Origin of the sequence: Halorubrum sp. SP9, assembly GCF_005435015.1 — an archaeon.
GTDB classification, from domain to species: domain Archaea; phylum Halobacteriota; class Halobacteria; order Halobacteriales; family Haloferacaceae; genus Halorubrum; species Halorubrum sodomense.
In genome coordinates this window covers 1-57,671 of record NZ_SGXU01000015.1, presented here as the reverse complement: position 1 = coordinate 57,671, position 57,671 = coordinate 1, and the positions used below count along the sequence as shown (strand labels likewise).

Here is a 57,671-nt window from a genome sequence, read left to right as displayed (position 1 = left end):
GACTCCTACAGCATGTTCGGTGAAGCACGGCAGGCACGGCTGGCGGCGAACCTCAAACGTTCTACTGGACAGTATAACTCGATGGAACTCGTTCGGATGCTCACCATCGAGGGCGCACGTACGCTCGGTATCGGCGACGAAATCGGGAGTCTTGAACCCGAGAAGCGAGCTGACGTCATTCTACTGAACGTGGAGAAACCGAAATTCACGCCGCTCACGAACATCCCCGCACACATCGTGAACAACGCGGCACCTGCTGACGTAGAGGCGGTTATCGTGGACGGTGAGATCGTAATGCAGGACAACGTCGTCAAAACGATGGATGCTGACGGTGTACGTGAGGCCGTTGAAACTGCGGTTGAACGTTTCGACGCAGAGACAGACTGGGACCTCGGACTCGGCGGAAGCACTCCGCCAAGCGAACTGGAGATCACTCGTGACCTCCCGAAGCGAGGTCCAGCACAACTACTCGGCCGCCTTGCGTTTCAATCCGTCAAAGACCAGTTCCCGTTCTCAATCTAACCACCGTACTGAGGACATCATAGAACGGTTGGTGTACCTGTATTGCCCCGCCGCGGCAATCGCTCAACACAGACTCTGTACTGACCACTGTCCGCGGAACGGCACCGCCACTGTTTTCAGACGCCCGTTGGACACTCGACCGATGCCCTCCAACAAAGCGACAGCCGCGGCCCCGATAGCAACTGGCGTCCTTCTCGCCGGGACGGCTACACGAGGAGTCGCACAGCACGGACTGGAACTCTGGACGACGCTGGCGCTCGCCGGTGGCCTCTCCGCGGTTGCTGTCGGCCTCGGTGTTCTGACCGGTCGTGGGTTCGACTCCGACGACCGCGACGGACACCACGACCGGACGACAGTCGCGCTCGTCGGCCTCGCACTGACGAGTCTCGCCGTCGGGGCGGGGATTGCGCTGGCGTAGGCGACGCCAACCGACCCGCGTTACGTCCGATACGCGCTCACCGTCTACATTCAGCACGCCTCCAAGAGCATATCACGAGTTGAGAATTCCAACGGAGCCGACAGTCTCCCCTTCTCCCACCGAGTTATCGTCCTCCCGACTTACTCCTCGAACCCCTCCTCCCACCGGAACGTCCCGTTCCGCTGGACGACCTCGCCGTCGACCTCCATCCGGGAACGCTCGCTCACGTCGGAGATCATGTCGACGTGGACCGCGCTGTCGTTGCCGGACTCCCCGTCGGGCAGGCAGGCGTCGTAGGCGCGGCCGACCGCGAGGTGGACGGTGTCGCCCATTTTCTCGTCGAAGAGTATCGAGTCGGTGAACCGGTCGATACCGCGGTTCATCCCGATCCCCAGCTCCCCCAGCCGCCGGGCGCCCTCGTCGGTGTCGAGGATCTCCGCGAGCGCGTCCTCGCCGGCCTCCGCCGAGAAGTCGACGACCTCGCCGCCCTCGAAGACGAGGTGGACGTTCCGAACGCGGGTCGCGTCGATGGTCATCGGCACGTCGAAGAACGCCTCGCCCTCGGTGTCGTACGGCGCGGTGAACACCTCGCCCGAGGGGAGGTTGTGGGAGTCGTACGCGACGGAGGCCGCGGAGTTCACCGCGGTGCGGTCCGCGATCGACATCGCCACGTCGGTGTCGGGCGCGCCGTCGCGCTCGGTGACGATCCGGACCTCCTCGCCCGCGTCGAGGATCTCCTTCATCTGCGCCATCTCCTCCGCGAGCGACTCCCAGTCGCGGAGGACCGCGTCGTAGACGAACTCCTGATACTCCTCGTAGGCCATCCCCGCCTGCTGGGCGAGGGAGCGGGTCGGGTGGACCGTCGACACCCAGTCGGTGTCCATCCGCGCCTCGCGGACGCCCTTGCGGGCCTTCGCGTACGCCTGCCGCGTGGGGCGGTCGACGTCCGCGGTCGCGGTGGTGTTGCGCCCGCCCCCGATCCGGAGGTAGGCGTCGGCCGCCTCGAACAGCGCGCGCTCGACCGCGGGGTCCGCGTCGAAGTCGTCGGCCTCGACGTCGCCCTCCGTTCCGGCCTCGACGCCCTTCAGGTAGGCGCGGGAGACCTCGCTCGACCCGTACAGGGTCGTGACGTTCGCCCCGCGCTCGCCGAGCGCCTCGGCGACCGCGACGCCCAACTCGTGGGCGTCCTCCGCGACGCTGACGACCACGTCGTCGCCGGCCTCGACCCGCGCGCTCCAGTCGACGAGCACTTCGGCGTGCTCGCGTACGCGTTCGTCCATTATCCGGTGTGTGGCGGGGGAGCGGTAAATCGGTGCCGGGACGGTCGAACCGGTCACCCCCGGCCGGTCAGATCAACACCTCGGCGTCGGTGAGGAGGGTTCGTTTCGCTCGTTTCGCCTCCGACCCCTCCGAGACGATGCTTGGCGTCGTGGCCGGCTCGTCGAATCGGTCCGGGTCCGGAGTGCGGGAGTCGAGTAGCTCCGCGAACGTCGGTCCCTGTCGTCCGGTGAGATGGATGAACCCGCCGTAACGCCGCCGCTCGATCGGCGTCGTGTCCGGGTCCGGGAACGCCTCGCGAATACAGCCGACCCTCTCGCGGAGATACTCCGCGGCCTCATGCTGGGAGTACTGGCTGTCCGCGTAGTACTGTTCCCGACCGCGATCCGTGAGGTCCGCGTCCGCGAGCGCGGCGGACTCGTACCGAACCGCGTCCGCGCCGATCTCACCGCTGAGGAAACTGAGGTTCACCGTGAAACTGTTGGGGTACCGCAGGATCAACAGAAAGAAGATCTGGTCGTCGACGGTGTAGCGCTCCTGTAAGCGGTAGTAACACTCCAGGTAGTACGCCGCGAGCGCCCCGATCCAGTCGTCGCGTTCCCCGTCGAGGTAGGCGGTCGCGACGTCGTAGTACTCCTCGCCGGCGACCTGCTGGAGGCGGTGCTCGAAGCTCCGTCGCATCTCCTTTAGCTCGTCCTCGTACACCTCCGTCAGCGGGACGTCCGGATCGTCGAGCAGCCGGCTCTTTCGCTCGCCGGCGTCCGCGCTCCGGCTCATATTCTCGTGGAGGTCCCGCTCCGCCTCCGCATCGGGGAGGGGAATTCGGACCGCCTGTCGGCGCAGCATGTCCGCTCCGTCGTCCACCCGGTCGTGCCACTCCATGCCGTCGCCATCGGGACAGGGAGGTATTAAAATCGGCCGGTGGCCGGCGTCGCGTCCCGGTCGAGCGGGCGATCGCACCTTCCCACCGCGGTCGTCACCCGGTGTCTCGGTGGACGGCCGCGAAGAGCCCGATCGCGAGCAGCGCGACGCCGACGAGCCCGCTGCCGAGCCTCGCCAGCCCGGCCGCCGGGGTCCGGTCCAGCCGGTCGCGCGAGTAGCTTCCGAGGACCCTGTACGACTCCCCGTCGACGCGCAGGTCGTCGAGGCCGGCGAGCCGGTCCGCACAGTTCGCGTCGCCGAGGGCCCACTCTCCGGAGGTCGAGGCGCGTTCGAACAGGAGGTCGATCGATCCGGGCGCGACCCGATACCCGCGGATCGAGACGGTGCGGCCGTCCGCGAGCGCGACCGCGGCGTCGGCGCACCGCGCGGGGAGGTCGCTGGCGTTCACGGCCGAGTGCTGGTCGAGCCCCGCGCCCGCCCGAAACGTCGCCTCCCAGCCGACGACGCTCACGTCCGCGATCAGGACGAGCAGGAGGAGGGCGCCCGGGACGGCGAGGAGCCTGCGGTCCATCGCGCCGGGCGGATAGCCCCGAGCGAACTATATGCTTTGTGTGGGCCGGGGGCCGTCACTCCAGGTCGAGCAGCGCCGCGATCTCGTCGAGGTAGTCGTCGTAGATCCCGACGGCGGACTCGATCGGGTCGGGCGAGGCCATGTCGATGCCGGCGAGTTCGACCACGTCGAGCGGGTATTCCGAGCCGCCCGCCTTCAGCATCTCGCGGTAGTCGGCGGCGGCGTCTTCCCCCTCGTCGAGGATCCGCTCGACGATGGCGGCCGCGGCGGAGATGCCGGTCGCGTACTGGTAGACGTAGAAGTCATAATAGAAATGAGGAATACGCTGCCACTCGCGCTCGATGCCGCCCGTCAGCTCGACGGGCGCGTAGTAGTCGCCCTTCAGGTCGCCGTACATCTCGTCGAACGCGTCGGGGGTGAGCGCGTCACCCGCCTCCACGCGCTCGTGGATCTCCTGTTCGAACGTCGCGAACATCGTCTGGCGGAAGAGGGTGGAGCGGAAGCGTTCGAGGTACTCGTCGAGCACGTGGGTGCGGAGCTCGTCGTCCTCGACGGTGTCGAGCAGGTGGTGGGTGAGCAGCGTCTCGTTGACGGTGGAGGCGATCTCCGCGACGAAGATCTCGTAGCTGGCGTCGTGCCACGGCTGCGCGTCGCCGGCCAGCTCCGAGTGCATCGAGTGGCCGAGCTCGTGGGCCAGCGTGTACATCGAGGCGATGTCGTCCTGGTAGTTCATCATGATGTACGGCTGGGTGTCGTACGTGCCGGAGGAGAACGCGCCCGAGCGCTTCCCGCGGTTCTCGTACACGTCGACCCACCGCGAGTCGAGCCCCTCGGCCAGCCGCTCCTGGTAGGCGTCGCCCAGCGGCGCGACCGCCTCGATCACCCACTCGCGGGCCTGCTCGTACTCCACGTCGGGCCCCTGGTCGCCCGTCAGCGACATGTAGAGGTCGTGGCTCCGGAGCTGGTCGACGCCGAGCGCCGCCTCCTTCAGCTCGGCGTGCCGGTGGAGCACGTCGAGGTTGTCGTCGACCGACTCGACGAGCGTGTCGTACACCTCGACGGGGACGTTCGAGTCGTCGAGGGCGGCGGCGCGCGCGGAGTCGTAGTCGCGGATCTCGGCGCTCGTGACGTGCTCGCGGACGGCCTTCTCCAGCGACGTGCCGACCGTGTTGCGCACGTCCGCCCACTCGTCGTAGAACGTCTCGTGGACGCGCTCGCGGAACTCGCGGTCCGGGTTCGTCTGGAGCTTCGTGAAGTTCGCCTGCGTGATCTCCACGTCCTCGCCGTCGGGGTCCTCGACGACGCCGTAGGTCATGTCGGCGTTCGTCAGCATCGAGTAGATCTCGCTCGGCGCGTCGGTGACCTCCGAGAGGTCCGCCAGCACCTCCTCGACCTCGCTCGACCGCGTGTGCGGCTTCTTCCGGAGGACGTCGTCGAGATAGTGCTCGTACTCGGCGAGGGCCGGCTCGTCGTCGACGAGGGCCGCGACGTCGGACTCCGTGAGCGACTGGATCTCCGGTTCGAGGTAGGATATCGCGCTCGACGCCTCGGAGCCCAGCGACGACGCCTTCGCGGACATCGCCTGGTACTCCTGGTTTCGCGTGTCCTCCGCGCTGCGCAGGCGAGCGTAGGTCATCACCTGCCGGAGCTCGCGGAAGATCTCCTCGCGCAGTTCGAGCAGTTCGAGGAGCGTGGCGGCGCCCTCGACCGCGCGCCCCTCGTAGGCGGCCAGCTCGTCGATCCGGTCGGATACCTCCTCGTAGGCCGACTCCCACGCCTCGTCGTCGGCGTAGATGCCGTCGAGGTCCCACTTGTACTCGGCGTCGATCTCGGACCGCTCGGGAACCGAACTCATACCCTTCGGGTCGGCCTCCCCCACACTAAGCCTTGGCAAACCCCGCGCGGCGGGCCGATATGCGTGAGAACGGGCGCCACTCGCGGCGTGTCAACGTGGCTCATCGCTTCCGTGGCCGCCCCCGTCCTCCCCCTCGGCCCAGGCCGCGAGGTCGACGACGAGCACGAGCGCGTCCTCGCCGTCGCGGTAGTAGCCGCCCACCCGCCGGATCGGCTCGAACCCCTCGTCGGCGTACAGCGACCGGGCGGGGTCGTTCCCCTCGCGCACTTCCAGCCGAGCGACCGCCACGCCGGTCGCACGGAGCCGGACCAGCGCCGACCGGAGGAGGGTCCGACCGATCCCCTCGCCGCGGGCGTCGGGGTGGACGGCCAGGTCCTTGATATGGCCGATGTCGTGCCCGTGGTTCGGCGTCCGGTCGCCGATCACGAACCCCACGACTGCTCCCGCCCGCTCCGCCACGAGGAACGCCGGCTCGTCCAGCAGCCGCTCGAAGGCGTCGCGCGGCCACGGGTCCGAGAAGCAGGCCCGCTCGATCCGGACCACCGCGAGGAGATCGGCGGGGTCGGCCCCTCGGACCGTCACGTCGGCGGCGCTCACGGGTCGGCTTGCGGCCCGCGGGGAATAAACGCGCCGGGTCGACGGGGGTGACAGCGGCGACGGGAGCCGCAGCGGCGACGCGCCGCCCCCCCTCACGCGTCGATCCAGGGCTCCTCCGGGTCGGCGTCCGCCGGATCGGGGGCGCACACCTCGAAACACGCGCCGTCCGGGAGTCGGAGCCGCCGTCCGTCGGGGAGATTCACGGGGCTGTCCGCGGGCGCTCGAAGTTCGACGGTCCACCCGTGCGACTCGACGACCTCGCGGACGATGTCGAGGCCGTATCCCGTCCCGTCGGCTCGGGTGGTAAAGCCGGAGTCGAACACCGACTCCCGGTCGTCGGGGTCGATCCCGATCCCGTCGTCGGCGACGAGGAACCCCCTCTCGGTCGCCGTCACGAGGACGGTGAGCGCGTCGTCTGCCCCGTCGCTCTCGTCGCCGTTGCGGGTTTCGCCGCCGCCGACTCCCTCGTCCGTCGACGCGCCCGGCTTCGCGTGTTCGGTCGCGTTACGGAACAGGTTCTCGAGGGCTTGTCGCGTTCGGCCACGGTCCCCGTACATCCGCGCGTCCCGAGCCACGACCAACTGCGCGTCCCCGTCGTCCCCGGCGGCGGTCTCCCAGGCGTCTCGGGCGACGCTCGCGAGCGCGAACTCCGCGGGCTCGTCCATCCCGGTCCCCTGTCGCGCGAGGGTGAGCAGCTCCGAGACGAGCCGGTCGATCCGGTCGACGGCGCGCTCGCCGCGTTCGAGGGGACCCGTCTCGCCGCGCAGCCGCGCCATCTCCATCGAGCCGCGGATCACGGACAGCGGGTTCCGCAGGTCGTGTGAGACGATGCTCGCGAAGCGATCGAGCCGCTCGTTGCGGTCGGTGAGCCGCCGCTCGCGCGCCTTCCGCGCGCTGACGTCCCGGGAGTTGACCAGCAGCTCGCCGACGGGGCTGTCGGCCGGCAGCGAGCGGGTCCGCGACTCCAGCCAGACCCAGCCGCCGTCGGCGGTGCGGTAGCGGTACTCCAGCGTCGGCGCCGCGTCGGGCTCGTTGAGCGCTCGGTAGAACCGCTCGGTCACGCGCTCCCGGTCGTCCGGGTGGACGTAGCCGAGCGGTGAGCGCCCGACCGTCGACCCCTGCTCGTAGCCGAGCACCTCCGCGACGGAGGGGCTCTCGTAGACGACCACGCCGTCGCCGTCGACGACGGTGACGAGATCGCTACCGTACTCCAGGAAGGCGCGGTAGCGCTCCGGGAAGGTGCGGTCGACGTCGACGCGCCGGACCGTGACGATCCGCCCGCCGAACTCCGGGGCGAGCTCCTCGTCGACGACCGACTCGACCCACGCGTACCCCCCGCTCGCGCGACGGATCCGGTGGGTGACCGTTCGGCTCGTGGCGACCGCCGACAGCGCGTCGGCCACCGGCTCTCGGTCGCTCGGATGGACGCGGTCGAGGAGGTCGCTCCCGACGAGCGCGTCGCGCTCGACGCCGACGACGTCCGGGGCGGACGGCCCGGCGAACAGCACCTCGCCGTCCACGGCGACGGCGAGGAGGAAGCGGTCGGCCTCGGGAGGACGCGGCTCGCCCTTCGCGGGCGTCGCGTCGAGGGGTCCCGACGCCGGCTCGGTTTCGGCCGAGGAACCCGGGGATCGACCGAGGTCGGCGCGATGCTCCGAACGGACCGATCGGTCCCCGGTATCGACGGGCGCGTCGACCGCGGCTCGATCGTCGGCTTCGGGGGCACCGGTATCGGCGGCGCCGCCCTCGTCGGCGCCGCGGACCGGCGTCGACGTGTCGGATGGACGGAGGGTCACGGTCGGCTCTGTCGACCGTACGGACGCCAGGAGATAAAACCGTCCCCGGACGGAATCAACAGCGATAATTCGCGGTCAAGCGATCGCCGTATCCGGGGTCGGGCGCGGCTGTCACGTTCTCTCGGCTTCTCACATCTCGTGAGACCGTCCCCTCGTGAGACACTCCCCTCGTGAGACACTCCCCTCGTGAGACACTCCCCTCGCGGGAGATCACTCCGAGACGAACGCCTGCCGGATCACCGCCGCCAGCACGCGTGCGAAGCCGGTCCCCTCGCTCCAGAACGCCGACTCGTCGGCGACGGTCGGCATCTCCTCGGTCGGCTGTACGCTCAACAGCACCGTGTCGCCGTCGACCAGCAGCACGCGTCCGACGCTGAGCTCCGGCGCCGCGTCCTCCACGTCGACGGCCGAGAGCCCGGCCTCGACGGCGGCCTCGCGCACGGCCGCGTCGGCGCTGGCGACGGTCACGCCGACGCCATCGTTCGCGGCCTCGACGAGCGCGTCGGCCACGTCGCCGTTCAAAAGCGCCGGGACGCTGGTCGCGAACAGCACCTGCCGCTCGGCGTCCGCGACCAGCGAGGTGATCCGGGCGGCCACGTTCTCTCGGCCCTCCGTGGTCCAGATTGCCTCGCGGTCGTCGGAGGGGGCGTGTTGTCCTCGGACGGTCTCGAGGTGATCGAAGGCCTCGTCGGTGGTCGACCGCAGCCGGTCGTACAGCAGGTCGCGGGCCTCGTCGACCGGGACCGCGCGGTAGCGCGTGGGCGATCCGTCCTGTACGTCGATCAGCCCCAGCTCCTCCAGTTCGTCGGTCGCGCCGTACACCTGCGATCGCGGCACCTCCGTCACCTGTGCGACCTCGCCCGCGCTGGCGACGCCGATCTTCTGGAGGCCGACGAACGTCCGGGCCGCGTACGCCGACAGCCCGAGTTCCGTCAACGCGTCCGCCGCGTCGGCGTCGTTCATCACTCTCTCCCGCGGGTCCAGGCCTGGTTGATCCGGCTGAGTTGCGCCTCGGTGAGCTCCCCGCGCTCGAAGCCGTCGTAGGCGTCCGCGAGGTCCGCCGCCGACACCGAGCCCGAAGCGGTGACGCGCTCGAACACGTCGGAGACGACCGCCACCTCGTACTCGCCGTCGGTCTTGGAGGGCTCGCCGTCGACGGAGACCGCACCGTCGAACGCGATCGTCTCGCCGTCCGTGACGTTTCCGGGCACCGTCGTCGTGTACCGGAGCGTCGGGTTCTCCCCCTCGAGCGCGACCGAGAGCACGCCGTCGGCCTCGACGTGTCGAACCGGTTCCGGGGTCGCGGACTCGACGGTGGGGGTCCCGTCCACGCGCTCGTACACGACCGCACGGCCGTCGACGCCCTCGGTCTCGATAGTCACCGTGACCGTACCGTCCGGGCCGACGACCGAGCGATCGAAGCGGCGTTCGGCGCGGGGGCCGACAACCGCGCCCTCTGGCGCACTGCGTGGCGCGCCGTCGACCGTACCGCCGGGCGCGCTGTCGGATGCGCCAGCCGGACCCTCGTCGCCGCCGTCCTCACCGTCGGTCGGCTCGGGGAACACGCCGTCCGGACCGACGAACCGCGTCCAGACCGCGAGCAGCGACGGCAACACCAACACGCTCGCGAGGAACGCGTAGACGATCGTCAGCCCCGTGATCTGGCCGAACTGCTGGAGCGGCGGCAGGATCGCGAACACCAGCACGCCGAAGCCGCCGACCGTCGTGGCGGCCGACCCCAGCAGCGCGCCGCCGGTGCCGGTGACCGCTCGCTCCATCGCGGTCCATATCTCGCCGGTGCGCTCCAGCTCCTGGTTGTACCGCTCGGAGAGGTGGATGCTGTAGGCCACCCCCAGCCCGACGGTGAGGCTGGTGATCATCCCCGTGATCACGTTGAACGGGATGTCGAGCAGATACATCGTCCCGAGGATCCACGTCACGCTGAACCCGACCGGGAGCAGCGTCACCGCACCCAGACTCGCGCTCCCCTCGGTGATCCGGTAGGCGATCATCAGGAAGACGAACGTCGCGACGAGCGTGATGACCAGGCTCTCGACGACGGTCTCGAGCAGCTGGTCTTGGACGATCGTGTTCAGGACCGCACCGCCGGTCGCGGTGGCCCGCAGCCCTTCGCCGTCGACCTCGTCGGCCACGTCGCGCATCGCCTCGGTCACCGCGTCGCCGCTCGCCCCGCCCTGTACGGAGATGGTGATCTGCGCCGCGGTGTACTCGCCGTCGTCGCGGTCGATGACCTCCGAGGCGCCGTCGGGCGCCACCTCGAACAGCTCGTCGTACAGCGCCTCGAGGTTACGGTCGGGGACGCCGTCGTCGTTCGCGTCCGCGGCGGCGAACCGCTCGGCGAAGGCGTCGTTCCGCTCGGCGACCGACTCCATCACCGATAGCGGGCTCCGAATCCGCGGTTCCCCGTTCGAGAGCGTCTGTGTCACGTTCTCCTTATCGACGGCGGTCGCCTCGGCGGCGGCGATCCGCCGGAGCACGTCGTCGTCTGTGAGATCACCCCCGTCGGGGCGTATCAGGATCTGCGCCTGCGAGTCCTGTCGCAGGAAGTTGTCGTTGACGTACTCGAGGTTGGCCTTCGCGGTGTAGTCCCCGGGCGCGAACGGCTCGGGGAGTTCCTTCATCCAGTCGGCGGGGTCCTCCGCGATGAAGTCCGACTGCTCGAAGGAGGTGTCGACCTGCGTCGCGCCGTAGCCACCGGCCACGCTGAGCACCAGCGCGAACACGATCACGAGGTAGGGACCCTTCCGTGCGGCGATCGCGCCGACGGAGAGCACCGACGAGAACGCGCCGCCGCCGGTGCCGAACGCTCGCTTTCGCCGATCGATCCCGCGGGATTCGAGCAGGTCGTCGACTTCGACCTTCATCGCCGGGATCAGCAGGCCGAACACCAGCAGCGCCGCGGTGATCCCCGCGGAGCTGACGATCCCGAACTCCCTGATCGGCGGCACGGGGCTGGTGAGGTTCGAGAGGAATCCGATCACGGTGGTCGCCGTGACGTAGAGCAGCGCGATCCCGACGCCGACGAGTGCGGTCCGCATCGAGCCACGCGGCCCGTCCCCGCCGCCGTTGGCGCGCTCCTCGCGGTGGCGCATGAAGATGTGTATCGCGTAGTCGATGCTCAGCCCGATCAACAGCACCGGGACGGCGATGAAGATCTGGTTGAACGCGATGTCCGTCCAGCCCATGAAGCCGAACGTCCACGCGAGTACGGCACCGATGCCGAACAGCCCCAGCAGGATGTCGAGCACGTCGCGGTAGGCGACCGCGAGCGCGATCAGCACGAACAGGACCGCCAGCGGCCCGACGATCAGCAGGCTGTCCGTCATCGAACTGGTGATCTCGTGGCTGATGACCCCCGCGCCGAACACGAGGTACTCGCCGCCGCCGGCCCGTTCTCCCAGCGTCTGCATCGCCAGCTGGGCGTCGATCACGTCCTCGCCGGCGGCGCCGGTGGCCGCGGCGCCCTCGCCCTCCATCGTCACGATCAGCATCGTCGCGTTGGCCTCGGTCGTGCCGGGGTCGTAGCTGGTCGGCATCAGGGCGAACGGTCCGAGTCCGTCGCCGCCGTTCCCGCCGGCGTCCTCGCCCAGCACGGTTCGTACGGTGTCGTGGATAGCCGACTCGTTCATCGAGCGGAGCTGCTCCCGTTGCTCCTCGATGGTCGCGTTCGAGGCGTTCTCGTACTGCCGGCGTTCGGTCGCGAGTTCGTCGTCGAGCTCCCGGAGGCGGTCCACGTCCTCTCGAAGCGCCGCCGAACGGTCCCGCAAGGCGGCGTACTGATCCTCGAGCACGCCTCGCGTGCCGAGCCGGTAAGCCTCCCGCGTCTCGGCCTCGGTGGACGCGTTCCGGAGCCGCTCGGCGGCGCGCTCGAACGTCGCGGCGTCCTCCTCGTCGAGTTCGACGCTCGTGTTCGCACGCACGCCGGCGAATTCGGCCCCGACGCTCGCGTCGGGGTTCCCTCGGAGCGTCGTCAGCGCGTCACGGAGCAGCCCCGCGGTCCGGCTCAGCGTCTCGTTGCGTTCCCGGATCGCCGCCCGCTCCTCGCTGACGCTCTCGTTGAGCGCCCGCAGTTCGGCGGCGGTCCGCTGGACGTCTTCGCCCTCCTCGGCTGTGATCGCCGCGGTCGCGACGACGTTCGCGATGCTCGTGGTGGACCCGTTTCCGGACAGCGTCGCGTTGACGGTCTCGTTTTCCCGGAGCGTCTGCTGGTACTCCAGCATCCCCACGAGCGACGCCTCGTCGAACACGTCCTCGTCGCGCTGTATCACCTGCGCGGTCGTGGTGTTTTCCTCGCCGGTCGAGAAGTTCTCCTGGATGTACTCGAGCGCATCGCTCTCCGGCGAGTCGGTCTGGAACTGGTCGAGCGAAGAGGTCTGCTCGACCATCACCGCCCCGCTTCCGATGGCGACGGTCAGCACCAACATCACCGCGATCACCACGCGGCTGTGGTCCATCACGGCGTCGACGACGGTGTCGACTCCCCTCATCCGTACCTCTGTTCGTCCGCCACACGGTGGCCAGTCATCTGTCTGTACTTTCGTACTAACAGCTGCGGGATAACCGTTCCGTCTCCGTCGACCGATCGTTCAACGTCGGGATCGCAGCCAGTCGGGAGCGCTTCCGCCGGCGGGGCGTTCAGACCCGTCGCTGTGAGTCCAGTCCGTCCCGACGATCCGGCCCCGGACGATGCCTTCGAGCGGCGGACCGACTCGCACTCTCCTGCTGAGAATCCGAGTCAGAAGCGTTAAACGCTCGCCGCGGATACCCGGTCGTGAGGGCGCGTAGCTCAGCGGACAGAGCACTTGGTTCCGGACCAAGATGCCGCGGGTTCAAATCCCGTCGCGCCCGTTCCAATCCATAACGATTCAAATCCGCTGGACGGCGGTACGTTCGTTATAAGGAACGACCGTGATCTGTGAGTGATTTCGTTATGTTACGGAACGCGGGTCAAAGCCTTCCTGCGATTCGCGTACATCCAAACAGAGGTGAGAGGTATTGAATTGGTCGGTTTTGATTCCCACATGGGAATCAATCCGAACTGCTGGTTGAGATCGTTAATTTACTCAGTTGATTGGGGGTATTGAGACGCAGGGAACTATTTGGCGAGTCTGAAATAGACCGAATCCAACTGAAACTAGATCAGGTTCACGCCGAGAACCGGTTCCAGCCCCGAAAAAACAGCTTTCAAATACCGGTCGAGACACGTAACAGTAGGTGACTATCTACGCGTGAGGTTCTACGTGCCGGAATGGGAAGACCGCGTCGACGCTCACTATGACTTTGAGCACGACGAGCACTCATCGCCGCATACAAGCGAACGCGTCCAGCAGTACATCTGGGATATCTTTGATTACGAGAACACACCTATCGACGGCGTCCTTATCTCCCGCGAGCAGGTTGAGGACAGTCGTACAAAGTTCGAGCGCCTCATCGACCATGGAGTCTACCACGAAGCATCTGGTCTGAACATCCCCAACTGGCTGCCGACGATCAGTGACTGCGGGGCTTGGGGCTACAAACAACTTCCATTTCCGCCTTACGACAACGATGGAATGTTGGAATTCTACGAGCAACTTGGCGTCACGGTCGGCGTGACTATTGACCACCTTGTCCTAGGGACTGGTCATCAGGAACGACTCTACCTCGACGAGCGTGCGATGCCCGATGGATTCTCCACGGACGATCTTCCTGAGGACCTAACAGAGGAGCTCGACCTTATGATCGACGAGTGGCCTGACACTTGGCCTGACTACGTAGCCGAGTACGAACCGTCGATCTACGAGGCGGGCGATCCAGATCCGTTCGACCTGTCAATTTTTGATAGATCGGCTCAACGTGTTCTCGCCGACCTCCGGGACGACCCACGGGCGGTCTATCGCGAAGACGACACTGACTTTCGCTACCAGTTGACGCTAAATAACGCCCGCGAAATGCGCGACCTCTACGAAGCAAACGACTACTCGTTTCGTCTTATGGTCGCAATCCAAGGGTGGGATCCCGGATCGTACGCCAACGCAGCACGGAATGTCCTCGGGATGGGCTACAATTACCTCGGTATCGGTGGGGTTGCCGGCAGTAATGTCGATGATGTCCGGAAGACCACCACCGAGCTCGGGACTGTGATTAAGGACTACGAACGTGGGTTTGACACCCGTGTTGACACACACGTCTTTGGGTTCGCAAAGACGGATGCCTTCGAAACGATTGGCCGGACCGGGATGACAAGCTTCGACAGCGCGAGCATGCTGCGGGCTGCTTGGACGGGTGGTGAGAACTACCACCTCGATAGTGAACGCCGCTACGACGCTATCCGCGTCCGGTACCCGTCGAACCGTGATGATCTTGAAGATGCTGTCGAGAAGGCTCTTCGCGGACAAGAGGTACTTCACGGCCTCCGGGCATTTGACGAGAATCGCTCGATCGCAGATGCGCTCGACGAGTGGCTCACGTCGGCCGAGATTGCCCTCGATAGCTTCGAAAATTACCTCCGTGAAAATCGGTTCGACCGACGATTCGATGCTTCTCGGCTCCGTGATATTGAGCAGTCGCTTCGAGAGGACTTCGATCTGGCAGGGGAACTGAAGGCGAGTTTCAGTGACGCGCTTCGGAGCCGCGTCCACAAACTCCTTCGCGAAGATGACTCTGAGGAACCGCTCTCTTTTGAAAGATACGCAAGATTGTTAAAAACAGCGAGCAGCGTATTCGAGGAGTTTGAGTCGATGCAAGCGGAGATTGCACGACGCGAACGGGCGACCGACGATGTTGGGACGTTCAAACAGGTCTGGGCGCTCGTCAAATCGTATGCTGAGTGGATAGGTGATGAGGACCACCTCCAAGCCTACGAGAAGACCCTCCGTAACGAACCGTGGCGAGAGTGTAACTGTCCAATCTGCTCTGAACTCGGCATCGAAGTCGCCATCTTCCGAGGAAACAACCGGAACCGTCGCCGCGGATTCCACAACACCCGGAAGTTCTATGACGAGTTCGAGGAGGAACTACCGAAAATCCTCGTTGCCACCGAGGCCTCAGCTAATTTATCTGGTGCTGACACGATCGAGTCGTACCTCCGTAACAGTGAACCAGAACTCTGGGAGGTTGTTCATGATCTGCCAGTCGCGGAGGTCGGAGTCGTAACCGCGAACGGCGTTCACGAATGGTGGGAGCAACCGCCGTCGACGGTTTCACTCGCCCCATCCAAACTTGGTCAACAGATCGGAACCCATTGTGTCCGCTATCAAGACCTCTTCATGTACTCGACGGATCGCACCCTGTTCGAGGACGTTCGACACGCGGTCGAGACGGAAGATTGTGCTGTTCACGAATATTCTGACGCAAATAAGCTACGAACGGCGATCCTTAATCGACTGGGGTACGACGACCAATTCTTGCCATCACGGCTTGTTCAATCGGGTCTCGCTGAGTTCAGCCAATGAAGATACTTATAATCGACCAGTGCTCGGGATCGAAGAATTACCCTGATGAGAGTCCGGTATTCGATGCCAAGGAGATTGATGCGCAGCCGAGAGAGGAACTGCTTAATCAAGAGGGTGTGGCAAGGTTGCGGGCACGCAATCTATACAAAGGCCGACAGCAAAAGTATATTTCCGCAGCCGTCGGCGCTCTTCGAGAAGCGGGGCATGAAGTGGACCGCTACTTCATCAGCGCAGGGTTCGGTCTCGTGGAAGAGAACGAGGACCTTCCCCCGTACGAAGTTACCTTCAACGAGATGTCTAATGAAGAGCTTCTAGATCGAAGGGCGAATCTCGGGATCCCGCAATCGGTTCAGGAACTCTTGGCCGTGGAGAAACCGTACGACATTGTTTTCTTCGCGCTGGGGAGCAAGTACTATCTGAGCATGGACATTGAAAAGACAATATCCGAAATTCCATCCGGTACTTGGGGTGTGCTTTTCAACCAGGCAGAGGTGGTCAATGGGCGGAAAGATCTCATCTCGATTCCGGCAACAACTGACGAGGCGAAGGAGAACGGGTCGATTGTCGTCGCTCTTAAAGGAACGTATCTGAAGAACTTTGCCAGCCACCTATCTGCCGGGAATACAATCGAGAAGATCTCTGATATCGAGGATTCCTGTACTTCGGAACCCACGGCCCAACTCGACTTCAAGCAGTTCGAAAACTCGTGAACACTAGTAAATAATACAATTATTATAATTGGCTTCGTGTCAGAGCTGGGCCTACTCGGGAGAGTTGCCAAATGGTATGCTGACAACGGCCGTTCTAGATACCTAATGGAACAATCAGCATCGGGTCAATGTCAGGACGGAGCAACTCTCAGAAGAGATTGTAGGGCTTTTCTACATCGTTCACAAGGGAACATCTAAAAACACTGTCTATGGGTATTTGGGTTCTAAACCAAGCAGTAGACACGGGGTATACACCTGGACTTCGTCAGTCAAGTTCTGGAGCGACACCGGTTATCGAGGAGTATTATCCAAACTGACAAGACGCTCTACCATTAGCTACCAAATAGATGGTATCGAGCGAGGAGTTCTACGCACTCTCGCAGGAAGAACAACAGAAACTGGTCGACGAGAGGAGGGTGATCCTCGACCAGAATCCTGTGCGTGAAATCCCTGAGTACGGAGCACCGATTAGAATCCTCGATAAAACGCTCACTACTGCTATCTTCGACCGACTCCAGAACAGTCGATATACTATCTCTGAACTCGCCGACGAAATCGGTGTACGTGACAAGTTTGTTCGGAACGTCATCAACAAACACCGCCACCGACGGTTCGAGAAATTACTTGACGAGTACAGCGCGGTCCTCCGAGCCAAAGCCACTAATGGACCCGCTCTTGTCTACTCGCTCGAATCAATTCCATACTTTGCTCGAGTGATGGATCCGACGCTGAGTTGCTCGCTTTTGCGCTGGAACGATCTACTCGCCGAGCGACTTGACGCCACCGAGCGGATTCCCGCGGGTAAAGTCACGGATATTGATGAGGACTACGCGTGGGTCATTTCGAACTACTGGGATCTCGACCCGGACGACACGTTCGACTTCATCACCGAATTCGACCGCCGGTACGTAGAGACAGCTCTCGGACCTCTCCCTCTTGTTTCAAACGCTGAGAAGTATGAGAGCGTTCGGCGCCGTCTTGGTGAAGCAGAAAACGCCTATGCTCGACGGAAAGGTATTGATGATACTACGCCTCATGAGCAAGTGGATACATTTGCGGGCGAGCATGCTGAAGGAGGAGGGATGGGTTTCTACCAGAGCCTCTCGCTGATCCTTTTTGATCTCTTAGAATACGCTCGTAACGAGGATCTCTCTGTTCAGGATGCGGTTGAGCATCAGCTCGATGTAGTACTGGAGTGGATGGAACCAGAACACAATAATCAAAATGACGTCCCAACTCAGGCGGACAACGAATCAGTATCCGAAGACTCAACAGGATCCTCCGAATTACGACCGACTTCTAATACCGACGACGAGGAGTTCGACTGGAACGAACGAGAACTTCTCATCGACCTAGTTGCGCTGACTCAGGAGTTGGGTAGACTTCCCAATGAGACCGAAATCAACGACAGAACACGGTTCTCTCACAGAGCCTATGTGGAGAAATTCGGGTCGTTGATGGCAGCCTTTCGGAGTGCAGGGATTCTGACCGAAGACGTATCCAATAACTGAGAGCATCCTAGAACCCACGGGAAGAGGAAAGTTGATTAATAGATATTCGCTTCTTCAGTAGTTGCGTGTAACCTAGAAAGAGTCAAATTAGTGTAAGTTATTCTGAAGGACGTTCATTTAAAAGACATATTTGGGTGTACTGAATACACAGTTTTGGAATCTCAAGCGGAGTCCAGGTAATAAGAGAGGCTGACGCGCCTCACGGTGGGTGTCATCGACTTTCTCGTCTAATAGAGAGTCCTCAGAAATGCGGTCTGGTTATAGATCAGTGAGGTGTTTTGTTAGTGTATTCCGCTTGAGCGTTTTTTTGTCCCCAACGACGGTGACGGACTCACCGGCCGTTAGCAAGGTGTACAGTGTCCCGATGTTGTTCACCGGTGGCCGGACGATTTCTTCATCGTTGGCCACTGTGAGACTCACGATTACATCTTCTACGATATCCCCTTCAAGGGCGTCGGGGGTGACTACTGGGATGTCAATCCCTCGCTTCTCAAGTTCCGTGCTGATGGATACTGCTTGTGCTTCGAAAGGTGTGACTACAAGCGAAGGTTCCTGTTCGACTGTGAGTTCAGCAACTTCCTGCGCTTCCGGCGGGTTCGAGATGAGTCGCCGGGTGAAGTATGGCGTCTGTGAGAGGTTGATGTCAACAGTGACCACGTGGCCCATATCGCGGTCGGGGGCGACGTCATTGTTTTCGACTCGGAATTGAGCCTCACCGAACGTGTATGTCTGTCCCACTCTGAGGTCGGTTGCGTCGAGTGCGTTCAGATCATCAAGTTGCGACGCGACATAAAGAGCGTCACCTCGATCGAGTGCTTTGAGGAGGATATCTCGTGGCCCATCGGTCTCGCCTACCCCATGAATCCGCCGCTCGATCGTCATGTACTCCTCTGCTCGTTGCTCTTCTCCCGAAACGTGGTGGAACGACGCGGAGCCGCCGATCCCATCAAGCTCGATGTCTAGCGGTTCGAAGAACTCGGCGACTGGCGTTGAAGCCTCACCCTCAATAGAAATTGACTCATTAGATTCACTCGAAACTGTGCTGAAGCGCTTGTACGCGTTGATATAGTATGATTCACTGAGTCCCTTCTCTCGAGCCTCTTCGCTAACCATCTCTGGACTCTCTCGGTTGATGTCTCCGACAGCAACAGTTCGGTCGCCGAGATCGCGGAGGAAAACGTACTCGGGTTCTGTTAGGGTCTCAGCACCAAGTATTACGATTGTATCGAAGAAGCGGCTCGAATGAGGTCGGGCTGATTCGTCACCCGATGTCATCGAATGGAAGACTCCTTCCTGTAGGGCGTACTGAGCAGAAGAAATGATGGCGTCGGATTTGTTAATGGCTTCGTAGAGTCTGTGTGAGTTGCTGCCTGGGCTGTATGCTTTCTCCGTTTCACCGAATCCGTCGACACGGATTATATCATCTCCGTCGACGAGATGGTCGGCTACGGATTCTAGTTCGGAAAGTCGAGCGCCGAGCACAAGCACTCGACGGTCATCATTAGGCACTGAATCTCCATCAAGCGATTGAACAGGGGCCTGCGTAACCTCATGGACGAGTTGGGTGAGTTTCTCAGAGCGGTTGACTCGCGTCGGGAGATCGACAAAGACCTGTCGGTTGTCCAGGTATTCTGAAATTTCTCCGACTGCGTCGGGACTAATTTTCTCCGGACTTGGGGATATCTCTCCTGACTCTCGGAGGCGTGGATCGATTCCGGTCCGTTGGGCGTAATCGAGTTCCGAAAGCAATCGACGAGGGAGTGATGTCGATTCAACTGCTCTCGTGGCTCGGTACGTGACTTTGAGCCGCTTGAAATCAATCGGGGGTGACCCGTCGAATTCGAAGACATGCCCTCCTTCCTGTGTACCACAGTAAGTCGCCACGGCGTGTGTAGCTTCGTCTTCTGGAACGATCCGCACTGGGGACCCTGGTTCGAATAGGCGAACCGACTCTCCGGAATAGAGCATCCGCCGCGAAGAGAGTTCTTCCTCGAAGGAGAGCTCAGAGATCTGCATTCCTGCGCTCTCTAGAACCTCATCGGTCATCCGGGCCATCGTCTTGCCGGCATCCTTTCTGGCTCGTTCCTCTTTCTGAAGAGCCGACCTAAGTTGGTTGTAATGGTCCGTGACGCTTGGATTGCGGTACTCCAGACGCTGGTCGCACTCGTGATACAAGGGGCACTCGGTCTCCACTTCGCCATCGTCGTTTGTCTCGTGGCAGGCCCACCGGCGCTCGGACTGGCAGTGAAACTTACAGGCCGACGGCAGTGTCTGGTTCGCGCTCGCACCGCTACCGATCGTGTCCTCGTCTTTGAAGTGGCAACCAGAACAGTCCCTGTTATAGGTCGTCGGCACGGCGAAGGAATCCCGGAGGGTCGCCGCTTGGTTCCGGAGTTGCATTATGTCCTCGACGTGACGGTGTCCCAGCTCTACCCGTTCGTACACCGGCTCCGGCTCATCCCGCAGGTTGGGATAGATAATCACACCCGGTGGGAGCCTGTCCAACGCCTCGTCAAGACTCGTTCCCTGGTCAAGTTTCTCCAGCAGGATCCCGAACAGGTACAGGCGAAGTTGGAACCTGTGCCGCTGTTTCATCCCGTCTTCAAGGAAGAAATTCGTTTTGAGGTCGAGCGGACTACCGTCGATCATCAGATCGACACGGCCGTTCAGGCCGTACGAATCGGCGATCGTTCGCTCGGTTTCTAGGGTTTCGGTTCCCCGAACAAGTTCTGTGAAGCTGGCGTCCTGGAGAAGATTGCGAACCGAGTTCTCAGCGAACTCTTTGATGTCGTTGGGGCTCACCCAAGCGAGGCGGCACAGCGTCATCTCCATTGAGAAACTCTCATTTACGACAGTCTCCATGAGTTTCTCGACATCGTCGTCCGTCCATCCCGACTCGAACTTTGCGGCGAACTCGGTGTCGTCTATCGCGCGTTCCAGTGCCCGGTGAGCCAGGTCGCCTTTGACCGCCCCTTTCGAGATGTCATACCGGTTCGGGTTGAAAACGTTTTTCCGGTATCGTAGGTCGTAGATTCGAGGACATTCGTTGGCCGACCGCATCTCGCTCTTCCCGATGGTCATATCTGGGTTGCGGACGAAAAGCGAAGTCACGTTAAGATACCACTTCCCTCCCCGATGGACAGGAATCGCCCGCACGAGCAACTCCTCCCCACGCTGGAGCGGTGCCGTGTCGACAAGAGTCTGAACTGCTTCGTCGGTTTCCTCAAGCTGGCCCCAGTCGGGGTCTTCGTACCAGAACGATAGCAGTACTTCGTCTTCGACCTGGGTCATCAGGTCGTCGACTGGGTAGAGAGTCTTCTCACCTCCTCTAGTTCCGGTCGATGGGACTCCGGTGACTTCACACCGGACGGTGAGTTCCTTATTTTTGAACGCTTGCTCTCCCTTGGAAAGGTCCGTTACTGCGTACTTTTCCGCATCGTGAACGACGTTGTGTAGCGAGATAATCATGATTCAATCACTTCGGAAAGCGACGCCTGTAGGAGGCGTTTGTCGAGCATCTGGTTCTGGTAGCGATACGCGTACATGGAGTCCTGCCGTTCGAGACAGTCCGGACACGCTCTGATACACTGCTTTGTGATCTCCTCAACTCGGTCGGCGAGTTCGCTTAGGTCTCTGCGCTGGGAGCCACGGTTGGCAAACCGTTCGTAGGTGTTTCGCACTCGGGAATCGACAAAGGTCTCTTCTTCGAGACCGAGAACGACGTCCATCGCAGTCGGGGTCCGATTTAATTCGGACGCTATGCGCTGGTACGTCTGGGCGACTGCGCCGTAGAAGCGTGCGAGTTCTTTTGTTTCGTACAGCGATGCGACCCGACGATTGAACACCGTGATGACCTCCTCTTTGTCAACGAGATTGGCTTTGTCGATATCTGACGCGGTAGCGACAGCGAGGTCGAAGAGATCCCGCTGAATCTCACCGCTTTCACCGCCACCCTGCTTGTAGATGTCGTAGAGAACGGATGCGTCGCGCTCGGCGAGCAACGAGAGCACGAGATCCTCTGCGAGCGAAATGTGGCAGGAACACTGGTCAGAGAGCGGGCCGGAGATATCGAGTGATCCATCCTTGAGCCGTTTGAAGACTTCTCTACTCGTCCCGGCACCGCCCTGAATCGAGTCGTAGAGCGCTACCTGTACGACATCTATGTCCTTGTTTTGATAATTCGCATCGTACCAGGTTTCGAAGTCGCTTCCCCCAAGTCCTGCCGCCACGGCCCATCCTGCGACGGCGTTCTGTAGGGAGTGAACGAGAACCTGCTCGGTGAACGTTCGCTGGTCCTCTATCGACGCACAGTTCTCCAGAATCTCGTCTAGTTCTTCCGAGTTGTTCCGGAAAAGATCCTTCAGATCCTCGCGCTGGTCACCGTCGTACCCCATCAACCGAAGTCTGGTCGGACCTGACTCAGGAATCACCTTGTCGAGAACTCCGCAAATTTCGTCTATCGACGCCTCGAACACGGAATTGGGACTCTCACCCGAGGTCCGAATCCAGTAGTCAGCAGCTTGAAGTGCTCGGAAGACCGGCTCGACGCCGTAGACGTTCTGTATCGCTCGGTCGTTGAAGAAGAAGTCGTCCCAGAGCTCCCGATACAATTGGGCGAACTTGAGGTCACGCCGCAGTGACTCGTTCGAGTCCAGTTGCGCACTGACTGACTTTTCAACCCATTCACGTGGAATGTCGAAGAGGAGTACCTGACTCTTCTCCTCGCTCGTCACGAAGGCGACGCGACCGTCGCGATCATTGAAATACCGGACGACATCCGAGAATGTCTGCTGATCCTGCCGATACAAAGTGAGGACTGTCGCGTAGTAACACTTCAGGAAGACAGACTCGTCAGAGAATACGATCCGACTGAACAGTTCGCCCTCTCCCTCGATGTCGAATCCTTCTATGTCTCCGCCGAGTCGGTGGAGGTGTTTGAACCAGAGAAAGTTCGAGGTCGGGTCACTCATCCCGAGGTCGATAACGTCTTCATCTGGAACATCGTCGGGGTTGTAGTTCAGTACGTGCTTATGAACGGTGTCGAAGAAGTAGCGTGGGGACGCTGGCTGCTTCACGTAGATCTCTTCGGGTACATAGAGACCGACCTCGTCGGTTTCATACCCGAATGGTGTATACTCCTCTGAGTCGGTCAAAGAGAGTACCTCTTCGAGAGGGTAGTCGTGGCGAAACTCAAAGCCAGGCGTGACGTCCACGTAGCCATCCCGTTGCGAGGCGGCGAAGTCTCCGGTCCACATCTCGAAGTCCCATCGTCGTTTGTAACCACCGGGGAGGTAGTATGAGAGCATTAGGTCGAGGGGCTCCGAGTCGAGCAGGCCTCCCTCATCTGCTGTGACGGGGATGTTGCCGCCGACCTGCTCGGAAATGAATGTCCCAGGAACTGTGAGGGGGCGTTCCGCTTCGGGATCCACTTCGAATAGGTCTGGAATGTGGCAGTAGGGCTGAAAAGGCCCGTATCTGGTTCGCTCTGCGAGGTCGTCGTAGAACCGGACGATAGATTCGATTCTGTTACCCAGTTTCCGCTGCTGGCGTTCTTTCTCGTCCCCACTCATTCGTCAGTACCTCCGGCCGCATTCATGTCCTGAAGCATCTCGAACTGCGTCAGGAGCTTCTGCAACTCTTCTTTTTCTCGTTCGACCTGCTTCGACTTCGTACCGGATTCGATTCGAAGCGCTTCCCAGAACTTCTCGAACCCACCAGCCTCCTCCAACTGGTCGTGTGGAGCTAGCGCCATCTCGGTCAGCCCAACATAATCAGTCAGGTCGTCTAGGACCCCCTCAAGGAAGTCGGGGTCCGCTGATTGGAACGCCTCCTCCAGCCACATCTCTATCTCGTCACGGTCTTGCTCAAGGATGCGAATTAATTCTGGCATCTCTAATCGCTTGTAGATCTCGTCCGAGACGCCCTGATGACGAACGTTGATATAATCGAAAATCGCCGAGACGACGTGCTGGGTCCTAACGAACTCATTATCTTCGTCGAGTGAAATTTTCAAGTATTCGTCACTTGGATTGCTTAATAGCTCTTCGTGGTGGAAGTAGAACGAATCCTCGGGGAACGTCCCGAGGACGACGACCGAAATCGGTTGATCACCTGGGTCTCGTCCGCCGCGACCTTTTCGCTGGACGAAACCGGGTATGTTCATTGGCGCCCGATACTGGAATGTCCCGATGATACTCGGATGATCGAAACCAACCTCTAGCGCGCTGGTTGTGACCATCATGTCCCACTCGTCATCGTTGGCACGGCTTCCGTCAGGAGTCTCAGTCCGACCACTCTTGTGGAGATAGACATCCATCGATTCGAGAAAGTCGTCCTGTAGCGTCCACCAGCACTCACCGGCCTCATACACTGGACAGGGATTCAGCTCTGGATTTGGTGGGAGCGGTTCACAGACTGCGGTCTCGTGGTCGTCTGCCGATCCTCTGAACAGATCTTTCGGGCAATCGGGGTTCGTCTGTTCTGTTTCAGGGAGGAAGGCATCCGGCTTCCTGAGTGAGTATAGCCCGGCATCATCGTTTTCGTCGGCACCCTCAGCGTCGTGGATGTAATCGCCGAGGCGTTTGACCGAGTCGATCGAATCGACAAAGCCGAGAATTTTGTCTTTCGCGTCGTCACCCTCGGGTCGTTCTTTCAGGATGGTGTGGTAGAACGCGAACGCAACCTGGATCATCGTCGAAAGGTTGGTCACGTTCGTCTCGTCGAACTCCTCCCACTCGGAGCGGGGTTTATAAATGTCGTCACCCTGTGGAATCTGGACGGTTCTGGGCTCTGTTGATTTAACGAAGACAAGGTACTCCCAGCCAATCTCTTCGAGTTCCGGTTCGAGATCCTCACTACGGCTCTCGTCCATCTCCTCGATATCTTCCTTTGAATACGGTTTGATTTGCTCAGCACCGGGTGCGTCGAAAATTCGCCTGGTAAAGTCTTCAGCGTTCGAAATCGTCGCACTCGATGCCACGAGAACGGGATCCTGCTCCTCTGCGACCGCCCTCATAGTCGCCTTCAACCGCCGCATCAGGTTCGCAACGTGCATGCCGTATTGGTCGGTGTAGACGTGGACTTCATCGAGGACAACGAACTTCGGCGGGTGGCCTCGCTTCCAGAACTGTTTCTGTCCGTCCGGATCCATGAGGCGTCGATGGAGGCTGTCTGGGGTCGTGATGAAAATGTCAGCCTGTGTTCCTTTTCCGGTGGATACATAGTCAATGACGTGCTCCGGATTTTCCGAGCACTCGAAGTCCTCTTCGGCCGACATCCGGCCACCACACTCCGGGCAGTCTATCTCGATTTCTTTGCTGCTGCCGTGTTGTAGGTTCACGGTGAGCGGAGACTGATTGAATGGTGATGATTCGTCGTCTTCAATGAGTTCGTTGATGGTGTAGAGGTAGTGAACCACTCGCTCGAATTGGTTGTCACAGAGGTCGGTACGTGGATATGCCAGCAGGGCTCGTGCTCCGTCCAAATTCGCCTGCGACGCAGTCAAGGCATAGGTGAGTAGGGGAAATAAGAATGCTTCTGTCTTGCCACCACCAGTACTAGCAGTGACAACGCGCGCTGTTCCGTCGTTGTCGTCTGTGACGCTCTGGAGGTAGAGTCGCTCGAAGGCACGGCCCTGGTATTTGGCAAGTCCTTTCATCCCCAGTTCATGGCAGAGCTCTCTGACCAGCGTCAGTGACGATTCTATGGCATCCTGCCAGTCGCCGGTGGAATCAAATGCCTCTCGGAACTCATCAGCCGGTTCGGAGGTTCTGACCTCTTGGTAGATGTCGCGGACGATGGAGTTGATACGCTTCCCGTCCTCTCCCCACTTCGGCTTCTCCCGGGACTGAATGTCCATCTTCACCATCTTCGTTAGGCTCGGAGTGAACTCGTACTCCTCACCGCCAAAACGCTGCCGTAGCAACGCGAAGTACCGCGTAACTTCCGCGACACGGCTTCGGACACGCTGGCGGTCGTAGACGTACAAAATTGTGTTCCGTTCTTCGAGTTCATCAACGAGACGCTGGAAGATGAGGTGGCTCGCGTGGTCCTCTCCGACCTCACGCGGGACCGCGTCAGAGAACCGGTCGTCCCCGGCTATGGTATCGACGAAGTCCTCGTATAGTTCCCCGAGCGCCACGGTCGCGTCGTAGTTGCCGGAGTTGATCTGTCGCTTACAGCGGTCGTCGATTGTCCGTAGCAACCGCTGCTGTAACTCTGTCTTGAACTCTCGTGGGAGTTGGTTCCACACGGCCTGAAGAGTACTGAGGTCTCCCTGACTCTCCGTCTGTGTTCGACTCATTTTGTGTTCACCAGATGTATATCGTCGAATTCACCGCTACTGTATAGCTGGTACGCCCATTTGAACGCTTCATCCCAACTGAAATCGGTCGTATCGACGACCTTCGATAACTGCCCGTCGTGTTCCTTGACGGCGTTTCTGAACCGCTCCTCGGGAGTTGGTCCCTCTAGTCTGTCCTGGATTTCTCCGAGTTGTTGCTCGGCTTCAGCGAACTGGCCGCGATCCACGTTCTCACGGGCATCACGGAACTGACCGAGTAGATCGTCGTCGCTATCTTCCTTGACATCGGACTCAATACTATCTAAGTTGTTGTTCAAACGGTCCTGTCGACTGGAGATCCTCTGGGCACGGTCCACAGTGTCCTCAAGTTCTGGTAGATGGTCGTTGAGGTACGTCAGGGCCTCTTTGTACTGTGTCGCGCTGTAATACTCGTCGTAGGTTTCCAACACCTCGTCGAAGTCTTCGAGTTCCTGCTGGAGTACTTCTCGCTGATCGTTATCCGAACTGATGTCTGAAATAGCATCGGCCGCGTCCTCCTCCAGAGACTTGGCCTCTTGATACGCCTTGACACATTGCTGTTTCGCCCCGGCTATCTCCTCTAGTTCCTCGTCAATTTTATCGAGGCGTTCTCCGACCTCTTCTACACGGTCTGCTAATAGGGAGTACTCATCGTCGCCGACGAGTTCTCGGAGACCCTCCAGCAGTTTGTTGAGTTCTTCGTGCCAGCCATCGAAGTCGTCAACGTGGACCTCCTCCTGCTTGATCTCCTCTAGTCTCTCCTCGAGTTCATCCGCCTGAATGGCGAGGTTTTCTACTTGGCCCTCCAACTGCTCCTGACGAGCGTCGATTTTACCTTGGAGTTCATCACGAATCGTCTCGGCTCTACCGAGAGCATCTCTTAATCGGGAGAGATCGCCAGAATCCGGATTGAGTGACCCATCGACGTCGGTAATTGTTGTTTCGACATCGTCAAGTTGGTTGTTATATTCGTTCAGTTCGCTGATGTTCAGATCCTGTGCTTCCTCGTAGATCTCTCTCGCATCCTCGAGTCGATCTCTCGCCTGCGAAACCGTCTCGTCAACTTGATCTGCGACACTCACGACATCGTATCTCATCCCTTCTCCAGCAGAGCCCTTCTCCTGTTCGACGTAACCAGCGATGCGGAGTCGGTTGAGATACCACTGAAGCATCTCATCTTCTTCGCTCTCGTTACAACCGAGAACGAAGCGCTGTTCGACTTCGGACTGGAGTTCGTCGCGCGTGAGAGGGCCCTTGTCCATCAGAATTGCATAGACACGGTACCATGGTGGCCGATCGTCTTCGACATCCGGATACGTCCAGTTCTGACCGTCCTTCGAGACCAGGCCCTGCTCCAGATACCCGCTCATCGTCTCGCTACGGAGGTCGTACTGTTGAAGATCGAGTTGCTCGCGGAGGCCCGTTATCGTGAAATCTGTCTGCTGGTTGCGCTCCATCTCCTCAATGACGCGTCGCCCGATCGATCCCGGGTATGGGAGTACCGCCTCTTGAATCGCATCAACGACTCGGCCGTTCACGCCGAGTGACTCCACGAATCCGCCGATGTCGAACGCGTCGTCGTCGAGTTCCACGTCGGAATCGCCTAGACCCAGAAGTTTACCGTACGCATACTCCTCACGTTGCTTCTCCGTCAGGTCGATTTTGAGGACCCGCTCCCTGTAATAGTCGCTCTTCAGTCCCTCCGACTCACTTAGATACTTGTTTAGTTCGGCTGATCTACCCTGACCCTGCTTGAGTAGAATTCCGAATGAGGCCCCTTTCTGCTCAATAGCTTTGATGAACAGCTCGGCGATTTCTTTCGGGATCTCCGGTCCATTGTAAACCGCGACCGCTACTGTTGGCCTCCGGTACCCCTCGCCAACGTGGTACTCAACGAGCCATGATTCGAGTTGATAGTCCTCGTATTCGACTCCGACCGGATCGGGAAACGTCGTCGCGTAGTCGGCCTCACGTAGCGCAAGTGCAAACCCACGGGACATGGCTGATTGGTACTTGATCGGCGCAGTCGTCGCACGGATGTCAAGATCGGCGATGAGCGTTCCTTCGCCACCAGTCGAGCCAAAGAGGAAGTCCTTCGCCTCGTCGTGGAGTTGATAGAAGTACCGACCGTCCTCGTTGATCCGTTCAAGTATCCGGATCTCTGTATCGCTACTCATCGAAATTGGTTGCAGTAACTCTTCCGGATCGGTCGTGAACCCATCCTGCGGGACACGGACATCTTCTCCAATAAGACGACCACGGAGATTCTCGAGGTCATTCGCTGCGTCTGTATCGAAGTCCCGAAGCCCCTGCTCGAAATTGCTCAGGGACGTCGTTGAAAGGATCTGTTCATCTCTGACCAGCGAGTCGAACCCACGAATCGCATAGAACACGGCGTCACCGTTGACGGCGTCCAGGTCCGCCTCGGCAGCGTATTGAAGAGCAGACGCATATATTGACAGAATTTCTCGAGGATGTCCGTTGGTGAGAGACGTTATTACTCCGACCGTTTCTTCGACAATAGGATAGAGCTTCCCCTTGTTGGTAGAGCGGTGCTGATCAAGACGATCGATCAACATTTCTTCCACATCGCCTTCTCGAAGGTTACCGAGTCGAATCGCCGGTCGTTGTGCGAAACGTTGGAAGAGTGCGTTCCCGAGCGGTTGGCTGTCCTCTTCGTCGTATCCCGTAATACGAGTTTTCGCCTTCTGTGAGAATCCTAGGAGGATGTGAATTCGAGCCGCACTCAGCTCGTTAACGACGTGGAGGAACGACCTGACGAAGTCCTTTACTTTTGATTCCTCAGCGTTGACTATGTCCTCGGCTTCGTCGATGAAAATAAAAATACTGTTGTAGTCATATTCCGTGGTCGCCTCTTGGGATAATTTTCTGAGGTTCGTAGCGACGTTCTTCATCAGTTGCTCGACCTCGAACGTCTTTTCGACGCTCGACTCTGGTTCCACAGGCTTCAGTTCTTCTACGAAATCCTTCAACTCCGGAGCGAAATCGAGTATCTCCTCGATGATTTCCAAGTAAAGCGACTTGATACTCAACCCAAGATTGCCGACGTAGACCCCAATTGCCTGATGGGTTACACCATCGATTTTAACTCCATCCTTCAGATCGTTGCGGAGCTGGATGAGATGGTGGCTCTTCCCAGTACCGTAGTCTCCGAATACCAGCGACCGACTCATGTTTTCTGGATGCTGGAGGGCATCCTGGACGAACCCTTCAAGTCGGGCTTCCTGATCGTCGCGGCCGACAATACGGTACGTTTGAGCGGTTTCTTCGTCCGCAATCGTTCGCTCGAAGGGATTCGTCTTGAGGTCGAACTTGTCGTACTTACTCATGGATGCGGGCTTCGTTGAATGCGGCTTTGTCGAGGGTCATTTCGCCGTAGCTTCCGGGTGTGACAAACCCGTGACGCTGGAGTCGGGACAGGTGGTTCTCGAACGTTGACTTCTCTATACCGTACATCAGTTCGATGCGTTCGAAGAGCTCTTGCTCGGAGATGCCATTCCCATCACCGGAGGCAACTGCTTCGTATTCTTCATAAATGAGATGTGCTAGTAGGGTAATCGGACACCGACCATCAGTGTATCCGCGATTATTTTTCCGTATCACGTCCGCATCTGATAACAGTTCTACACCAATATCAATAGTAAAATCATTGAGTTTGTTTCCAAACGGATCGTATCCAGCTATTGCCCGCTTTATTTCAAACTTTTCTAGCGGCTTATTTCGATATACCTCTTTTGCGATGTTAAGAAGTTCCGGATGGGCATAGGTTAGGTTCGTTAATATTCGGTCATAGGCTTCGGTGTCGTTGGCTGTATGGATCGACTCACTTACGGCCTTTCCGGAGAATAATAACCTCGAATTCTGAGGAAGTTCAGTCTCCGATGTTAGCTGGATTTGATCATCAATCTCTTGAATAAGTAGAGCATTCTCCAACTCTTCTATGACGTCTTTGGCGCCTTCTTCCGAGTCTGGGAGGTTCGCATCAAGATCTTTCCGTGCTGTCAGAGCTTCCCTGAGCGACTCTCTGGTGTACGTTTCGTCATTTGCGACCAACTGGACTGCTGCATACAGTTGGTAGAATCGTGAGTACTGTAGGGTCACGAGTCGGGATCCTCCCATACAGCCCCGCTAAGTGGGAACTGATCGCGTAGTTTGTGTGGCCATATCATAAATTTTGTTGTGTATCTGAGATATTAGGAAAATGTTGTATATCACACGACCGGTGCCCCCTAAGTCTATTTAATATATGTATACGGTAGTCAGATCTGAGATGAGGTTGAGAAAGTTTCTCGGACAAATTCCCATCGGCTTCTGTAGCTTCTGGAAGGAACCCATATTCACATGCTAGCACTGACATTACCGGCCTAACACCGGCACCGGATATAATATTTTTCACCGTGAATTACAGTATCTAGATCCCCATATACCATAGCCAAATTCAGCTTTCATACCTTCTATCTGGCTACACTTTCACGTTTAACACGTGCCTAACCCACCCAACTCATTTCTCATCTACCACAGGGCTTCAAACGTATCTATCGGCGATTATTTCAAAGACAAATTAAGCGAATTCTCCCAGAAATAGGTGATCTTAGGAGATGACCTCCTGAATAATTTCTGTATCTATATTTTCTTGCCCCCGTTCGGCGGCATCATCGACTGTGTAGCTACAGATTGAAAGCGCCTGTCGTACATTCCCCTGTGAACTCTGTAAAATCAGCTGAAGGCTATCCTCTTCGAAGATATCGGACACTGAAATCTCCTCACCAGCGGCAAGGTCAACATACGAATCAACGAGCTCTTTCAGGTGCTCCTCTGTCATCGGTTGGAGGGAAACCTCTCGCCCGATCCGTTCGGAGAATGCGTGATATTCGCTCATAATGTCCTGCCAGACCTCCGGAGCGCATCCGAACATCATGCTGAGTCCGGAACTGTTCTGATCCATCAAATGGCGTAGACTATTGAGCGTCGCCTGTTCGTTTTTGGGAGAGAGCCGTGCCACGCTTTCGAACTCGTCCACGAAGACGAACGCGCCGGTGTATCCGAGTTCGAGTAGCATGCGCTTCAGCGCCGTAAACGCACGCACACCCATCGTGTCGTCGTCAAGTGCGCTATGAATCTCCATCTCTTTACGCTGTTCGTACCGAATTCCCTCCGCGGTGAGCCATTGCCACGCGTAGAGGTTTGTGTCCTCATAGACCATGTGTACAATCGCACGAGCGAAGTCCGCAAATTTCGTAACATCGCTTAGAAGTTGGATGGCCTTTGGGACGAGTTCTGAGAGCAGAATATCTCCCTCGTCGATCAGCGATTTCATCGATGGTGCTCCCATCGGATTTGTCTCGGTCTGCTTCCGGGCGACGTGAGCGAGGAATTCGTACGCAAGTTCCTGTACACGATCGAAGCCGAGGTCGTACATAAACTCGTGATAGACGTCGAGAAATCCTTCGCCGGGTTGAGCGACATATCCCACGAGCACGTCTTCGCGGTCACGGACGAGCGAGCGGGCGTATTTGAGGGTGTGTGATTTGCCATTCCCATACTTTCCGGTTATCACGAGGTGTTTGGATTTTCCGGTGCTGAGTACCGATGACACGGTGTCACTCACCGCGTTCGCTACGTGATCTTGCCCGCAGTAAATCTCTGGATCATCTGAGGGTACTGGGCTGTAGGGGAACGGGTTTTCGTCCAGACCGAGCGACGAGTAGTCGCGCTGTTCGTCTGTTATTTTGAAGTTGTCAGTTGTCATTGTTGTTGAATTGTAGGTCGCGGTCGTACACCGCGAGGTAGTAGTACTGTTTGCCGAGTTGTTCAACACCACGCATCACCTGTTCTGATGACTGATCGGTGGTGACGAGTTCACCGTCACTGTCGGCCAGTTCGATCGTTTTGAGTCCGTATCGCGCGTCTTTCGCGCCGGTGTCGATCGGTGCTCCGGACAGTTCTATTCGACCAATGTTTTGTTCTGCGAGCGTCCGCAGCGCATCATCGAACGTAGCGCGGTCACAATTGAGGCGCTCACAGGTATTCTCACGAAGTTCAGGGATCGAGAGATACCGTTTCTTCAGATTCACGCCAGCACTTTCCTCTAAGCTGTCAGCAACGGACAGCAGCACGTACGGAAAATTCGGCGGCACGTCACTTTCTTTGACAGCGTAGAACGTACCATCAAACACGTTTCTCTGAATTGCGCCGAGACGTTGTGCCCACCCCCCGATGACGTCTAGCGAGGTCTCATTATACTCGTACGGGGTGAACTCAGCTTGGTTTTTGAGTCGTTCCAGCGCCGCATCTGGTTCGATGGTGCTGCCATCTTCGAACAGGCTGAGAAACGCCCCGTAATGTGGGCTGTGCGTCTTTAGAACTGAGTTGACTTTTTCCCAATCGCTTGTTTCAACGGCGTCAATGAAGCGCTCACCGATGGTCGTTGCCGCGTAGGTTCCCTTATCAGGTATTTTTTCAATGAGACTGATGCGCGTCGATTCGAGTATCGTCTCTCGCGCACGCCGTTTGCTCACGTCGAGTACATCAACGACGTCATCCGTTGATTGTGCGCCGTCCTGGCACAAATGAGTTAGTTCGACCAGTCGACCGAGATTAACGGGGCGAACTGTTGGACGTTCGTTACTCATGCGAGCCTCCTCACCTGCTGTTTCGCCAGTTTGTAGGCGCGGGCGGTTACTTCGTTGCCACGGAAGCGAAGATCGAGGTATGATTCAACGTCTTCGCCCGCTTCCACCATGTACCGGAAGCGGCGAAGTTCGAGTGTAAGTGCCCATAAGTTGTGCTTCACGAGAGCATCGCGATCCTTGCGGATGTCGTTGAGCGTGCGGTCTTTACAGACTGGACAGGCACAAGGGAGATATTCGAGATCCTCGATGTGTCGGAGCTCTTCACCTCCAAATCCAGGGATCAGGTAGTTTCGGTTACCGGCACTCCGGATGAACGCGGTTGAATCAAAACTGTCGACTCCACAGTAGAGCAGTAGTGGTTGGTACACGAGGCCGCCCAATCCGTACGCGTGTAGGTGCTTGTTAGTTGCCCGCCGTGCAGCTAATATCAGCTTTGTGACTTTCTCGTAGTCGGTTCTGATAGGAACGAGACTCCCGAGCGCGTATCCGTCGAATTCGCCTTTCTTCTCAAGATATCGAATCCCGTTCCGTATCGTCTTTGGGTCATAGCCGTGTACGCTGGCGAAAAGTAAGCCGTTGCCGTCATGCGAATCACTCGCAGTAAGCGCCCGCTGGATATTCTCTTCTACCCGACGGTCGTTCTCTCGTTCCCTGTTCTCGCGCGAGAGGGGAACGTCAACTGTGCCCAGAATATCTGCGTCGATTGCCTGCTGTGTTTCGAGTGATTTCTCTGGGGTGGTGTCCAGTTCCTCAGAACGGAAATCAAATCCACCACTATCGGCGAAAACGATGGTTGACTGGGGTACCCCCATCTCACTCCGTAGGGTCTTGCCGTCCTGAATTCTATTCCACTGTGGTTCCCGCTGACGTATCGACCGAGCGTTAACCATCGCAGTCGAGAGGTCAGGGATCTCATCCGTGTACTCTGGGGTATTATCACTCGATCGCTTCCCGATGTTACGGACTGGGAAGAGAACAGGCGTCTCTAACTCCCCGTGTGGTGTTGATAATGACTGTCGCCTGTACAACATATGACGAGCTGCGATAAGCTCAGCTGCGACTTATATCTTTTCCCGACTGGAACGTCCAGAGAGGATTCTCAGTACAAGAAAGTAGATGTGAACTTGTCTCGATAATACTAATCTGCTATTTAAACAGACTGTAATCCCGAGTTCATTTCTCCACCCATCATGATCTCTCACGTCAAGTACACATCTCGAACACTGAATCTCATATTAAATTATATTGAGTAACGAATATCCGCCAAAATTCACACCTGTGTAGCTAAGCCGGACGTTCCACGAATTCTGTGACAGCGTAGAACGGGAGCGTATCAATCAGCGCCACAAGCAGTTTCACGATGTACTGTCCGGCGACGATCGATACGAGCGCCCAGCCCCACGTTGGGTCTCCGCCGAGGCCGAGTGCGGGGAAGATGGCGAAGCCGAGGGTGATGAACACGACCGTGTCCACACCCTGACTAATTGCGGTGGATCCGCAGTTTCGGAGCCAGCGATGACGACCGGCGGTGCGGGTTTTCAGGTTGGCGAAGAGTCTGACGTCGAGGTGTTGGGCGAAAGCAAGCGCGACGACGGAGGCGAGGATGATTGATGCGGAGCCGCCAAGTGTCGACACGAACGCTTCCTGCCCGCCGTAGAACGGGGCAGACGGCATCCAGATGGCGAGGAAGACGAGTGCGTACGCGATGACGAGTGTGACGACGGTTCCGTTGACCACTGTCGCAGCGTAGTCCTTCCCGTGGTACTCGACGAGCAGGTCTGAAGCGAGGTATGCGACGCCGAACGCAACGAATCCAGCAGGGACAGCGACACCACCAAGTCCGGGCAGTTCGATCCAGGTGAGTTTTGCTGCGAGAACGTTTGCGAGGACGATTGAGCCGGCGAACACGGCAGTGAAGATCGCGCGAGTATCTTCAGTCTCCATCAGCTGTCACCACCGTCTGTAACTGTACCACTGCGTGTGAGGCGTGGTTGCGGCTCGGGCTGGGTGGCCAGACGTAGACGACGAGAGGTCTGGTGGCGGTGTGATGTCCGTGGGTGTGAGTGGTGCTGCTGTTCCATCGGTGGAGTAACGAAACTCAATATTTATATATTCCCCGAATATTCTTCCAGTATGGCTCGAAGTTTATCAAGAGACGAATCCGGACCAGATGCGCTTCAAGAAGCAGGGCAGCGAACGCTGCTGATTGGAGATGATAAGCCGATTCGGATTAGCTCGGGCCATCGAATCCTCCATCATGAGGGGAAGTGTTCGCGGCCACACGGGCACAATTACGAGATTACTGTGGAAGTGACCGGGGAGCTCACTGAGGAGGGGTGGGTCGTCGACAAAGGCGACGTCACGGCTGTGATCGACGCGTGGGACCACCGGTTCCTTGTCGAGGCGGGCGACCCGCTCATCGACGCGTTCGAAGCTTCTGGCGACGGCGACGCGCTTGTCGTGTTGGAGCACCCGCCGACGGCGGAGGTGATGAGTGTCCTGCTTGAACAACGGATGCTCGATGCGTTCCCTGATACCGTGTCGGACGTGTCGGTGTCGGTGAGCGAGACCGGCGAGCTCTGTGCGTCGTACTGATGCCGGTCGCTAGCGATATTGAGGAACCCACTGAGGACGCTGACGCGGCTGGTGAGGGGCTCCCGATTAACGAGGTGTTCTACTCATTACAGGGTGAGGGCACGCTTGCTGGCGTGCCCTCGGTGTTTGTACGGACGTCTGGGTGTAACCTGCGGTGTTGGTTCTGTGATTCGTACCATACATCGTGGGAGCCGACCGGGGCGTGGCGGGACGTCGACTCGATCGTCGAGGAAGTACAGTCACACGAACAGGCTGACCACGTCGTGCTCACGGGCGGGGAGCCACTCATCCACGAGGAATCTGTCGAACTCTTAGAGCGACTGGCCGCAGATGGGTATCATACCACGGTGGAGACGAATGGGACGATCTACCGGGATGCCCCCATCGATCTGGCGAGTATTAGCCCGAAACTGGAGAGCAGCACGCCGACGCCGGATCGTGACCCGAAAGGGGAGGGCGAGTGGGAACAGAAACACGAGGAGAACCGGATCGATATGGACGCGTTGTCTCGCATGGTGGATGCGTACGAGACGCAACTCAAGTTCGTCGTGACGGATGAGTCGGATCTCCCGGAGATCACGGACCTGGTTGACCGGGTGCGGGCGGCGACGGCGACGACCGTGGCGGATGATGACGTCTTGTTGATGCCGGAAGGCATGACGCGGGAGCAACTCGATGGGACGAGAAGCGAGGTCGCCGAACTTGCGATGGAGTACGGGTACCGGTACACACCGCGCCTCCACGTTGACCTGTGGAACGACGCCCCAGGAACATGAGTACGACAGCCAACGCCCGGGTCGGAGCAGAGTGGAACCACGAGAGCGACGCGGATGTCGCCCCTGGTGGCGTGGATAGAATAGCAATCGATTCGACGAGACTGACAATTCATGAGTAACGAGAGCGCGGTGATTCTGGTGTCCGGCGGGATGGATAGTGCGACGGCTGTCTACGAAGCGATGGAGCAGGGGTACGAGCCGTACTTCCTACACACGTCGTACGGGCAGCGCACCGAAGACAAGGAGCACGAGTGCGCAAAAGCGCTTGCTGAGGAGGTTGATGCGGCTGACTTCTTACATATCGAAACGGGGCATCTCTCACAAATCGGAGCGTCGAGCCTGACGGACGAGGAGATGGACGTGGCTGACGCAGATCTGGAGAGTGACGAGATTCCGACATCGTACGTCCCCTTCCGAAACGCGAATCTGTTGTCGATGGCGACGTCGTACGCGGAGGCGACTGACTCGTCGGCGCTGTTCATCGGCGCGCACTCGGAGGATTTCTCCGGGTATCCTGATTGTCGCCCGGCGTTTTTCGATGCGTTTCAGAACGTGATTGATGTCGGGACAAAGCCGGCGACGGAGATTGAATTGAAAGCGCCGTTCGTTGAGTGGTCAAAAACGGAGATCGCGGAACGCGGACTAGAGCTCGATGTGCCGTACGACATGACGTGGTCGTGTTACCGCGACGAGGAGCCGGCGTGCGGGACGTGTGACGCGTGTGCGTTCAGGCTTGAAGCGTTTCGGAACGCCGGATCACGCGATCCGATCGCGTACGCTGAGCGACCAGAATTTTCGTAACATTTCTTTTTATACGACCTGAGAGATAGTCCCTCGGCCTATTGGAACTAAGACTCGTCGTTAATGTCACCCGCAAACTCATCGTCGCCACTGAGCCGTCCCGAAACCCCGTTCATGGCGTAGATGAGTGTCGCTGCGATGTCGAAGGCTTCCATTCGTGAGAGCCGAGATAATGGCCGTGTCACGAATTCCTCACCGTCCGCATTCACGCCTGTGATCGGAGTGACACTATAATCTCCATCGCCCATTGTGCCGTCAAGACGGACAAGAATTGATTCATCATCATCAAACCTCCACTCAATATAGTATTCGTCGTGAATCTCTTCACTCCATCCCGACGGATAATAATCTAAATGCTCAGTTTCACTTTCAGGCATTATACATCCAATTACCGAGTCTGAAGGTGATAAAAATGCGTGTTCAGCTCTTTATTTGAATTGCTTCTGAATCAAGATTACACTAAGCGGCCGAAAATACGGATTCATCGCTAGCTCTCAGGGTGTATCAGTTTATACTTGTTTCGCTCCTCAAAATCGGGGTTGCTTGGTACCCACATCAATTCTTGTCTGTTGTGATATGCGATACCATGAAGATATTCCCAAATGAATATTTGTGTATGCCAAAGGTCAGCGTCGAAATTCCGCAAGAGCTGCTTGATGACCTCGACGAACACGTCGGTGATGAGAGAAAATTTGTCAATCGAAGCGACGCAGTGCGGGCATCAATCCGTAAGACACTCGATATGCTTGATGAGATCGATAGACGCCACGGACGGGTTGAGACAGATGAGAATCGATAGCAGTTGAACGTATCATTCGTTCTTGTCAGTTACAGTGTAGCCAGGGTACCACCAGACTGTGCTCCTCGCTCCCGTTTTCTTTGACTGAAGAAATCCCTGTTCTTCCAATGAACGGAGCCGGTTGTATACCGCTCTACGGCCGATAGGAAGTGATTCCGCAACCTCATCTGACATCAACACAGGGTCCTCTGCTTTCTCAAATACCGCCAGTATCTCCTCATCAGATACTGTCGGCTTGCGACCGGGGCTATCGCTACCCATTCAACCCGAAGCGCGTGACGTGAGGGGCTAAATCTATTTATTCCACTAACGGAAGCGTTATGTTGGTTCCCACGTAGGAAGTATAGTGGAATCCCAACCTCATCGGCGAAACGGAACTCTTCAGTCATCCACATCAGTGGAGACCGGACCAGCCACGGCACTAGCTGGGATCGACTCGAGAAGCTTCCGTGTATGGCGACAGACGACTGAAGAGCGAAAGAACATCGAGGAGGGCCGGGCGTACTACAACGATCCGAGCCCCGTACCACCTCCCGAGAAGCACACGCCCAGCAGCTTGCTGCAGTGCCACAGAAAGCTGGTCTACCGGAAAGAGAACGCACCAGCAGAGAGCGAGATGGCTCACGGCATCTTGTGGGTCGGTTCTCGCTTTGAGGAAGATATTGTCCTCCCGTACCTACGCGATACTGTCGCCGACGACGGCCTGTTTGTCACGAATTCATTATACGTCGATTTCGAGATTGAGAGCGACGCCGGCGATCTCGTGGTGAAGGGGTCGACCGACCCGGTCGTCGTCGACGCCGACGGCACGCCCGTACTACCGACGGAGGTGAAGACGAAGAACTCCCTCGAGTATCTCGACGAGCCGAACGAGCACCACAAGGCGCAACTGTACGCCTACATGGTTGGCCTCTCGGAGAAGTACGACGTCAACGTGAAGCGTGGGTGCTTGATCTATGGGGCCAGAGATTCGTTCGATCTCGAGGTTTTCAATGTCGAGTTCGATGAGCAGTTCTGGCAGTCGACGGTTGTCGAGTGGGCGTCAGAGCATACGGAGTACCGGCTCGCTGACGAGCTTCCGCCGGCGGTCTCACGGTTCGGCTGGGAGTGTGACTTCTGCGCCTTCCGAGAACGATGCGGGAAGGGTGAACGCCGGCATCAGGACAGCTCGCCGGAAGGACTCCTCCCCGGATTCGAGGAGTATCCGCGGAAGCCCCTTCTTGAGTACCTCGACGCGTACGATGCAAAGCTCACACCGAGCCTCGCGAAACGTTATCCGGACCTTTGTCAAGAATACGGAGTCTACGACTGGTCCTGTGACCAATGCGGGACACGCGCCGAGTGGGAGTTTGCACATCTGTCTAGGGACGGGGACAGATTGTGCCCTACCTGCGCAGATAGTGGTCAACTAGTCACTCTGTCAGATCCCAGTCTATCCCAGCAAGTTCGGGATGAGATCCGGTAATGAGCTCTATGGAACAATCTACGATCAGCTGCCCAGCGTGTGAATCAGCTAGTGTCGAGGTCGATAAGCACGGTTTCGATGGTCTCTGCCAGAATTGTGGCTTTGTCATTCGTGATCGGCAGAATCCCGCGACCCCGGAGTGGAAGGCACCGAAACAAATAGTCAATGAGTCCAACGACCCGAACTGGCTATCTTTCTGTCGTGTCCGAGATTCTACGGAAGAACAACTTGCACGTGCCTTCGAAAGCTTGGAGAAGCTATCCGCGGACTTCATGGTCTCGCAACCGGTCCGCGAAGAGACCGTTGAGATTTACTGTAAGGCATTTTGTTCCGGAACGACTGATGGGCGGGACACGGACTGTTTCGTCGCTGTATGTCTATCTCTTGCCGCACAGAAGGTCCACGAACCGATACCGAGGTCTCGACTTATCGATGCTGTATCTGTTACCAAGACAGCGTTCAATTCGAGTCAGAAGGCAATACGGGATTCAGTCGATGTTGAAGTATTTCCTTCGGGTGGTGATGAGTACATCCCGTTTCTCTCGTCCGAACTGAATCTCTCCGATAGTGAGTGTACCTCGGCAACAAATCTCCTTGAGAGCACATCTGGTTCTACTGAACTGATCGGTAAGAGTCCGATCGGTGTTGCCTCGGCTGCTGTGTATCTAACAAGCGCTCGGACACAACGACAGGTAGCTGAGGCTGGGGGCATTTCGGCTGAAACTGTTCGCCAACGTGTGAGCGATATTCGGAGACTGGAGCAGCTATGATGGATCAGATTTCGGATCGAGATCGTCTGTACGGAGACGATGAACAGGAAGATATCCGAGCAGCGGTGTATGCCCGTACTTCATCGGCAAAGCAGTCCTTTGGTCATTCTCTAAATGAGCAAGTTCGGCTATCCATCGAACGGTGTCAGATGCTCGACTGGGAGGTCGTTTTCGTATTCCGTGATGAAGCAGAGAGCGGAAAAGACCCGGACAGACCGATGTTTCAATCGATGCTCAGAGCCGCAGAGAAGCAAGCCTTCGACGTTGTCGTGTTTTGGAAACTCGACCGGTTCTCTCGAAGTCTCATGCACGCAGTACAGTTGGAATCCAAGCTGAGACAGTATGATGTCGGTCTTTACAGTATTACTGAGCAAATCGATACGACAACGGCGTCGGGACGATTCAATTTCCGAAACATCGCCAGCGCAGCTGAATTCGAACGAGACATGATCCAACAGCGTACCAAAATGGGGCTCCATGCGCTGGCGGTGGAATACAAGTGGCCGAACGACAATCCACCCCTCGGATACGTCGTGGCGGAGAGTGGACGTCTCCGAATCGTTTCGGAGGACGCTGACATCGTCCGAACGATATTTCTTCGGTATACGCGTGGGCAGTCGATGCCGGAGGTCGCTGATTGGCTGAATAAGTCTGGATTACAAACGCGATCAGGAGGTAACTGGACGCCTCGCGCTGTTGGCGATGTTCTTCGAACAGAACTGTACAGGGGTCGCTACGAGCTCGGCACCGTATCCGAGCAAGTCCCTGAGTATCGGATTATTGACGACGAACTCTTTGAGAAGGTAGAGAAGATTCGATTACGGTTCAGAAACGGCGGCGGTAAGATTGAGAAGATGCCGCGCTCGAGAAAAGAACGTACTGCCCAGAGAATGAAAAGGAGGTATTGCGACTACTTGGATAGCTATGGCTAGAGGGATGTACACGTCGGGAGGATGCCCTTTATTTTAGATATTTGACGAAGCTGCTGCCGTCTTGGAGAAGATCGTTACCCGCATTGAGAACTGTATACACGACCTCCATGCGATCGTATTCGTTTTCTCGCGGCCATTTTCGATACTCGTCGCACTCGGGGCAGTAGTACTCGTGTGTTTTGATGTCTCCCTTGAGATCACGCTGTCCATCTTTGACCATGCTACAACCGCAGTCACAGAGCAGTGTTGCAGGATCACTGCATTGGATTACGGTGAAGAGATCGAACTCTTCGATGAAGTCAATCACATCCTTCGTATCTTCGTCAGTGGAGTGTTTCCTGTTCTTTCTCTGGATGATATCTTGTACCTTGATGAAGTCCTCCTGATCAACGATCTCGAGATCTTTGTCTTCCACGATCCCATCCATCTCGGTATCACTCATCCAGCTCTCGGGGATCCGAGGTGCTCCGACGTAGACGTAGTTTTGAAGGAGGGTTTTAACGCGATGTCCATCAAGGACATTCCCGTACTCATTGTTGATTCGCCTCCTAGTTTCCTTGTAATTCTCGCAATCACGGAACTCTGCGAACATCTCACCGACGATCTGACTATTTTCGGGATCCTTCTTTAACCACCCGTCCTCTGTCGTAGTGTATCCGAAGGGCGCGGCGGGGTAGATAGAGCTCCACTGTTTCTTTTCAAGGAAGTTCCTGATCTTCGTGCTTTGGGCTTTTGAGGTTCGAATTTCGTTCGATACCTCCGATAGTAGCGACATGAGCGTAGTGTGCATCAGTCCCTCGATAGTCTCCAAGTCCTTCTCTCCAGAAGTCGTGATCAGTTTCACCTCACACTCACTCTGAAGGATATGGAGGAAGTACAGTGTCTCCGCGGCACTACGACCTATTCGGTCGATGTTCTGACTTAGCAGATACTCGACATCATCCTGTTGAGCCATCCGGAAAACCCTCTGGATCCCATCACGGTCGAAATTAGTTCCCGTTTCTCCGTCGTCTATGATCGGTTCTCCTGCCAGAACGATATCTAGTTCATCTGCTACCTCTCTAAGACGAGAGACCTGATTATCTAGACTATCTCCTTCTTTGGCCTGTTTGTTGCTACTAACTCGTGCGTAGATGATCCCTTTTCGATCCGAGGTAATCTCATGTTCGGAGAAGTCAGATATTCCCGCTTGATCGGCACTCATAGCCATCGTGAGCGCGGAGACGACGAGCGAGAACAGTATCTCACCTTTTAAGTTTTGGACCACCGCTGATATAGTAGGTCGGATGCGCTGCCCCAACGCCCACCGTATCCGACGTCTTATATGGCTCTTGTCCCAGATCCGACCCTGAGAGGATCCTAGGAGACCTTTCACCGCAGAACGTAGACTCACAGCAGATCACCTCCGCTGTCATCACGAAGTTCCTCTAGAACCTTGCGCCGTCGTTCCAGCTTTTCTTCTGGGGTGCGCTCGTCGTAGTGTTTGTCGAGTACTTCCTCACTGACGTCACATCGGTCGCTCAGGATCCCCTTCGGAACCCCATCGCGCCGCTTTTGAGTCAGATACGTGTGGCGGATCGTGTGCGGCGACCGTGACGATGGGCACTTCGGCGCTGTATCACGCTCCTGCGCTGCTTCGCACTCCTGCGGTTCGGAGCCGTGAGGACACCCTTCACCGACTACACATGGACGACTCCATTTGTAGATGTACGTCCGAATCGTCGGCTTCGAGATTCGGCCACTATGCGTCGTTAGAAGTGGTTCTCGGCCACTGTCGGTTTTGACTTCGCGCCTGTTGTGCTTGATGTAATCTTCGAGAACTTCGACTACCTCCTGATCGATGTTGGTCGGTCCTTCGCTCCGCCCTGCGTTTTTGAGACGTGTTTCTGGTGGATCGTGGCGGAACTCGATGTACGGGTCGTCGTCGTCCAGATTCAGGTCACACAGGTCCAGCGAATGGATCCCACCGAGACGTCGGCCGGTTGCTCCGAAAAGGAGCCAGACCACGTGCTCACGCGACGCGTATTCGTGTTTCCCTAGGTAATCGACGATTCGATTGAAACGCTCGGGATCCAACTCCGTATCCCTCACTCCGTCGCCGTCCTTCAGCTCCGGAATCGTCACTTTGCCCGGCAGGTCGGCGGGCACTGCGTCGATCGAGACGAGGTATTCGACGAAGTTGCGTAGAAGATACATTACGTCGCGCATCGTCTTCGTGGAGAGCGGACCTCCTTCGGCCGACTCATCGCGCCGCCAGTTACGATAGTCGTCGAGGTCACGCCCGGAGAGATCGTTTAGATCGTCAATCCCATTCCGTTCGCAGAACGCTTCGAAGAGTCTCAACTCCGCTTCATATTCTTCCTTTGTGTTCGGCGTAATCTCATCGCCTCGGTGCTTGAGGTAGCGGTCTACGCCTTCAGATGGCTCGAGCGACTCGAGCCCTCTGATCTCCTCGATGAAGTCTTCGAGATCGACGTCAACGTTGCTATTCATTGCGCGACACCTCCGAAGAGATTTCGTTGGAGAGCGATGCGACTAGCTGGATTGTGGGGAGCATTTGTGGAGAAGTACGTCGTCGCTGGACGAACTCCGCGACGCGAGGAGTTTGTTCGTGTTGCTACTCTACGTTCTGTGTTTAGATTTCCATCATGAACGTCTCACGAGGTGACTCAACTCGACCCTGAGACGGCACCCATTCAAGGAAATAAACTCCTCGTGGAGGCCTTCGATCCGTGGTCATGGGCTGTTTTTCAGCCCTTTGTCGGCGACCTGTGTAGGTCAGCGACTCAAGATCTGAAATCGTCACCACCCATTCAAGAACATAAATGCCGCGTCGACGCCCTTTGATCCAACACTGAATCGGATCATTCGTCCTACGCTGGCTGTTTTTCAGGGTAGTGACTCGAGTCAAGGATCGTCACCACCCATCCAACTCTATAAACTCCTCTAACGCTCCCTCTGATCTAGATATGTGCTACTCACCGATCATCCTGTGCCGATGTATCGCTGATCAGCTGCCGCAGCTACTCACCGATCATCCTGTTCCGGATGCTCTGCCGATCAACCGCTGTGGTCGTCCTTCGAAATTTGCGGCCGCCCGTTGAGGCCCTTGTAGTACATAGTTACTTGACGTAGGTCTACTCAGTATAGAGTTCGTTAGATCTGAAGAGTTACCACACTATGTTGACTAGCGATTCAGTCTGAGGAAATACGCTGACGATTCCTGCGCTAATAGGGTGTCTACCTCTTCTACGTACGGATTCTGGTGTAGGTATTCCTCCCCATTCCATTCGTACAGGTCTGCACCCCCTGCGCCGGCATTGCGTTCGGCGTCGATTACCTTCGCAAACTCTTCCGATTCTAGTGTATTTCGGATATGCTTCTCCGACACCTCACTGATACCATCTCTCGGTGTACCAGATTCAGATATTTGCGCAAGTCGTTCACGAAGTGTTCCGACTGTCTGCTGATTCAAGCTATTCTTATCGCGTTTCGCCCGGATCAGTTCTTCTAGAACCAACACGCGCTTGGGGTCACTCTTCCGTTTTTTGACGTCCAGATCGTTTATTGAAGTCAACCATCGGGGTGTCGCCTGCGTGTTAATGTATACACGAACATCACCCTCCTTATCAGGTGGTAGATCCCGCCCGAATCGAAGAATTGCTTGGAAGACTTGGTGATGAGTAAAATGCCGATAGACTTGCTCCCCGAAGCCCTCAAAACCATCCAGTGTGCCGTTAGTGCGGATCGCTTGGGTTGATTCTCCGCATAGACCTGCCCATCGCCTAATGATGTCGTCGTTCGGATAGGGGCTTCCGGAGACGACGCCCAGATTTTCGGCTTGAAACACGTTTGAGCTGAGTACTGTCGCATAGTGCTGGCCTGCATGAGTTTTCTCCTTACTAAGAGATATTTCGGCATCTATCCTATTGCGGGGTTTAACGCACCGTTTGAACCACGCCTGATTACGGTATCGTTCAAGTGCTTTCTTTCTCGTGATGATTGGGAACTTCTCATCCTCTATTAGGCGAACTGCGTAAAAGCGAGCATCGTCCTTCTGAGAGATGCTCCCACCAGAATAGTGATTCATCCCGTCTGCCAGCTGGATGAGTTGAAAACCGAGACCCTCCCTGAGATAGCGATCTAGTTCCTTCCGTTCGAGAACCTGTTTCAGTTCGAACTCCGTATTGAACACTGTCTCCCAGAGCTTCTTCGTCGGCAATGCATCCATCCCGATTACTTGAGATGCTGTATCCAGCGGCGGGGGGCTCAATACGAGCATTTGGTTCGTATTTCGATCGCGCAGACATCGTGTTCCCGTATCGACCCCGGTGTTTTCCCAGACCTCGTTATCATCTGCCAACTCTATTCCTGGACCAATCCTTTCCGCAATGAGGAGGCCCAGAGTCAGCAGTGGGGCAGAAGTATGAGACGCATCATATTGTCGAGTGCTGGGTGCCATGATTTCTTTCCCGGCACTCGCATTCGCATCGTATTGCTCAAACCACTCTATCGCTTCCTTCACCGATGGATCATCGGCTCCCCGCGCTTCGATGATGTCGGTGAGGTCGTCAAATGGAAAGTTCTCAACCGTTTCCAGAAATTCACTTATTACTTCACTTGGGGCGTCTCGCACCTGACTCGTAGTATCTTCTGACGGGTATCGCTGAACAAACGGATCGGGATTAAATTCGTCAAATATGACGACCCTGTCTTCTAGATAGCTTTCACGATACGCGTGTTGGTGGTTCCCGACTAGAAGGTCGACGTCATTAATGTCCATATCTTCGTAGCCTGTGTCGGTTCGAAGACGGTCGAGGCCAGCGATATATGGGCACTTTTGATCGGGAGTTTGGCAGGGTGTGTATACCCTATCCCACCCTTCAAAATGGATGTCTCTAGCCCGGATCCCCTTCTGATATAACTGATGTACCCGGTCTGTGTCCCCATCGTTTTCTCCCTGGAATGTCGGGCAGTCTCGATGTGGGCTGGGGATCGTTTCAACCGTTAGGCTAGCGTCTTCCCTCGCAATCGTCTTTGCCTGTTCATACAGGTCGACCCGTCCGGCAAGATATGTTACTTTGTGTTCCGTGTTAGCTGCGAGTTGGACTGCATTCCACGTCTTCCCGCTTGCAGGCGGCGACTCGATGAGGACCGGATCGTCGGAGTCAGCCGCCTTCCGTACAAGGGACTCTGTTTTGTCCCTCACTTTGTCCAGCATATGACATACGATCTAAATCAGTTCTTTTTCAATCTAAGACATTAGTTCTCAAAACTGATTACTGAGTCACTGCCCACCTTACCAGTGAGTGATCTTGTTAGGAATTTAGGTACGAACCGTTTCGGGTGGGTGTCCGAAAACGATTCTCCTCCGATTCCCTATTGAAGCCTATGCTCAGCCGGTTATTACGGATTGTTGGCCGTCACAACCGAGCGCAGAAAGCAACTTCTAAACATATTGCTACTGAAAGGTGATACATTCGTTGCTATTGACTCCTGAATACGAAAATATACGAAATTCAAACCATCCCGAACCCCTGAAAAGCATAGAATAATCAATGATTTCTATGGTCAGATATTTATAATAGAGAATGTAATTTAAACTAAAATAATGACGCAGTCGAGTGTCAATGGATTCGATTATCAAGGTTACTTGATTTTCAACGGTATATTCCGCGTTGATATGTCAAGCGCATCGGTCGAATGGTCAAAGATGTATGACGCAGAGAGGATTCTATTTGAAGAGCTGGGAGAATTTAGTCGAACATATAGAGGTTCAAATCGCGGGCTGGAACGCCTTACACTTCGAGATTACATCCGGGATGATGAGAGCATCAATAGCGAGACGCTACAATCTGTCGCCGATGACCTAATCGGATATCGAGTTCTCTACGAAGAGGAAGAAGAAATTGAAGCTTATCCACCTGAATCGGATGAACTCACCAAGGTAAAACATCCAATAGTAAATGATGCTGACTTGTACTGGATTCATCCTGAATATATGTTCTTTAGAGGCTCTGAAAGTGATTCGAGTGAAGCGATTGATTATGTCACACAAATATTACGCGAAAGTCCTAACCCAGAACAAACAGACGGAGGCTCATCAGGATCAACACCAAGAATCAACGAAATTTGTTTCGAGAAAGACTTCCTGTTGTGGATATTCAAGAAACAGTTCTATGGTAATAAACCATCAAATAAAATTGATCTTAAAATAAATTCATTGACCGACGCCGAGATCTCCGGAGATGATGATATCTGGGGTGGAAGTAGTTCAATTGAAGATACGCCACACCTGCGTGAGGCACCCCCAATTTTACAAGCAATTTTAAAAAACAAACAATTCGACGCTATTGAGGGAGTGTTTAATATCGATGATCATCTCATGGTTGCTGATGTTCAAACCAACAAAGTCCATATTAAAGTTGCTAAAGAGATTAATAGATCAAATAACATTCGGAGGGTAGCTATGTCAAACTTGCTTCTTAGCCGTTTAGCAGAATTAAAATCTCACTGGGATGGACTCACAAAAACTAAAAAGTATCCGGAATATAAGTTCTTTGACGACTTGTATACAGTATTAGATCATCAAGGCGCATCAATCGACAAGATCTCAGAGGAGCTGAGGAAACGAATGGCTGAATTAAGAGATGAACCACATTCTGCTTGGAATCTATGAGCTTGTATGATCTCAGATGTTCCGAAAGCCACTACAAGCTGCGAGTAATAGGATATAAGAGATAATGAGTAGCGTCCGGAGAGTTAACCCACGAACCAAGCGCTGGCGCGAAGCGCTTGCTGAACTCTCTGGGCCACGAATATACCATAATAAAGTAACAGACTCTGAGGAAAAACCGCTCTTCAGTAGATATCCGTACTCCGGTCAGTCAGTCATAAAATTCGATTTTGATTACAGATATGAGGCGAAGAGTGGAGACTCTCTTGAACATCCGATGAGTGTTCTTATGCGTCTTGACTCTGGCCTATTGATACTCCATCCAAATGGCCGATCGGACTTGTCAAATGAGGTTTTAAAACATCTGAGATCTGCCTTGGCGACGGATATATCCATTTTGCCAAATTTGAGTATCACTAACGTAGGTATATGGAATTTTGTAATGAGTAACCGCTGGTACTCAATTACGGTTGAGTACGATGGTGATAAGCACAATTTTGAGTCGGAGAATGACTGGAATGAATTTAGGGAAGAAAATGATGAAAATTTAGTGGGTAGAATACCAATTAGAAGGGCTGAAATACAAATAGAATACGAGGCACAAGAGGGAAAGTCTCGTAAAGTCTCTACAACATACTCTGACGGCCGACTAACAATACCTGAAGGCGGATCTACGAGTCCTCTACAGAAATTAAAAAACTATCCGGAATTTGATCAGGACGCTATCGCTGTACTACAGCGGTTTGAAACTGACGCTATATACTTTGGCTGATGTTTTTCTTGAAGAGACAATTTTACCGACTTCTTGAATCAGGGACCCCTGATCGGGTCCCAATTGTCATTGCCACTACCGCTGCGATTGTGAATTATATAAATTACGAATATACTGTTCCAGTGATATTGGTAAGCTGGAAGCTCGTCGCAATTATTGTATCTGTGTTCATAGCAATTATTTGGCTATTTGCTAGACGAAAACTGGTCCCAGAGATTGACCTTTCCAGATACTCACAAGACGGGGTGGAAAAATGCGTCAGCGAACACGGTGAGGATAATATCATATATGTTAGTGAGCCGTACTTAGATGAAGATGATACAGCAGAGATAGAACTGGAATTTTCTATGCCAGAATATCGGGAAGAGATTTGTCTTGGATTCGATATCGATACTGAAACATATATCATAAGTGTACAAGACCGAGACCCGTTGAACTTTGACACTGACCGGGTCATAACATATCCTGGGCGCCTCCCAAGTTTCAGCATGAAGCTCAAATTGACACATACTAGATTGGACAACATGGGACCTATCTCAGAAATGCCCCTGACGATTGAGAACAAACTTAGTGGACGTACGGTAGCAGAATTTCTGGTTAGATGTAACGGAAATGACAGCACAAACTGAATATACTCACATCTTTGACTACTTTAGTCTAAATATTAGATATTAGTACTATATTGATGAGAAAATTTAAATATTGTCCAGAAACCCTCGTCGTTGTTCCATCCTTTTGCGCTGGCTCCGGCGGTCGTAGTGTTCATCTAGAACACCTGGCGTCACGTTCGCACGATCGCTGACGACATCTTTCGGAACATCGTTATTCAGGTGGTGAGTGATCCCACCACGCCGGAGAGCGTGTGGACTCACGCTTGAGGGGCAGTCGAATGCGGCAGTATACACCATCGCGCCGCAATCATCCGGATCACGGTCGTGTGGACACTCTCCAGTGGAAATACAGGGCCTTGTGTACCTGTAACAATCACCTCGAAGCGTCGATCGATGCGCGCGTCCGTTCGATGTCGACACGAGCGGCCGCCTGCCGAACTCGTCGTCAACATCGGGCCGCCGATTCGCTATCCAGTCGTCGATAAGCCCGCACACCCCGTTCGATAACGCGATCAGTCGCTCTCCATCTACTCCGTTCTTGATCGTCGTTCCGGTCTCGGGCCGATGGACGACAGCGATGTACTGCCCGTCTGAATCGTAGTCGTCGACGTCGAGCGAGTGGACCGCTCCGGTCCGCATCATCGTGTGCCACATCAGGGCAAGCACGACGTGCTGTCGAGAAGCGTACTCGTACTTCGCGAGATAGCTGAGAACCTCTTCAGCACGATCGGACTCGAGCATCACGTCACGGACGTTCTGCCCGTCTCGTAACACGGGCGACCGCACCTTCGTGTGGAGGTCGTCGACGACGGCGTCGATGCTTTCGAGCCAATTGATAAAGACACGTAGCGTGTCCATCTGGGTCTTCTCCGTGGCGGGTGCGAGATCTCCCTCGCAACGCCGCCACAGACGGTACTCGTGGAGCGACCGGCCACTCAACTCGTTCAGATTATCTATCTCTTCTTCGTCACACCAGCGAACGAAGTGACTGAGACGAGAGCTGTGCGAGTACAGCGTTGCTTTGGCCACCTCAGCTTCGCGATCGGCGAGGTACAGTTCTACGGCTGTTTCCGGGTCGATTGGTTCGAGGTTCATCGCGTTTGCTAGCGCGAATCACGATTTGACCCCGATCTGAGCCGTCCGATTTCCAGCGTGTTAGGCCTGAAAGGACGATTCGTTACGAGCGTGAACGCGCGCCCGTCGCGCCCGTCACGTTTTCTGACGGGGCAAATTGACAGGACGGCGGCCGGGTGTATATAAGGCAAACCCCCAGTGACGGGTTTGAGTTCGTCACGCAGCGTGACGGGGGTCGTCGCCTTCGTGCGGTTCGTGAAATACACGTGACGGAGTCGGGGTAATGTCCTTGGGTGGTTGGTGGTTTCGTCGTGCGAGGCTAGTCTAGCTCGAGGTTTCACGATTAATCAGCCGCTCTCGTCGGGGGCCGGAATCACGACGCTCCTTCGCCCTCTCTTTCTTTGATTTGATATTTAATACTGAAAATATATCTGTCCGGTGTCTGATACTCAACTAATGTATCGGTTCACCCCGGACGAAATCGATCACGAGCGAGCCCACCACCAAGCGGTCATTCAGGGAGCCGACGACCTGGACGTGAAGCGGATCGGGAACCTCGGCGAGCTCGCGTTCGAGCAGTTCTGTCGCGAGTACCTCCCCGTCGAGATGTGGGAGTGGGAAAACGAGGAAGCAATCCGGCGGTGTAACTCCGAGAGCTTCTCTGGGCATGACTTCGAGGTTTTTGGCTACACGGTCGACGTGAAGTCATCGCGGGACGTCTCGGCCTTCCTTCCCGAGTCGCTCGTTGAACGAGATCCCGACGACGACATCGTGGTAATGGTCTGGCATCGGGACAACGAGGACAGTCTAATGCTACTCGGGTGGGAGCGACTCGAGACGCTGAAATCGAAGGTCGAAACGGAAAAGGCGTTCTCGGGCGAGTCCCCGGAAAAACTCGACCACCTCGCGGCCCGCCCGATGAACGAACTGATCGACCTCGGTCCTAACACCGCCCACATGAATCAGAAGCCGGAGAATCCGTTCTCACCAGGGGATCGGGTGGTGAAGGCTGGCGACTCGGAGGCGTCAGTGGGGATCGTCATCGAGGTACTGCCGCCGGAGCAGAACACCGGCGCGTTCGGACACGAAATGGACGGGGAAGCGGTGCGGGTCGCGTTCCCGAGTTCGCTCGACGAGGGACCAGGTGCGTGGCGGGACTACCACCCCGCGATCCTCGCGTCGTACTGTGACGACCAGGACGTCAAGCTCTGGACGTACAAACACGAGAACCTCGCATTCGCAGACAACCCGTATGTCCCAGGAGATCAGGTGGTCAAGACCAGCCACAGCGATCCGGACACGGCCGTCGTGGTGGAAGGCTCTGAGGAGCGTGGCGATGACAACGTGGCAGTCGCGTTCTTGGGTGATTTCGAGGAGAAGGACGTATCGCCGGGAGAGCTTTCGAAGCACTGTGAGGAGAGCGGGATCAAGTATTACACGTACGAGTATTCTGAACTGGATTTTACAACGCAAGACTGATCCAGCTGCTGTAACGTACTGGTTGCTCTGGCAGGAGGATTTTTGTTCAGCGGTGAAAACTTCGATCTTGAATGAAAGCATCGACGGCGAAAGAGGAACTGCTCGATAAAGGGTTACAGATCGACCACGAGCAGTTCGAGCAGCTCTGTAAAATGGTGATCGAGCGGGCAGAGCCAACTCGTGAACTCGAGCTAACACCGTTCCGTGGCGATGGTGGCATCGATATTCACGCGGTCATCGACCGAGAACTATTCCATGCCCGGCTCGGCGTACAAGCAAAACAGTATGCTACTGGAAACACCGTCGGCGCCCGCACCCTCCGTGGATTTAAAGGTGCACTCTCAGAGCAGCAGTATCATATCGGAACGGTGATCACAACGTCCTCGTTCACTGCTGGAGCCGAGACAAGCGCAGACCAAGATTTCATCCGACTGATCGACGGTGACCGGCTCACGGACATCATGATCGAGAGCAGTATCGGCGTCGTTACAGACGACGAATCATACGAACTCGATCCCACGTTCTGGAGTGCGTTCGAGAAACCGGAGCGCACCGATACTATTCCGTCACTAGAGGTGCCACAGGCAGACAATTTCAGCGTGATACGTACTGTTATCCAGGCGGTTGGATCGGGTTCGGATATTAAGCCCGAGATCGCAGAATACGTTCGAAGACAGAGGGATACAGACACGTTTAATCCGCGGCAAGCGGATTATTACGGTATCGCCGCGTGGCTCCTCCAGTTTCTCCACAAAGAACAGGAGGTCGAAATCGACAACCACACGATCCGTCGTTGGGGACTCACCCGACTCGGTGAGGAATACCTCACGTACCTCGATCGTGGCGATCGAGAATCCGCGGATAACCTCCTCACACAGCAGATCCATGACGTCGAGATCATCTCCCGTGTATACGCTCAACTAGAAGAAGACGGTACTCTCTCCCGACGTGATATTACGAATATCCTCGCTGCCGAAACGGATCTCTCGGATTCAACCACTCGTCGACGCGCCCGAACCGTTGGCGAGTGGCTCGTTTGCCTCCCTGAAATCACGACGAGTGGCCGGGGATCTGAGCAACAATACGTGCTGGACTCAACGCCACGTTGAGTGATTTCCGACGGCTCACTCTGTAAAGTCGGAGAGAGTCTTTCGTCGTTGCGCCTCTGCTGGAACGTTTGTAATGAGAACTTCTGAGACCTCCCCGCGACTACTGGCATCGCTATTTATAACACGAGTAGCATCCACGTATCTGATCGAGAACACGTCGTAGTCTTCGTATAACTCCGTGATTGGCGGCGAGTTAGAGAGGATCACGGAAACGTCCATTTCCGTGAGTTCGATCACGACATCGCGAAGTCGGCGTTGATCCTCTCGGTCGAATCCCTCTGCTTGGTACGAATTGAAATCCGCAGTTTTCGACACCGGTTCGTACGGCGGATCGAAATACACAAGATCGCCCCTAGAAGCCTCATCAACGACGTAGCTGAAATCCGTATTGAACACGGCCGTGTCTTGGAGGACACGCGATGCCTTTCGGATCCGCTGTTCTTGTACCCAATCTGGATCTGAATACCGCCCGAAAGAGACGTTAAATTCGCCGTCACTGTTCTCCCGATACAATCCGTTGAAACACGTCCGATTTAGATATAATAGTAAGCTTGCCTCTCGGACCCGCTCGTCTTGTGTCAGAGCCGACTGTGTGAGGAACTCATTGAACTCCGACCGAGCGTCGTAGTAGTATTCTTCAGTATGCTCGTGTGTCTTGTTCTCGGAAATGAGGGCGTCCGGTTGGTCTCGGACGATCTCATAAAACGTTGTTAACCGCGTATTTAGATCGTTTATCGTCCCGTCGTCAGGATCCTGCTGAAAAAAGACTGCGCCGCCCCCTACGAACGGTTCGTGATACGCCTCATATGAGATCGGAAACAGTGCCGTAATCTCTGAGAGAAGCTGGCGCTTCCCACCCGCCCATTTTAAAATCGGCTCCACCATTCAGTACAAATCTCCTCGGTATTAGCAAAAAACTGTCTCGTTAGAGTAACAGTCTGTCTAGTCACTAGATCTGTCTTGTTGAGGTGGTGTCTGAGGACTAGTTACCCGCAACACCACCCTGCTCTCGAAGAACCGTTGCGACATCCCCTAGACGCTCCGATTCCTTCGGGAGGTTCTCGAGCGCCGTATTAAGATCGACCGCCAGCGAATACTGATTCTCGTCGCCACGACCCCGTCCCTGCCGTTTGTTGAGCACGTTCGTATCAGCGAGATCGTTGAGCCGGTCACGGAACCGCCGGTTCGAGAGGACGTTCACATCGGCGTACTCACAGAAGGTCTTGTACTGAGTGTAGATCGGCGTCGTCGTCACAGGTGTGTCGCCCTGTATTCCGTGATACGTGACTGCCATGAGCGCGAGCATTCGCTGGTTCGGGAGCGTCTGAATCCCCGACTCAATGGCTTTCGTCTCCAGGAAGTCCCGTGCCTCGCGCACGTGCTCTTCTGTGACGGTCGTCTCGCCCCTATCGTCGGCAAACCGAGTCGCACGGAACAGCAGCCGGATCGCCTCCCGAGCGTCTCCCGTATCCTGTGCGCCTAGCGCCGCGGCAAGCGGGATCGTGTCGTCGCTCAGGATCTCGCTTCGGAGATGCTGGTAGTCCTCGACGTCGTCCTCGAAATACGTGTCCCGGAGGGCACCGACGGCACGCCGTGCGAGGATGTTGCGGAGCTGATCAGCGTCGTAGGGCTCGAAGCGAACCTCGTCTTCGCCGAGACTCGACCGGACGTCGGCGTCGAGGTTCTCGCGGAACTGGAGGTCGTTCGTAATCCCGATGAGCGAGAGACGGACGCCGTCCGGATTCGACCGCGGGAGTTCGTAGAGGATGTAGTCGTCGTCGCCGATGGCATCGATCTCGTCGAGGACAACGATGACCGTCCCGCCGACCTTCTCTAGGTTCTCGATCACCATATTGAGCAGAGTCTTCCGCTGGTGACCGCTTGGCAGCTCCTCACCGGGCCCGAATCGCTTCTCACGGAGTCGCTTGACGAGATGTGTGAGGACGTGGTAGGAGCCATCCATGCCCTTACAACGGATGTGAACGACGGTGAGGTCCATCTCGGAGTCGTCAGCGTACTCCTGGAGCTGGTCGGTCTTGAGGCGGATTCCGACGGTCTTCCCCTGCCCGGACTGCCCGTACACGATCAGGTTGAGCGGCGTTGAGCCCATCGTCGCTGGACGGAGGGCGGAGTGTATCTGATCGAGTTCCACCTCGCGCTCCGGCAGCGACTCGGGCTGATACGTCTGCTCGTTGGGGTTGAGGACGTCCATGTCCTCGAAGATCGTGTCCTCGTCGCCGAACGCCTTCATACGCTCCCGTTTTTAGGTGTCATACATAAAACCCCCGTGTCCTACATGTCTTCCTGTCTGAGATACGGGTATGCGTCCTGAAAGCCACCACCAGTTCTCTTCCGGTTCTACTGTGCTCTGGGTGGCAGCGGGGGATGGAGGGGGGTGCGTCCGGCAAACTGCTGAGACGCTCAACTGCTGCTCCAGTGTCCCCATAACCAGCCACGATCCCAGAACCGCGCTGTACCCGATACGACATTCGGATTCATCGGCTCAGGACTGCGTAATCCTGGGAGGGGGGTGCGTCCGGCAACGGACCGCAGCGAATGACGCTTTGAGAATAGTCGGCCCACAACGTTTTATCAAAACTCCCGAAGACGCATGTCTGTGGGGCAAAACGTCTCGCGAATCCACGAGCACGACCTCCGCTCGGTGTGGGAGAACGAAGAGCGGGACTTCACGCAATGGTTGACAGAGAACATCGACCTGCTCGCGTCGGAGTTGGGGATAGAGATCGAGGACGCACGAGCGGAGGAAGCCGTCGGCGACTTCTCGGCCGACATCGTCGCACGAGAGATGAACACGGGCGAGACCGTCGTCATCGAGAATCAATACAACCGGACGGACCACGACCACTTGGGGAAGCTTCTGACGTACTCGTCGGGAAAGAACGCCGGGTTCACGATGTGGCTCGCCGAGGAGTTCCGGCCGGAGCACCGGAGCGTCCTCGAATGGTTGAACGAAACCGGACCGAAAGGTGCGAAGTTCTTCGCGATCAGACCCCGTGTCGTGAGTATCGAGGGATCCGAGGAGCGTGGGTTCGAGTTCGAAGTCGTCGTCGAGCCCAACGAATGGGAACGCGAGGTGAGTACCGAGTCGCTTTCCGACTCCGAGCACAGCTATCGTCAGTTCTTCGCCGAGATAGTTGAGGCGTACTCGCAGCGACGTCCGGCCTGGTACAAACTCAAACCCGGGCCTCGGAACTATCTGACGTTCAGTGCCGGTATCTCAGGTGTCCGATTCGGCTGGGTGTTCCATCAGGGGCCGGAGTTCTCCGTCGAGCTCTACATCTCCACGTCGGATAAGGAACGCAACGAGGAGATATTCGAGGCGCTGAAACGCGACCGAACGGATATTGAGAGCAATTTAGGCGTCGAGTTGGAGTGGGAACGTCTACCTGAGAAACAAGCATCCCGGATCAAGCAGCCTGAAGATATTGATAGGACCATCACCGATCTCACCGCAGACCAGCGAAATCACTTGGTCGAATGGGGGGTGGATGCGATGGACGCATTCCAGGAGGAGTTCGAACCGCGTCTTTCCGCTCTCGGCTCCAACTGATCGCTGCTTCTACCGGTGTAACGAACTCGTTGCGTAGGTGGCTTCCACCCTTCCCGTCTTGTTGGACGCACCCCCCTCCCCCAGGTTCTATTTTAGATCACCGGCTCCGTTGAGATCTTCTGATGCTGAGAGGAACTGTCTGCTGAATACAGAGGTTAAGTCCAGCAACCTACGTAAATTGGATAGATTTGCGGAGCCTCCAGACACATAGCTACGATTTCAAAATATCTCGATACCGAGAAAGGCGGTGGCTTTCGAGAATGAACTCATGAAAGGACCGGCAAGCGCGACCAGCGACCGGATCACTTGCTCCCAGAGGATTGTAATTGGACTTGAAGGTGGTAACGACTGAATCAGGGCTTCGGCTTCCTGTGCTGGAATCCCCGACTCTGAGCCGGCATCCGCCTCACCGAGATACGCCAACATCGTGTCCATCTTCTTTTCTTGTAATGTTGCTTCGAAGCCGGCACTCTGGCCAGCAATCCAGCGAGCGAGCTTTACCAGCGGCAGGAGAAAGCCTGTCCCGAGCGCAAGTACGGCCAGCACCGACGCGACAAGTCGAACCGTGAGTTCGTCCCGGGCGTAGAGAACTAACCAGATACCGATTCCCGCTGTAGTCCCCCACAGGAAGAGTGCTTCCTGGAAGGATCGGAAGAACCACTCATGGTTGAGCTCCATCAAAGTCCGGAGCCCATCCTTCGTCGATTCGAGCTCGATGCCCTCTAGCAAGTGGCGAAACTCCCGCGTGTAATAGGCCGACCTGATAATGCCCGCAGTGACCAGCGTGATTGCTGGCGCCCAGAATATGACGCCGATGACGATCTGTAGGACGACACCTTCCTGTGGGGCGATTCGCAGCAGATACGGCGGGTCGATGTCAAGGGCGTCAGTGAGGATGCGGGCGAGGAATGGGTAGATAGCCATAATGACAGCCATGAGAAGGCCGAACCCGAGGGTTCCCTTCGGGAATCGCTGCTCAGGTGGGTCACTCTGCCACGGACTATTGGTGAGTTTCTCGAACTGGGTGGGAAAATGCTGATACTTCTTTTCCGTTCGGATGGTGGCTATTACTGCCATCAGTAAGAAGAAGGCCGACAGGAGAACAAATCCGATAGCGCCAGAATCAGCAAGGAGATTTGTCATTTTTGCTGATCACCTCGATGCCCTCATCGACTGTAAAACTACGTGGTGATACGTACAGTCACTGCTGAACTCAGCATTGCTTGGTTGATTTCGGTCTTCATAACTAATCCGAGCCCCGTACAAGATCCCCGCCCTGGAGTCAGCACGGCTCCGAGAACATATCACCAGATGAGGAGTCCAATAGAGCCTGATGTACTTATTTTACTGACCGCGTAAGGCCATCAAGCCGATCCCAAACGCTCCGGGAATCATAACAAGAATCACCACTCCAGCGACACACTTGGTATAGGGAAGAATATCCAGAACACCAAACCCTCCAGTTACAATATTCCAGATTACAGCGGGACAACGGCCAACGAGAGGTCCTGCGGCCTCGTTACGCGCAGAGCTTACTCTTAACTGCTCTGTTGAATCCGAAGACGGCGTGGAGATCACTGTTTGAGAGCCTGTTCGAGGTTGTAGACTGTGGCGGTCAACACGAGTTCGCGGAACTCGCGGTACCACGCGCGAGGGTGGACAGCGGGGCCGAAC

44 protein-coding genes, 1 tRNA gene and 2 pseudogenes (1 of these 47 running past the window's edge) are annotated in these 57,671 nt (G+C 56.6%); 20 read left to right on the top strand and 27 right to left on the bottom strand.

Features of this window, described 5'->3' with window-relative positions; genetic code table 11:
• Positions 1 to 522, top strand: the end of a protein-coding gene (locus EXE45_RS10460; protein WP_092919508.1) for an amidohydrolase family protein. 951 nt of this gene lie to the left of the window's left edge; 522 of the gene's 1,473 nt are visible here — the last part of the coding sequence; its start codon lies beyond the left edge, outside the window; the stop codon is at positions 520 to 522.
• A gap of 142 nt (positions 523 to 664) precedes the next feature.
• Complete coding sequence (locus EXE45_RS10455; protein WP_092919510.1) at positions 665 to 940, top strand: hypothetical protein; 276 nt, start codon at positions 665 to 667, stop codon at positions 938 to 940.
• 140 nt (positions 941 to 1,080) lie between these two features.
• Here EXE45_RS10455 and EXE45_RS10450 read toward each other — a convergent pair whose 3' ends face one another.
• The 8 genes from EXE45_RS10450 to EXE45_RS10415 all read right to left on the bottom strand — a co-directional run bounded on the left by EXE45_RS10450 (position 1,081) and on the right by EXE45_RS10415 (position 12,427).
• Positions 1,081 to 2,220: an aminopeptidase gene (locus tag EXE45_RS10450; protein ID WP_137694292.1), complete on the bottom strand. Its 1,140-nt coding sequence runs from the start codon at positions 2,218 to 2,220 to the stop codon at positions 1,081 to 1,083.
• Between the two features lie 67 nt (positions 2,221 to 2,287).
• Positions 2,288 to 3,100 carry a hypothetical protein gene (locus tag EXE45_RS10445; protein ID WP_137694291.1) on the bottom strand — a complete coding sequence of 271 codons (813 nt, stop codon included), beginning with the start codon at positions 3,098 to 3,100 and terminating at the stop codon, positions 2,288 to 2,290.
• Between the two features lie 94 nt (positions 3,101 to 3,194).
• Positions 3,195 to 3,671, bottom strand: a complete 477-nt coding sequence (locus EXE45_RS10440) for a hypothetical protein (RefSeq protein WP_137694290.1) — start codon at positions 3,669 to 3,671, stop codon at positions 3,195 to 3,197.
• 55 nt (positions 3,672 to 3,726) lie between these two features.
• Positions 3,727 to 5,526 carry an oligoendopeptidase F gene (gene pepF, locus EXE45_RS10435; protein ID WP_092919524.1) on the bottom strand — a complete coding sequence of 600 codons (1,800 nt, stop codon included), beginning with the start codon at positions 5,524 to 5,526 and terminating at the stop codon, positions 3,727 to 3,729.
• 90 nt (positions 5,527 to 5,616) lie between these two features.
• Positions 5,617 to 6,123, bottom strand: coding sequence for a ribosomal protein S18-alanine N-acetyltransferase (gene rimI, locus EXE45_RS10430; protein ID WP_092919526.1), 507 nt, complete (start codon positions 6,121 to 6,123; stop codon positions 5,617 to 5,619).
• A 92-nt stretch (positions 6,124 to 6,215) separates the two neighbouring features.
• Positions 6,216 to 7,919, bottom strand: a complete 1,704-nt coding sequence (locus EXE45_RS10425) for a PAS domain-containing sensor histidine kinase (protein WP_137694289.1) — start codon at positions 7,917 to 7,919, stop codon at positions 6,216 to 6,218.
• Between the two features lie 210 nt (positions 7,920 to 8,129).
• Complete coding sequence (locus EXE45_RS10420) at positions 8,130 to 8,882, bottom strand: TrmB family transcriptional regulator (protein WP_137694288.1); 753 nt, start codon at positions 8,880 to 8,882, stop codon at positions 8,130 to 8,132.
• Positions 8,882 to 12,427 (bottom strand): MMPL family transporter, encoded by a 3,546-nt coding sequence (locus EXE45_RS10415; RefSeq protein WP_137694287.1) that lies wholly within the window; start codon positions 12,425 to 12,427, stop codon positions 8,882 to 8,884. The genes EXE45_RS10420 and EXE45_RS10415 overlap by 1 nt, the downstream gene beginning before the upstream one ends.
• 288 nt (positions 12,428 to 12,715) lie before the next feature.
• Here EXE45_RS10415 and EXE45_RS10405 point away from each other — a divergent pair.
• From EXE45_RS10405 to EXE45_RS10390, 4 genes are all read left to right on the top strand, one after another.
• Positions 12,716 to 12,788, top strand: a tRNA-Arg gene (locus tag EXE45_RS10405).
• A 380-nt stretch (positions 12,789 to 13,168) separates the two neighbouring features.
• Positions 13,169 to 15,373, top strand: a complete 2,205-nt coding sequence (locus EXE45_RS10400) for a queuine tRNA-ribosyltransferase tRNA-guanine transglycosylase (protein WP_137694286.1) — start codon at positions 13,169 to 13,171, stop codon at positions 15,371 to 15,373.
• Positions 15,370 to 16,083, top strand: a complete 714-nt coding sequence (locus EXE45_RS10395) for a hypothetical protein (protein ID WP_137694285.1) — start codon at positions 15,370 to 15,372, stop codon at positions 16,081 to 16,083. The genes EXE45_RS10400 and EXE45_RS10395 overlap by 4 nt, the downstream gene beginning before the upstream one ends.
• A 347-nt stretch (positions 16,084 to 16,430) precedes the next feature.
• Positions 16,431 to 17,594, top strand: coding sequence for a homing endonuclease associated repeat-containing protein (locus EXE45_RS10390; RefSeq protein WP_137694284.1), 1,164 nt, complete (start codon positions 16,431 to 16,433; stop codon positions 17,592 to 17,594).
• Between the two features lie 258 nt (positions 17,595 to 17,852).
• On the opposite strand, the gene EXE45_RS10385 is transcribed toward EXE45_RS10390, so the two are convergent.
• The 9 genes from EXE45_RS10385 to EXE45_RS10345 form a co-directional block, all read right to left on the bottom strand.
• Positions 17,853 to 21,062, bottom strand: coding sequence for a PD-(D/E)XK nuclease family protein (locus EXE45_RS10385; protein WP_137694283.1), 3,210 nt, complete (start codon positions 21,060 to 21,062; stop codon positions 17,853 to 17,855).
• Positions 21,059 to 23,164 carry a hypothetical protein gene (locus tag EXE45_RS10380; RefSeq protein ID WP_137694282.1) on the bottom strand — a complete coding sequence of 702 codons (2,106 nt, stop codon included), beginning with the start codon at positions 23,162 to 23,164 and terminating at the stop codon, positions 21,059 to 21,061. The genes EXE45_RS10385 and EXE45_RS10380 overlap by 4 nt, the downstream gene beginning before the upstream one ends.
• Positions 23,161 to 25,896, bottom strand: coding sequence for a DEAD/DEAH box helicase (locus tag EXE45_RS10375; RefSeq protein ID WP_137694281.1), 2,736 nt, complete (start codon positions 25,894 to 25,896; stop codon positions 23,161 to 23,163). The genes EXE45_RS10380 and EXE45_RS10375 overlap by 4 nt, the downstream gene beginning before the upstream one ends.
• On the bottom strand, positions 25,893 to 29,264 hold the full coding sequence (locus EXE45_RS10370) for a hypothetical protein (protein WP_137694280.1): 3,372 nt from the start codon (positions 29,262 to 29,264) through the stop codon (positions 25,893 to 25,895). Before EXE45_RS10370 ends, EXE45_RS10375 begins: the two co-directional genes overlap by 4 nt.
• Positions 29,257 to 30,036, bottom strand: a complete 780-nt coding sequence (locus EXE45_RS10365) for a hypothetical protein (RefSeq protein WP_137694279.1) — start codon at positions 30,034 to 30,036, stop codon at positions 29,257 to 29,259. The genes EXE45_RS10370 and EXE45_RS10365 overlap by 8 nt, the downstream gene beginning before the upstream one ends.
• Positions 30,037 to 30,526: 490 nt before the next feature.
• Entirely contained in the window at positions 30,527 to 31,684 is a 1,158-nt protein-coding gene (locus EXE45_RS10360; RefSeq protein ID WP_137694278.1) for a BREX system ATP-binding domain-containing protein, read from the bottom strand.
• Positions 31,674 to 32,567 carry a hypothetical protein gene (locus EXE45_RS10355; protein ID WP_241989462.1) on the bottom strand — a complete coding sequence of 298 codons (894 nt, stop codon included), beginning with the start codon at positions 32,565 to 32,567 and terminating at the stop codon, positions 31,674 to 31,676. The genes EXE45_RS10360 and EXE45_RS10355 overlap by 11 nt, the downstream gene beginning before the upstream one ends.
• Positions 32,564 to 33,598, bottom strand: coding sequence for a tRNA-guanine transglycosylase (locus EXE45_RS10350; RefSeq protein WP_137694277.1), 1,035 nt, complete (start codon positions 33,596 to 33,598; stop codon positions 32,564 to 32,566). The genes EXE45_RS10355 and EXE45_RS10350 overlap by 4 nt, the downstream gene beginning before the upstream one ends.
• Before the next feature lie 253 nt (positions 33,599 to 33,851).
• A complete protein-coding gene (locus EXE45_RS10345; protein WP_137694276.1) occupies positions 33,852 to 34,511 on the bottom strand; it encodes a queuosine precursor transporter in 660 nt (219 codons plus the stop codon).
• A gap of 189 nt (positions 34,512 to 34,700) precedes the next feature.
• On the opposite strand from EXE45_RS10345, the gene EXE45_RS10340 reads away from it, so the two are divergent.
• The 3 genes from EXE45_RS10340 (at position 34,701) to queC (ending at position 36,739) form a co-directional block, all read left to right on the top strand.
• Positions 34,701 to 35,162 carry a 6-pyruvoyl tetrahydropterin synthase family protein gene (locus EXE45_RS10340; RefSeq protein WP_137694275.1) on the top strand — a complete coding sequence of 154 codons (462 nt, stop codon included), beginning with the start codon at positions 34,701 to 34,703 and terminating at the stop codon, positions 35,160 to 35,162.
• Complete coding sequence (locus EXE45_RS10335; RefSeq protein ID WP_137694274.1) at positions 35,162 to 35,938, top strand: 7-carboxy-7-deazaguanine synthase QueE; 777 nt, start codon at positions 35,162 to 35,164, stop codon at positions 35,936 to 35,938. The genes EXE45_RS10340 and EXE45_RS10335 overlap by 1 nt, the downstream gene beginning before the upstream one ends.
• A 111-nt stretch (positions 35,939 to 36,049) precedes the next feature.
• Positions 36,050 to 36,739: a 7-cyano-7-deazaguanine synthase QueC gene (queC, locus tag EXE45_RS10330; RefSeq protein ID WP_137694273.1), complete on the top strand. Its 690-nt coding sequence runs from the start codon at positions 36,050 to 36,052 to the stop codon at positions 36,737 to 36,739.
• Positions 36,740 to 36,786: 47 nt separating this feature from the next.
• Here queC and EXE45_RS10325 read toward each other — a convergent pair whose 3' ends face one another.
• A complete protein-coding gene (locus EXE45_RS10325) occupies positions 36,787 to 37,116 on the bottom strand; it encodes a hypothetical protein (RefSeq protein ID WP_137694272.1) in 330 nt (109 codons plus the stop codon).
• A 239-nt stretch (positions 37,117 to 37,355) separates the two neighbouring features.
• Here EXE45_RS10325 and EXE45_RS10320 point away from each other — a divergent pair, with 239 nt between their 5' ends.
• On the top strand, positions 37,356 to 37,538 hold the full coding sequence (locus EXE45_RS10320; protein ID WP_137694271.1) for a ribbon-helix-helix domain-containing protein: 183 nt from the start codon (positions 37,356 to 37,358) through the stop codon (positions 37,536 to 37,538).
• A 12-nt stretch (positions 37,539 to 37,550) separates the two neighbouring features.
• On the opposite strand, the gene EXE45_RS10315 is transcribed toward EXE45_RS10320, so the two are convergent.
• On the bottom strand, positions 37,551 to 37,799 hold the full coding sequence (locus EXE45_RS10315) for a winged-helix domain-containing protein (RefSeq protein ID WP_137694270.1): 249 nt from the start codon (positions 37,797 to 37,799) through the stop codon (positions 37,551 to 37,553).
• An 85-nt stretch (positions 37,800 to 37,884) separates the two neighbouring features.
• On the opposite strand from EXE45_RS10315, the gene EXE45_RS10310 reads away from it, so the two are divergent.
• The 4 genes and pseudogenes from EXE45_RS10310 (at position 37,885) to EXE45_RS10300 (ending at position 40,705) form a co-directional block, all read left to right on the top strand.
• Positions 37,885 to 39,003: a PD-(D/E)XK nuclease family protein gene (locus EXE45_RS10310; protein ID WP_241989461.1), complete on the top strand. Its 1,119-nt coding sequence runs from the start codon at positions 37,885 to 37,887 to the stop codon at positions 39,001 to 39,003.
• Positions 39,003 to 39,140: pseudogene (locus tag EXE45_RS22015) on the top strand (hypothetical protein); the annotation flags it as partial. The gene EXE45_RS10310 and the pseudogene EXE45_RS22015, both read left to right, overlap by 1 nt.
• Positions 39,141 to 39,275: 135 nt before the next feature.
• Complete coding sequence (locus EXE45_RS20735; protein WP_206750468.1) at positions 39,276 to 39,773, top strand: hypothetical protein; 498 nt, start codon at positions 39,276 to 39,278, stop codon at positions 39,771 to 39,773.
• Entirely contained in the window at positions 39,770 to 40,705 is a 936-nt protein-coding gene (locus EXE45_RS10300) for a recombinase family protein (protein WP_199233615.1), read from the top strand. The genes EXE45_RS20735 and EXE45_RS10300 overlap by 4 nt, the downstream gene beginning before the upstream one ends.
• Positions 40,706 to 40,733: 28 nt before the next feature.
• Here the strand turns inward: EXE45_RS10300 and EXE45_RS10295 are convergent, their stop codons facing one another.
• The 3 genes from EXE45_RS10295 to EXE45_RS10285 all read right to left on the bottom strand — a co-directional run bounded on the left by EXE45_RS10295 (position 40,734) and on the right by EXE45_RS10285 (position 45,926).
• A complete protein-coding gene (locus EXE45_RS10295; RefSeq protein ID WP_137694268.1) occupies positions 40,734 to 42,005 on the bottom strand; it encodes a recombinase family protein in 1,272 nt (423 codons plus the stop codon).
• Positions 42,006 to 42,094: 89 nt separating this feature from the next.
• On the bottom strand, positions 42,095 to 43,198 hold the full coding sequence (locus EXE45_RS10290; protein ID WP_137694267.1) for a site-specific integrase: 1,104 nt from the start codon (positions 43,196 to 43,198) through the stop codon (positions 42,095 to 42,097).
• Positions 43,199 to 43,892: 694 nt separating this feature from the next.
• Positions 43,893 to 45,926, bottom strand: a complete 2,034-nt coding sequence (locus EXE45_RS10285; RefSeq protein ID WP_137694266.1) for a hypothetical protein — start codon at positions 45,924 to 45,926, stop codon at positions 43,893 to 43,895.
• A gap of 390 nt (positions 45,927 to 46,316) precedes the next feature.
• Between EXE45_RS10285 and EXE45_RS10280 the strand changes: the two genes are divergently transcribed.
• From EXE45_RS10280 to EXE45_RS10270, 3 genes are all read left to right on the top strand, one after another.
• Positions 46,317 to 47,384 (top strand): hypothetical protein, encoded by a 1,068-nt coding sequence (locus EXE45_RS10280; RefSeq protein ID WP_137694265.1) that lies wholly within the window; start codon positions 46,317 to 46,319, stop codon positions 47,382 to 47,384.
• Between the two features lie 64 nt (positions 47,385 to 47,448).
• Complete coding sequence (locus tag EXE45_RS10275; RefSeq protein ID WP_137694264.1) at positions 47,449 to 48,153, top strand: hypothetical protein; 705 nt, start codon at positions 47,449 to 47,451, stop codon at positions 48,151 to 48,153.
• Positions 48,153 to 48,782, top strand: coding sequence for a hypothetical protein (locus EXE45_RS10270; protein WP_137694263.1), 630 nt, complete (start codon positions 48,153 to 48,155; stop codon positions 48,780 to 48,782). Before EXE45_RS10275 ends, EXE45_RS10270 begins: the two co-directional genes overlap by 1 nt.
• A gap of 66 nt (positions 48,783 to 48,848) precedes the next feature.
• Here EXE45_RS10270 and EXE45_RS10265 read toward each other — a convergent pair whose 3' ends face one another.
• Positions 48,849 to 49,859, bottom strand: coding sequence for a site-specific integrase (locus EXE45_RS10265; protein ID WP_137694262.1), 1,011 nt, complete (start codon positions 49,857 to 49,859; stop codon positions 48,849 to 48,851).
• Positions 49,860 to 50,294: 435 nt separating this feature from the next.
• Here EXE45_RS10265 and EXE45_RS10260 point away from each other — a divergent pair, with 435 nt between their 5' ends.
• Both EXE45_RS10260 and EXE45_RS10255 read left to right on the top strand, forming a co-directional pair.
• On the top strand, positions 50,295 to 51,317 hold the full coding sequence (locus EXE45_RS10260) for a hypothetical protein (protein WP_092919568.1): 1,023 nt from the start codon (positions 50,295 to 50,297) through the stop codon (positions 51,315 to 51,317).
• A gap of 71 nt (positions 51,318 to 51,388) precedes the next feature.
• Entirely contained in the window at positions 51,389 to 52,426 is a 1,038-nt protein-coding gene (locus EXE45_RS10255) for a restriction endonuclease (RefSeq protein WP_137694261.1), read from the top strand.
• Positions 52,427 to 52,441: 15 nt separating this feature from the next.
• On the opposite strand, the gene EXE45_RS10250 is transcribed toward EXE45_RS10255, so the two are convergent.
• A complete protein-coding gene (locus tag EXE45_RS10250) occupies positions 52,442 to 53,311 on the bottom strand; it encodes a DNA adenine methylase (protein WP_092919572.1) in 870 nt (289 codons plus the stop codon).
• 97 nt (positions 53,312 to 53,408) lie between these two features.
• Complete coding sequence (locus EXE45_RS10245) at positions 53,409 to 54,677, bottom strand: Cdc6/Cdc18 family protein (RefSeq protein WP_092919576.1); 1,269 nt, start codon at positions 54,675 to 54,677, stop codon at positions 53,409 to 53,411.
• 366 nt (positions 54,678 to 55,043) lie between these two features.
• Here EXE45_RS10245 and EXE45_RS10240 point away from each other — a divergent pair, with 366 nt between their 5' ends.
• Complete coding sequence (locus EXE45_RS10240; protein ID WP_137694260.1) at positions 55,044 to 55,997, top strand: DUF4268 domain-containing protein; 954 nt, start codon at positions 55,044 to 55,046, stop codon at positions 55,995 to 55,997.
• A 219-nt stretch (positions 55,998 to 56,216) separates the two neighbouring features.
• Here EXE45_RS10240 and EXE45_RS10235 read toward each other — a convergent pair whose 3' ends face one another.
• Both EXE45_RS10235 and EXE45_RS21290 read right to left on the bottom strand, forming a co-directional pair.
• Positions 56,217 to 57,140, bottom strand: coding sequence for a hypothetical protein (locus EXE45_RS10235; protein WP_137694259.1), 924 nt, complete (start codon positions 57,138 to 57,140; stop codon positions 56,217 to 56,219).
• A 431-nt stretch (positions 57,141 to 57,571) separates the two neighbouring features.
• Positions 57,572 to 57,671: pseudogene (locus EXE45_RS21290) on the bottom strand (IS5/IS1182 family transposase); the annotation flags it as partial.

Bases quoted from the DNA above. Each gene is read 5' to 3' on its own strand.
- EXE45_RS10415 (WP_137694287.1), bottom strand. From the start codon at position 12,427: ATGAGGGGAGTCGACACCGTCGTCGACGCCGTGATGGACCACAGCCGC.
- EXE45_RS10320 (WP_137694271.1), top strand. From the start codon at position 37,356: ATGCCAAAGGTCAGCGTCGAAATTCCGCAAGAGCTGCTTGATGACCTC.
- EXE45_RS10360 (WP_137694278.1), bottom strand. From the start codon at position 31,684: ATGACAACTGACAACTTCAAAATAACAGACGAACAGCGCGACTACTCG.
- EXE45_RS10235 (WP_137694259.1), bottom strand. From the start codon at position 57,140: ATGACAAATCTCCTTGCTGATTCTGGCGCTATCGGATTTGTTCTCCTG.
- EXE45_RS10245 (WP_092919576.1), bottom strand. From the start codon at position 54,677: ATGAAGGCGTTCGGCGACGAGGACACGATCTTCGAGGACATGGACGTC.
- EXE45_RS20735 (WP_206750468.1), top strand. From the start codon at position 39,276: ATGGTCTCGCAACCGGTCCGCGAAGAGACCGTTGAGATTTACTGTAAG.
- EXE45_RS10260 (WP_092919568.1), top strand. From the start codon at position 50,295: ATGTATCGGTTCACCCCGGACGAAATCGATCACGAGCGAGCCCACCAC.
- EXE45_RS10370 (WP_137694280.1), bottom strand. From the start codon at position 29,264: ATGAGTAAGTACGACAAGTTCGACCTCAAGACGAATCCCTTCGAGCGA.
- EXE45_RS10255 (WP_137694261.1), top strand. From the start codon at position 51,389: ATGAAAGCATCGACGGCGAAAGAGGAACTGCTCGATAAAGGGTTACAG.
- EXE45_RS10345 (WP_137694276.1), bottom strand. From the start codon at position 34,511: ATGGAGACTGAAGATACTCGCGCGATCTTCACTGCCGTGTTCGCCGGC.
- EXE45_RS10275 (WP_137694264.1), top strand. From the start codon at position 47,449: ATGAGTAGCGTCCGGAGAGTTAACCCACGAACCAAGCGCTGGCGCGAA.
- EXE45_RS10450 (WP_137694292.1), bottom strand. From the start codon at position 2,220: ATGGACGAACGCGTACGCGAGCACGCCGAAGTGCTCGTCGACTGGAGC.
- EXE45_RS10375 (WP_137694281.1), bottom strand. From the start codon at position 25,896: ATGAGTCGAACACAGACGGAGAGTCAGGGAGACCTCAGTACTCTTCAG.
- EXE45_RS10385 (WP_137694283.1), bottom strand. From the start codon at position 21,062: ATGATTATCTCGCTACACAACGTCGTTCACGATGCGGAAAAGTACGCA.
- EXE45_RS10350 (WP_137694277.1), bottom strand. From the start codon at position 33,598: ATGTTGTACAGGCGACAGTCATTATCAACACCACACGGGGAGTTAGAG.
- EXE45_RS10335 (WP_137694274.1), top strand. From the start codon at position 35,162: ATGCCGGTCGCTAGCGATATTGAGGAACCCACTGAGGACGCTGACGCG.
- EXE45_RS10315 (WP_137694270.1), bottom strand. From the start codon at position 37,799: ATGGGTAGCGATAGCCCCGGTCGCAAGCCGACAGTATCTGATGAGGAG.
- EXE45_RS10420 (WP_137694288.1), bottom strand. From the start codon at position 8,882: ATGAACGACGCCGACGCGGCGGACGCGTTGACGGAACTCGGGCTGTCG.
- EXE45_RS10280 (WP_137694265.1), top strand. From the start codon at position 46,317: ATGACGCAGTCGAGTGTCAATGGATTCGATTATCAAGGTTACTTGATT.
- EXE45_RS10250 (WP_092919572.1), bottom strand. From the start codon at position 53,311: ATGGTGGAGCCGATTTTAAAATGGGCGGGTGGGAAGCGCCAGCTTCTC.
- EXE45_RS10325 (WP_137694272.1), bottom strand. From the start codon at position 37,116: ATGCCTGAAAGTGAAACTGAGCATTTAGATTATTATCCGTCGGGATGG.
- EXE45_RS10395 (WP_137694285.1), top strand. From the start codon at position 15,370: ATGAAGATACTTATAATCGACCAGTGCTCGGGATCGAAGAATTACCCT.
- EXE45_RS10285 (WP_137694266.1), bottom strand. From the start codon at position 45,926: ATGCTGGACAAAGTGAGGGACAAAACAGAGTCCCTTGTACGGAAGGCG.
- pepF (WP_092919524.1), bottom strand. From the start codon at position 5,526: ATGAGTTCGGTTCCCGAGCGGTCCGAGATCGACGCCGAGTACAAGTGG.
- queC (WP_137694273.1), top strand. From the start codon at position 36,050: ATGAGTAACGAGAGCGCGGTGATTCTGGTGTCCGGCGGGATGGATAGT.
- EXE45_RS10380 (WP_137694282.1), bottom strand. From the start codon at position 23,164: ATGAGTGGGGACGAGAAAGAACGCCAGCAGCGGAAACTGGGTAACAGA.
- EXE45_RS10290 (WP_137694267.1), bottom strand. From the start codon at position 43,198: ATGAATAGCAACGTTGACGTCGATCTCGAAGACTTCATCGAGGAGATC.
- EXE45_RS10265 (WP_137694262.1), bottom strand. From the start codon at position 49,859: ATGAACCTCGAACCAATCGACCCGGAAACAGCCGTAGAACTGTACCTC.
- EXE45_RS10455 (WP_092919510.1), top strand. From the start codon at position 665: ATGCCCTCCAACAAAGCGACAGCCGCGGCCCCGATAGCAACTGGCGTC.
- EXE45_RS10270 (WP_137694263.1), top strand. From the start codon at position 48,153: ATGTTTTTCTTGAAGAGACAATTTTACCGACTTCTTGAATCAGGGACC.
- EXE45_RS10445 (WP_137694291.1), bottom strand. From the start codon at position 3,100: ATGGAGTGGCACGACCGGGTGGACGACGGAGCGGACATGCTGCGCCGA.
- EXE45_RS10440 (WP_137694290.1), bottom strand. From the start codon at position 3,671: ATGGACCGCAGGCTCCTCGCCGTCCCGGGCGCCCTCCTCCTGCTCGTC.
- EXE45_RS10300 (WP_199233615.1), top strand. From the start codon at position 39,770: ATGATGGATCAGATTTCGGATCGAGATCGTCTGTACGGAGACGATGAA.
- EXE45_RS10340 (WP_137694275.1), top strand. From the start codon at position 34,701: ATGGCTCGAAGTTTATCAAGAGACGAATCCGGACCAGATGCGCTTCAA.
- EXE45_RS10390 (WP_137694284.1), top strand. From the start codon at position 16,431: ATGGTATCGAGCGAGGAGTTCTACGCACTCTCGCAGGAAGAACAACAG.
- EXE45_RS10355 (WP_241989462.1), bottom strand. From the start codon at position 32,567: ATGAGTAACGAACGTCCAACAGTTCGCCCCGTTAATCTCGGTCGACTG.